Genomic DNA, 54,343 nt, shown 5'->3' with positions numbered 1-54,343 from the left:
GCCTCGCAGCAGGTCGCGGTGGCCGGTGGTCCTGCTGCTCACCGGCGTCGCGGTCGGTGCCGCCGGCTTCGCGATGTACCGCAGGAGCTCCGGCAGCCAGTGGTCGGAGAGCTTCAAGAGCACCACGGCCGACGCGTCCCACTGGGTCAGCGACAAGGCCAGGACCGCTGCGGACAAGGTCTCCGGCACCGCCGGTGGCGTCAAGGACAGGGCCGAGGAGTTCGGCCACAAGGCGGATCCTTCGTCGGACGAGTTCGGTAACAAGATCAGCACCGAGTCGACGACGGCCTCCAAGAATTCGCCCTGAAATCTGATGTCCTGATACGACTGGGTGCCCATCGGTACGGCCCGCATCCCCACGATGCGGGCCGTACCCGTGCCCGGGGCCGGTTCGGCGGCACGGCGATGTTGACGGTTTCACCAAGCGCTTGTTAGATCGTGTTCCCCAGGCACGGAGGAACACGGATGACGCTGTCACCTCTCGACGACTACCCCGTCCACCAGTCCCCCGAGGTCATGCGGCACGTCACGACGTCGGACCGCAACTTCTACGACCGCTACTACTTCAACTGCCACGCCGGATCCGACGAGCTGATGCTGATCATCGGCGTCGGGCAGTACCCCAACCTCGGCGTCACCGACGCCTTCGCCTGCGTGCGCCACCGGAACCTCCACCGGGTCGTCCGCGCCTCCAGGGAACTCGGCGACGACCGGATGAACACCGAGATCGGCCCGTTCCGCGTCGAGGTGATCGAGGGGCTGCGCACCCTCCGGGTCGTGCTCGACCCCACCGAGCACGGCCTGTCCTACGACCTCACCTGGCAGGGCACGATCCCCGCGACCCTGGAGCCGCGCCACTTCCTGCGCTGGCAGGAGCGCGTCGTCTTCAACTCCTCGCGGCTGGCCCAGACCGGGCGGTGGACCGGGCACATCATGATCGACGGCGAGCGGATCGAGGTCACCCCCGACCGGTGGCAGGGGACCCGCGACCGCTCGTGGGGCATCCGCCCCGTGGGCGAGCCGGAGCCCCCGGGCATCCAGACGAAGAACGCCGGGACCTTCTACTGGCTCTACGCGCCCGTCCAGTTCGACGACCACGCCATCCTGTGCATCGTCCAGGAGGACGAGAAGGGCCGTCGCGTCCTGGAGGAGGCGGTCCGGGTCTGGGGCTTCGGCTCGGCCAGGGAGGGTGAGCAGGAGTATCTCGGGCGTCCGGAGTACCGCCCCGTGTACGTGGAGGGCACCCGGGAGGTGCGCGAGGCGACGATCTCCTTCGCACCACCGGGCGGCAAGCCCTTCGACATGCGCTGCACGCCGATCCTCCCGGTGCACCTGATGGTGGGCACCGGATATGGCCTGGAACCGGACTGGAAACACGGCATGTACCAGGGCCCGGGCCCGGTGGTGCAGGGCGTCACCCACACCTTCCCTCAGGACGCCGCCCGCATGTGGGGCATGATCGACGCGGTGGGCCGCTTCGAGTACGACGACCCGTCCGGGGCGGCGCAGGGCACACAGGTCGGGCACGGCCTCTACGAATACTGGGCGCTGGGCCCGCACCCGTCCTTCCCGGAGGCCTGACCCCTTTCGGGGGCCCGGTCCCGTACACCCGCGCTCGCGGACCCCGTCCCGTACACCCGCGCTCGCGGGTCCGGGCCGCACGCCCGGACCCGCGAGCAGGGCCGGCCGGATCACGCGCGCGGCCCGGATCCGCACGCCCGGGTCCGCGCGAGCCGTACCGGCCCTCGTCAGGTACGGCTCCGCTCCCGCGTCACTCCTTGATCTTCTTGATCTCGATCTTCTCCACGGGCTCCACCTCGCCGCAGGCCACGACCAGGTCGTCGGGGAGGGGCTTGGCGGGCTTGGCCGGCTTGGCCGGGAACGGCTTGCCCGGCTTGGCCGACCTGGCGACGACCCCGTGCTTACCGGCCTTGACCGGGACGGCCCGGGTCACTTCGAAGTCCTCCGCCCGCTTCGCGATCACCACCTCCCCCTTGTCCCTGAACTTCTTGGCCCTCAGCTTGATCTCCCTCACCTCGTCGTCGGCGAGCCTGTGTCTCGCGACGACGACGTGGCCCTCACCGCCCTCGCAGACGATGACGAAGTCCGCCTCCTCCGCGGGGACGGCGGGGGGAACCGGGGTCGTGGACGTGTCGGCGCTGGCCGCGCCGGTCATGACCGTCACCAGAGCCCCGGCGGTCACCATGGCGGCGGCGAGAATACGGATTCGCATGCGTGCTTCTCCTGAGTCGATCGGCGATTCGGTCGGGCCCCACGCTCCCTCCCGGCGCCTGAAGGGAGCCTGAAGGTCCCCGAATCCGTCTTCAGGTTGTCTTTAGGTGGCGTGCGTCAGGCTGACCGCATGCGCGTGCTGCTGATCGAGGATGAGAAGCGCCTGGCCGATCTGCTCAAGGGCGGTCTGGCCGGCGAGGGGTTCGCCGTGGACGTCGCCCACGACGGACGTGACGGATTGTGGATGGCGACCGAGAACGCCTACGACGTGATCGTTCTCGACGTCATGCTGCCCCGGATGAACGGCTACGCCGTCTGCGCCAGGCTCCGTGACGCGGAGAACTGGACGCCGATCCTGATGCTCACCGCCAAGGACGGGGTGCAGGACGAGGCCGAGGCTCTGGACACCGGGGCCGACGACTTCCTGTCCAAACCGTTCTCCTACGTCGTGCTGCTGGCCCGGCTGCGCGCCCTGGTGCGCCGGGGCGGTACGGCGCGGCCGGTCTCCATCACGGTCGGCGACCTGACCGTCGATCCCGCGGGGCTGCGGTGCCGCCGGGGGGAGACGGAGATCCCCCTCACCCCGAAGGAGTTCGCCGTCCTGCACGGCCTGGCCCGCAGGCAGGGCGAGGTGGTCTCCAAGAGCGAGCTGCTCGCCCAGGCGTGGGACTTCTCCTACGACGGCGACCCGAACATCGTCGAGGTGTACATCAGCGCGCTCCGCCGGAAGATCGACGCCCCGTTCGGCCGGTCGACCCTGGTGACCGTGCGCGGCGCCGGATACCGGCTGGAGGCCTGAGATGTCACGACTGTCAGTCCAGGTCAGGGCCACCATCGCGGCGACCGCGATCGTCGCGGTCGCGCTGGGGGCCGCCGCGGCCGTGCTGGTCGGCGTGCTCGGCGGGAGCCTGACCGACACCGCCTCCGCCGAGGCCACCCGGCGCGCCGACCTCACCGCCGACATGCTGTCCTCCGGCACGTTGATCGAGGAGAACCGGTTCGGCAGGCCCGCGGACCCCGACATCGAGATCATCAAGGAGGAGCAGGCGGCGTTCTTCGCGGGAGGGGTCGCGGTCGTCGAACGGGCCGGCGAGCCGTACGCGACCGAGCCCCGCGTCGCACGTCGGGTCCTCCCCGCGTCCGGCGCCGGGGGAGAGCCCGACGACGAACCCGGCACCGACCGGAAGCCCGGCGCGGGAGGGAGAACCGGCGTCGCATCCGACGCGGAGGGCAGGACCGGCGACGAACCCGGCGGGAAAGGCAGGCCCGCCGTGGTGCCGGGCGATCTCGTCTCCGCCGAGAAGTGGGCGCCTCCCGGCGCCTACGTCACCGCGACGCTGCCGGTCGACACCTCCGCCGGTCCGCTGCTGGTCAAGGCAAGAGCGTCCCTGGACTCCGCCCACGCCGCGCTGGCCACCCTGAAGAGCGTGCTGCTGCCCGGCATCCCCGCGCTGCTCCTGCTGGTCGCCGTCCTCACCTGGCTCGTGGTCGGCCGGGCCCTCGCCCCCGTCTCGGCGATCCGCGCCGAGGTGGCCGACATCACCGCCAGCGACCTGCACCGCCGGGTCCCGGTGCCGAGGTCGCGTGACGAGATCGCCCGGCTGGCCGAGACCATGAACCGCACCCTCGACCGGCTGGAGCTGGCCGTCAGCCGTCACAAGCGCTTCGTCGCCGACGCGGCCCACGAGTTCCGCAGTCCCCTGGCGATCCTGCGCACCCGGCTGGAGCTCGCCCCGCCCGGGCCGCTGTCCGCCGAGGCGCTGACGGACGTGGACCGGATCCAGGCGCTCACCTCCGACCTGCTGCTGCTGGCCCGCCTGGACGCCGGTGAGCCGGACCGTCACGAGGAGGTGGACCTGGGCCAGGTCGCCGCGGAGGAGGCCGCCCGTTCCCGGCCGAGATCCGAGGTGCGGGTCGGGCTGGAGGTGGCCGCCGACGTGGTGGTCCGCGGCTCGGCCGGGCAGCTGCGCCGGCTGGTGGCCAACCTCGTGGACAACGCCGTGCGGCACGCGGAGTCCGCGGTGACCGTCCGCCTGGGCGTGGACGGGCGGGAGGCCGTTCTGGAGGTGTGCGACGACGGGCCGGGCATCCCCGCCGAGCATCACGAGGCGGTCTTCGACCGCTTCACCCGGCTGGACGAGGCCAGGGACCGGGACGCGGGCGGTTCGGGGCTGGGGCTGGCGATCGCCAGGGACATCGCGGTACGGCACGGCGGCGGCCTGGCGGTCGTCGCGGGCCCTCCGGGAGCCTGCCTGCGCGCCCGCTTCCCCGTCGCCTCCGCGACGGATCGCCGCCTCCGTGACGTCCGTGACGACCGTCCCGCACCGCCCGCCGGTGAGTCGCTTCCCGCGCCCTCCCGGGACCGGCAACCGGTCCCGGCGGGTCAGGTGAGCGCGTAAACGGTCGTGACGGCGTGAGGGATCAGGTGATCGGGAGCTCGTAGACGGTCGTGCGCTGCCTGATCTCGAAACCGGCGCGGGTGTAGATGCCGAGCGCACCGGTCGCGTTGTCGGCGTCCACGGCCAGCCCGGCCCTGCGGTAACCCTGGGCGCGGAACTCGGCGAGCGCGTGGGCGATCAACGCGCTCGCCACGCCCTTGCCCCGCCACTCCCTCAGGGTGCCGATGATCTGGATCCACGCCTCGCGGACGCCCGTGGCCTGGGTGTCGGCCTCGTGATAGAGGCTGAGCAGGACGCCCACGCTCGTCCCCGAACCGTCCTGGGCCACGAAGGAGATCTCCGGCCGGAACGCCTTCATCCCGATCATGCTGCTCCGCCAGGACTCCGGCGTGTGCCGCACGCTGCCCCAGTGATCGGCGAAGGAGGCGTTGCGCACCTCGCGGACGGCGTCCTCCAGGTCGTCGCCGTAGGGCACGATCTTCAGCCCGTCCGGCGGGGCGACCCTCGGCAGCTCGGCCTCCAGGTCCCGGCCCATGTCGCAGAACCACCGGACCGGAGTCATGCCCGCCGCCTCGGCCAGCGCCTTCGCCCCGGTGTTGCGTTCGTGGGCGAAGAAGTGGATCTCCAGCGGCCGGCCGGGAAAGCGGCTCTCATGGATCGCCGGGGCGGCCCGGACGCCCCAGTCGACGACCTGACGCCCGAGGCCCCGGCGCCGGTAGGCCGGGTGCACCCCGCCCCACAGGCCCATCTGGTGGACCGGGTCGGCGTCGGCGCGGGCCATCAGCATGCCGTAGGCGACCAGCCTGCCGTCGTCCCACCCGGCCAGGGTGCCGCGCGCCAGGTCGTAGGCCGGGTTGGCGAAGTCGTCGGCGACGTCGTCGGCGTCGTAGTTCTCCCCGGTGCGGTCCTCGGCCTCCATCGCGGCCAGCAGCTCCGCCAGCGCCCCGTTGTCGCCCTGGGTCAGCGGGACCCACTCAAGTGTCATATTCCGGAGCATAAGGACCGCCCTCGCCGGATCTCGACCGGTTTTCCGGCCGCACCACGGGACGGACCCGTCCTCACGACGGCCGGCGGTGGCCCACCAGCGGCTCCCACGACCCGGGCTTCCGGCTGTCGGCCCGGAACCCGGTGAGCGGGGTCAGGGACATGCCGTCCCGGCTGATCACGACCAGCCGGTTGCGGAACCCGCCGCCCGCGCAGTCGCTTCCCTTGAGCTCGCACGCCCAAGCGATCAGATGGTCGTCGTCGGCCCAGGCGAGGAGCTGCATGATCCGGTGCCCGGCCACGGCCCGTGGCAGCGGGACCGTCCGGCCCGTCTCCGTGTCCGTCACGGCCAGAGCCGCAGGATCGTCCGCCAGCCACCGGCCGCTCGGCGACAGACCCGCTTCCTGGAAACTGCCGTTCCTCTCCTTCTCCGGGATCGGCAGCACGTTCCCTTCCAGGTCGTAGAACACCTTGCCGTCGCTGTAATCCAACCGCCATTCCCAGACCATCGTCCCGTCCGCGCTCCACCGGAAGCTCTTGCCCCGGTCCAGGGAACGACCCGTCCAGCCGACCTCGTGGAACGCGGCTCGCCCGCCCTCCACGTCCACCACCGTGAATCCGGTCCGGATGCTCTGCGCGGTCGTGGTGCCGCCTTCGGGGGGGATGGTCACGAACAGCAGAGGGTTCCAGTCGTAGTTCGTGACCAGCAGCCTCCTGCCGTCGGGAGACCAGGACACCCAGGCTGCCGGACGTTCCAGGTCGATCCACCTGACCGGTCCGCCGCGGGTGGCGACCACCCCGACCCGGCGGGCGGGCAGTTCCTCCAGGACCGCGACGGTCTCACCGCCCGGCGCCACGTCCAGCATCGCCCACGGTGCCTTCTTGTACGTGCCCGCCTCGGTGTCGTACACGAACCAGGTCCACTGCACGACCTTCGCCCCTTCGGCGACCTGCTTCTCCTTCCGGATGTGGTAGGCGTAGACGGCCCGGTCGTAGGCCGCGACCAGCTTCTCCGGCGGCCCGCCGTCCGGGTCCGCCAGGACTTCCCGGCCGGAGCCGGGATCGGTCTGGACCGTGACGGTTCTGTCGTGTTCGAGCGTCTCGATCGGCTGGGCGACCCGCTCCCTCATCCCCGGCACGACGAACACCGCGACGACGCCCGCGGTCGCCCCCGCGACCACCGCGAACGCCCTCTTCACGGCCCGCCTGCGCCTGCCCAGCGCCCGGTCCGCGAGATCCGCCGGCACCCGGGCGTCCCCCGACCACTCGCGGAGGGTCTGCCGGACGATTTCGTCGATGGTCATGCCTTCGCCTCCCCGAAGATCACGTGCGGCTCCCGCAGCTCGGGTGCGAGCGTGCGCAGCCTCGCCAGGGAGCGGTGGGTCGTGCTGCGGACGGTCCCGACGGAGCAGCCGAGGATGGCCGCCACCTCCGCCTCCGGCAGGTCCTCGTAGTAGCGCAGCACCAGCACGGACCGCTGCCGGGACGTCAGCCGCGACAGCGCCCGGCGCATCACGATCCGCAGCTCCACACCGGAGGTGGCGTCGTCCTCGCCGCGCTCGGGCGGCTCGGCGAACGTCGTCTCCCTGCGCCGCCGCCACCAGGACACCTGCTGGCGGTACATCGCCCGCCGGACGTAGGCCTCCGGCTCCTCGACCGTCCGCCACCGGGTGGCCGTCCTGGCCAGCGCGCTCTGGAGCAGGTCCTCGGCCGCGTGCTGGTCCCCGCCGGTCAGCAGGTACGCCAGGCGCATCAGGGCCGGCGAGCGCGCCGACACGAAGTCGCGGAACCGTCGCTCCTCTGCGGCGTCCACGATCACCTCCACTGTGCGGTTACGTCACTAAGACGCTCCACAGCGGATGCGGCTATGCCTCCCCTGCGGCACGGAGTTCGGCGATCCGCGCGACGATCTCCGTCACCGTCTCCGCCGGGAACGGCATCCGGGCGGGATCGCCGCCGGCGGTGAGGATCCCGGCCGCGACGACGTGGTCGGCGTGCTGGCGCCGTACGAACTCGCGGTCCACGACGGCGCCGTGACCGGGCACCACCGTCTCGCCCGGCAGGTCCAGCAGGCGCGCGAGCGTGTCCGGCCACTCCAGCGGGAACCCGTCGCCGAACTGCGGCGGCGCGCCCTCCTCGACCAGGTCGCCGGCGAAGACCACCCCCGCGCCGGGGACCTCCACCACGATGTCGTTGTCGGTGTGGCCCCGGCCGAGGTATCGCAGATGGACCGGGCGCCCGCCGAGGTCGAGGGTCACGGCGTCGGTGAACGTACGGTCCGGCGGCGTGATCTCCACCTCGGCCAGTTCCTCCGGCCCCTCGTGCAGCCACTTGCGCCGCTGCGCCTCACCGGTGGCCGCGGCCGTCTCGGCGCACCTGACGTGGCCCCAGATGTCGGCGGGCAGGAAGACCGCGTTGCCGAAGAAGTGGTCGAAGTGCGCGTGGGTGTTGACCACGGTCCAGGGCAGGGCGGTGACGGACCGGACGGCCCCGGCCAGGTCCCGGCCCTGGCGGTGGGACATGCGCGTGTCGACGACCAGGCAGCCCTCGTCCCCGACGACCAGCCCGACGTTCAGGTCGAACGACTCGTGCCGCCGGACGTAGACCCGGTCCCCGACTTCCCGCCACCGCTCATCCATGTGCCAGAGCCTGCCAGATCACGGGGGCGGCCGGGCCTCGCGGCGAGGTCACCGGGCCTTGGCGGTCAGCCTCAGGCTCGCCGTGCCGATCGTGAGGTCCAGCCCCCGCTTGGCGGTCCTGGCGGGGGCGGAGGGCCTGGCGACGAAGGTGAGCCTCACCTTGGCGCGGGGGGACAGCTCGGTGATCGTGCAGCGCACCGCCGTACCGCTGAACCGGCAGCCCTTGCTCGCCTTGACGATCTTCTGCCCGCCGAACGTCCGGCCCGCGACCTTGAGCGCCGTGATCGGCTCGGCGGTGGTGTTGGTCAGCGTGACGGTGTAGGTGTCGCGGGTGACCCGGCCCGCGGCCTTGACCTTCGAGGCCGGCCTGGCCAGGAGCCTGAGCCGGGACGGCGTGCCGTTGAAGGAGTTCTTGCCGCCGGGGGAGCCCGGCGCCTTGTCGGCCGACTGCCAGAAGGTGTACCGGGTCCAGCTCGCCGGCAGCTCCCCCGGCTCGGCACCCCACCGGGCCAGCCAGAGCGGGTTGCGGCCGAAGGCGGGGGAGTCGCCGGTGCAGGTCCGCCACCAGCTCGTGGTGGTGTAGATGATCGCGTCGCGGCCGGTCCGCTGCCGGTAGCGGCGGGTGAAGTCCCCCACCCAGTCGACCATCTGCTTGCGGTCGAGGCCGTAGCAGGAGTTGAGGCCGTTGCGGTTCCGGTAGGGGTTGTCCTCCACGTCGAGCACGCCCGGCAGGGTCCTGCCGTCGGGGCGCCAGCCGCCGCCGTTGTCCACGAAGAAGTCGGCCTGCGCGGCGCCGTCGGACTCGTGCGGCTGGGCGAAGTGGTAGGCCCCGCGGATCAGCCCGGCCTCGGCGGCGCCGCCGTACTGGGTGTCGAACCGTTCGTTCAGGTAGTCGAGCCCCTCGGAGGCGTACACGAAGGCGAACGCCGTCCCGTTGCCCGCGACGCTCCCCCAGTCGATCTCGCCGGACCAGTTGCTGACGTCCACTCCGGTGACGGCCGGGCCCGTGGAGACTCCCGCCGCGGCCACCTGAGGGGCCGCGGGTACGAGCGTCCCCACCATGACAGCGGCGACCACCGCAGAAAGACGTTTCACGTGAATCCCCCGTTCCCGCGTGACGACGGGGAAGATCCTGACGGATGCCTCCGGGGATGGCAAGGGTGCCGAGTGACGGGTGGGAAATCCCCGTGCGGCGCGAAACCCGCTCCACCAGGGGCTCCACCCTCGTGCAAGACCGCCGCGGCGGTCACTTTCTGCCGTAGGTGAGGATGACCGTGCCTTCGCGGAGGGTGCGGGTGCCCTCCAGGGTGAAGTACGTGGGGGAGAAGTCGGCGGTGAACAGGGGGATGCCGGCCCCGGCGACCACCGGATAGAGCTTGACGACGAGCGCGTCGATCTCCGGCAGCAGGGCGCCCGCCAGGCGCGAGCCGCCCGCCAGGTAGATGTCCCCGCCCTCCTCCGCCTTCATCTGCCGGACCCGGCCGACCACGTCGTCGGAGATGATCTCGACCGCGGGGTCGGGGCTCTCCGCCGTACTCGTGGAGACCACGTACTGGCGCAGGTGGGCGTAGGGACTGGTGATCCCGATCTTCAGGGCGGGCTCGTAGGTGACGCGCCCCTGCACGATGGTGTCGAAGTTCGGGTTGGGGACGTCCACGCCGAGCTGCTCGCGCACGTGCGTCGGCAGGGTGTCGGGGTAGTCCTCGGTGATGAATTCGACGACGTCCTGCGTCACCGGGAAGAAGTCGTAGCTCTCGTCGGGGGCGGCGATGAAGCCGTCGATGGTCATGCCGATGTAGTAGACGAGCTTTCGCATATCCGGTCCTTCGCTGGTCGTGGGGTCTCTTCGGGGGCTGCTCTCGGGACTGTCCGGTCAGCGGGCGCCGCCGGGCTTGGGCAGGGGCCTGGGCCGGGGAACCGAACGCGGTCGCGGGGTGCGCCGCCGGCGGTCGGGGGCGGCGGTCGTGCCGGGCGGGGCGGTCTGTACGGCGGGCCGCGCCGCGGCGGCGATCGTGACGGTGAAGGCGATCGGAGCGGTCGACTTTCCTCGCATCTTGTTACCTCTCTCAGCACTTGATGTGTAGTACTATGTTCGGAGTGGTTTGAACGTAGTACTACATCTAGAGTGGTGTCAACACCGATCCCGGGAGAAATTGCGATGCGGCAGAATCCGGCACGACGGGCGGCGCTCCTCGACGCCGCCATCGAGGTCCTGGCCCGGGAGGGAGCACGGGGCCTGACCTTCCGCGCCGTCGACGTCGAGGCGCAGGTGCCCAACGGCACGGCCTCCAACTACTTCGACAACCGCGACGACATGCTCACCCAGATCGGCTACCGCTTCTACGAGCGTCTGGAGCCCGACCCGGGCATGCTGGCCGCCGGCCTGGAGGGACCCCGCGACCGCGCCAAGGTCACCCAGCTCATGCACGACCTGGTGGACCGCATCAGCCGCTTCCGCTCCGGATACCTGGCGCTGCTGGAGCTACGGCTGGAGGCCACCCGTCGCCCGGAGCTGCGCCGCCTCCTGACCGAGCGCATCCGAGCCGACGTCGACGCCAACATCCGCTATCACACGGAGGCCGGCCTGCCCGGTGACGCGACCACCGTGATCCTGCTCTATCTGGCGCTGAACTGGCTGATCGTCGAACGGCTCACGCTGCCCGACGTCTTCCCCGAGGACCGGATCCACGACCTGGTCACCGACGTCGTCGAACGCATCCTGCCCGGCCCGGGACAATCGGCATGAGACGACTTCCCGGGAGGGCAGAGCGTGATCCGCTACACCGATGACATGAACACGATCGGGGCCGACCGGCTGCGGGGCTTCTTCGTCGGCTGGCCGAGCCCGCCGTCCGCGGACAAACACCTGGCGGTGCTGCGCGGCAGCTACCGCGCGATCGCCGCACTGGACGAGGACGGGCGCGTCGTCGGCTTCGTCAACATGATCAGCGACGGCGTGCTGACCGCGTTCATCCCGTGGCTCGAGGTCCTCCCCGAGTATCAGGGCCGGGGAATCGGCGGCGAGCTGGTACGGCGGATCCTCAAGGAGGCCGGGGACCTCTACTCCGTCGACCTCATGTGCGATCCTCCGCTCCAGCCGTACTACGAGCGTCTGGGGATGCGCCCCCTGACCGGCATGGGCCTGCGCAACCGATCGGCCCTGCAGGAGTGAGGCCCGGCCGTTCCCGCGCACGACCGGGACCTCAGGCGATCAGGAGAGGTCCTGCGGTGCCGGCACCCGCCGCCGGCGCAGAAGGGCGCGCCCGACCCATCGCAACCCCCGGAAGGAGAACCGGATCTCGCCGTCGAGCCGGTCCGGGATGTGATCGACGGTCTGCCGCCAGGCGCGATGATGGGCGACCATGGTGTGACTCCACCGAAGCGAGGGGGGACGACCCGGATGGGCCTGGAGATCGAGAGCCGACCGTCCGACTCTCCGTACATCGAGCGGGTCTGGCGGAGCACCAGCTCCGGCGTCGACCGGATGACGTCGATCGCGACGGTGCACTGGGACCTGGTCTTCTGGGAGCACCGGGGGCAGGTCAGCGTGAGCGTTCAGGGACCGGAGTCGAGGGCGAGCGCGGCCGTCGTCCCCGAGGACGCCACGTTCTTCGGGATCGTCTTCTCGCTCGGCACCTCGATGCCCCACCTCCCGGTCAACCGGCTCGTCGACGGCTCGGCGCCGATCCCCGACGCGACGCGCAGGTCGTTCTGGCTGAAGGGCTCCGCCTGGAGCCTTCCCGGCTATGACGACGCCGAGGAATTCGCACGGCGGATGGTGCGGGAGGAGATCCTCACCCGCGATCCGCTCGTCGCCGCGGTGCTCGGCGGCGCGTCTCCGGACGTGTCCGAACGCACCCTCCAGCGGCGCTTCCTGGCCTCGACCGGACTCACCCGCGGGGCCGTACGGCAGATCGACCGGGCCAGGCGGGCGGCGGCTCTGATCCGTGAAGGCGTGCCGGCCCACGATGTGATCCACCGGCTCGGATACTTCGACCAGCCGCACCTGGCGCGGTCGCTGTCCCGTTACATCGGGCGGACCGCCACGCAGTTGAGCCGCCGGGGGCCGGAGGAACCGATGTCGCTTCTGTACAAGACCTGAGCGCCCGCCTCCGCCTAACCTCCTGTTGTCCGCCTCGCGATTGCGGACCGTTTCCGTGACCCCAGCGGCCGAGGAGCAGCACAATGGGAAAGATCATCTCCAGCTTCTTCATCTCCGTGGACGGCGTGGTCGAGTCGCCGGACCAGTGGCACTTCCCGTACTGGAACGACGAGATGGGCGCCGTGGTCGAGGCGGGCATGCAGAGCGCCGCGGCGATGCTGATGGGCCGCAAGCTGTACGACGAGTGGTCCTCGTACTGGACGACGACGGACCAGGACCAGGAGGTCGCCGCGGCCCTCAACGCCACCCGCAAGTACGTCGTGTCGAACACCCTGGAGAAGGCCGACTGGAGCAACACCACCGTCATCTCCGGTGACGTCGCGACCGAGCTGCGCAAGATCAAGGAGCAGACCGACGGCGACATCCAGATGTCCGGCTCCGCGACGACCGTGCGGTGGCTGCTGGCCAACGGACTGCTCGACCAGCTGAACCTCCTCGTCCACCCGATCGTCGTCGGCCGCGGCCAGCGGCTGTTCGAGGACACCCCGACCCACCCGCTCAAGCTGGTCAACTCCGAGACGTTCCAGACCGGCGTGCTCAACCTGTCCTACGTCCCGGACGCCGGCTGACCGGCACCTGGCGGCTCCCTGGCATGTCACAGCAGGAAGATCAACTCGAAACCGATCAGCACGTCGAGCACGCCGCACCACTCGGCGTAGGAGCGGGCCACGACCCTGCCGCGGCGCAGGTGCACGAAGTCCCAGACGCCGTGCAGCAGCCATCCGGCCCCCACCACGTACCGGCCGACCTCCGGGTCGAGGGCCAGGCCGGCCAGTGCCAGCGCGCCGAAGCCGATCATGCCGATCGCCTGGAGCCTGAACTCGCCGGACCGGCGCGAGTGCTCGTCGATCACGCCCCAGACCAGCACGACCAGCGCCAGGATGAGCAGGATGGTGGACGGCGCGACGAGATCCAGCAGCCGCGCCCCGACGATGATCACCATGCCGACGCCGAGCAGCGGCCACGACAGTGCGGGCCGGCCCAGCTTGGCGACGACGAGATACAGCAGCGGCAGAGCGGGCAGGACCTGGGCGAGGCTCATCACCTCGTTGCCCGGGTCGCCGCCGCTCAACGTGAGGAGCGTCAGGCCGATCGCGACGGCGGTCGGCCAGCGGTCCTTCAGTACGTCGATCCAGCGTCTGGGGGCGGGTGCGGTGTTCGCGGCCTGCATCGGAGACCTCCTCAATACGGGGGCGAGGTATGTACGGCCTCCAGGGTCGCCGACGCCCGCCTCCTGACGGCAGTGCCGAAACCGCACGTCAGGACGTGGATGTGTCACATGATCGCGTGACATTTGTCATCACTGGAGCAGCGCGGAGCACGGCGGGCCGGGGCGGTGGATTGCTGCGACAATGGCCGCGTGCGTGACGTGCCGGTCGATCCTGGGACGGGGCTGACGAACTTCCGCCGTTACACCTGGTGGAGTCTCCTCAGCGTCACCGCGTTCTTCCTGATCTACAGCGTCGCCAGGAGCCGCGTCATGGACGCGGCGACTCCGGTCCCGGCACGGCTCGCCGCGGTGGCCGTCCTGGCGCTGACGGTGGTGGCCGTCGCCGTGTCCGTCAGCCGCCGGCTCCCGCCCGTCCCCCTCGGCTCGCCGGGCACGGATCCGGGCGGAGCGCCGCCGGTGGGATGGCTGGTGGCCGGAGGCGCGGGCGGGGTCGCATTGGGCGTGATCCTGCTCGCCCTGGGGGACTACGGGCTCTGGTCGTTCGGCCCGGCCATGACGGTCTCGATCATCGCGGCGTTCCTGCCCGGCCGGCGCCGGTGGCTGCTGATCGCCGCCACGGCGGCGGGCGCGGCCGCGCTCGGCGGGGTCGCGGCCGCGGCGTCGGGGCGGGGATCGCTGTTCGCGGCGGCGTTCCCGGCCGGGCTGGTGGTCCTCACCGGCTGGGTCACGCTCGGGATGCTGTGGGCGTGGGACGTCGCCGAGCGGCTGAACGCGGCCCGCCGGTTGTCGGCGGAGCTGGCGGTCAAGGACGAGCGGCTGCGTTTCGCCGCCGATCTGCACGACATCCAGGGCCACCACCTTCAGGTGATCGCTCTAAAGAGCGAGCTGGCGGCCCGGCTGATGGAGGCCGACCCGGTGCGGGCGGCCACGGAGATCGAGGAGATACGGCGGCTGGCCGCCGACGCGTTGCGGGACACCCGCGCCGTCGTCCAGGGATATCGCCGCGTCACCCTGGAGGAGGAGATCACGAACGCGACCAGGGTGCTCGCCGCGGCCGGCACCGACGCCCGGATGGATCTCGATCCCTCCGCCTCCGGTCTCCTCCGCGATCCGGGCCGGCACCTGCTGGGCCTGGTCATGCGGGAGGCGACCACCAACGTGCTGCGCCACAGCCGCGCGCGGCACGTCGAGGTCGGATACCGGACCGCCGACGGCCTGGCCCGCCTCACGGTGGCCAACGACGGCGCGCCCGAGGATCCCGGCACGGGGCGGGAGACCGGTCCCGGTACCGGCCTGCGGACGCTCGCCGAGCGGCTGCGGACCACCGGAGGGGAGCTGACCTGGCGGCACGACGGTGACCGCTTCGTCGTGACGGCCTGCCTGCCCGTGGAGACGCGATGATCCGGTTGCTGATCGCCGACGACGAGGACCTGATCAGGGGTGCCCTGGTGGCGCTGCTGGAGCTGGAGGAGGACCTGACCGTCGCCGCCGAGGCGGCCACCTCCACCGACGCCGTGCGCCTGGCCCGCGAGCACAGGCCCGACATCGCCGTACTGGACCTGGAGATGCCCCCGGCCGACGGCCTGCGCGCCGCGGAGGAGATCAGGGCGGAATCCCCCATCAAGATCATCCTGGTGACGCGGCACGCCCGCCCCGGAGTGCTGCGCCGCGCCTTGTCTGCGGGAGTGAGCGGGTTCGTGCCCAAGACCACCCCCGCGACGAAACTGGCGGAGATCATCCGCGACGTCGCCGCCGGACGGCGCTACGTCGACCCCGACATCGCCGCCTCGGCCCTGACCGAGGACGACTGCCCGCTCAGCGACCGGGAGCTGGAGGTGCTGCGGGCGTCCCGGACCGGAGCCTCGATCAGGGAGATAGCCGCCCAGGTCCACCTGGCACCGGGCACCGTACGCAACTATCTGTCGGCGGCCATGGCCAAACTCGGCGTCAGCTCCCGTCACGCCGCCGCCCACCGCGCCTGGGAGGAAGGCTGGATCTGAGGAACGGCGCCCCTACTCCTCCTCGGTGAACACGATCTCGCGGCGTCTGCGGATCGCCGGCAGGACGGTGATGACGAGTGCCGCCACGGTCAGGAACAGGAACACCGCGGAGATCGGGCGGGTGAGGAAGACCGACGGGTCGCCGCGGGAGATGATGAGGGCCCGGCGGAGGTTCTCCTCCAGCAGGGGGCCGAGGACGAAGCCGAGCAGGAGGGGCGCCGGCTCGCAGCCGCACTTGATCAGGATGTAGCCCAGGAGGCCGAAGAACACGATCGCGTAGACGTCGTAGGCGTTGAATCCCAGGGAGTACGTCCCGATCGAGGCGAACAGGATGATCATCGGGAAGAGCACCTGGTACGGGATCCGCAGCATGCGCACCCACATGCCGATCAGCGGCAGGTTCAGCAGCACGAGCAGCACGTTGCCGATCCACATCGACGCGATCAGGCCCCAGAACAGCGCCGGCTCGTCGGTGATGACGTTCGGGCCGGGGGTGATGCCGTGGACGATGAACGCGCCGACCATCAGCGCCATGACCGGGTGGGCGGGCAGGCCCAGGGTGAGCAGCGGGATGAACGACGTCTGGGCGGCGGCGTTGTTCGCCGACTCGGGACCGGCGACGCCCTCGATCGCGCCGTGCCCGAACTCCTCCTGCCGTCTCGATATCCGCTTCTCGACGGCGTAGGAGGTGAACGAGGCCAGCACGTGGCCGCCGCCGGGCAGGACGCCGAGCGCGGAGCCGAGACCGGTGCCCCGCAGGATCGGGGCGACGATCCGGCGGCGGTCCTCGCGGGTGGGCCAGAGGTTGCGCACCTTGCTGACGACCACCGTGCGGGCCCGCTCGTTCTCCAGGTTGCGCAGGATCTCGGCCATCCCGAACATGCCGACGGCGAGGGAGACGAAGTCGATGCCGCCGTACAGCTCGCGCTGGCCGAACACGAACCGGGGCGTGCCGGTGTAGATGTCCTGGCCGACCGTGCCGAGCAGGACGCCGAGCGCGATCATCGCCAGCGCCTTGAGCGTCGAGCCGCGCGCCAGCGCGATCGACACGATCAGGCCGAACAGCACCAGCGAGAAGTACTCGGCCGGGCCGAACCGCAACGCGACACGCGCCAGCGGCGGGGCCGCGACGGCCAGCACGACGGTGGCCGCCGTACCCGCGACGAACGATCCGATCGCGGCGGTGGCCAGCGCCGGGCCCGCCCTGCCCTGCCGGGCCATCTCGTGCCCGTCCAGCGCGGTGACCGCCGCCGACGACTCACCGGGCAGGTTGATCAGGATGGCGGTCGTCGAGCCGCCGTACTGCGCGCCGTAGTAGATGCCGGCCAACATGATCAGCGCCGTCACCGGTTCGAAGTTGAACGTGATCGGCAGCAGCATCGCCACCGTCGCCGTCGGCCCGATGCCCGGCAGCACGCCGACCGCCGTCCCGAGCAGCACCCCCACGAAGCAGTAGAGGACGTTCTGGATCAGGAGTGCGGTCGAGAAACCCAGCGCGAGGTTGTCGAGAAGTTCCATGCCTCAGTCCGGATGCCGCGTCAGAATCCCAGCCACGGGCCCCACAGCGGGATCCGCAGCTGAAGCCCGACGACGAAGATGAGCGTGGCGGCCACGGTCAGCCCGAGGGTCACGGCCGCGACCGTGAGCGGCCGTACGCGCGAGCTCGCCAGCGTGGTGAGCAGGGTGGTCACCGCCGAGGCCGGGACGAACCCGAGACCCCGGACGGTGAATCCGAAGAACAGGACCGCGAGCGAGATCAGGACGACCGCGCGCCAGGGGATCGGCCCGAACGAGATCACCTCGCCGGCGACGAGTCCCTTGACGACGATCGCCAGGCCCAGTGCGGCCAGGATCGCGCCGACCAGCAGCGGGAAGGCGCCGGGGCCCATCCGCAGCGGGGTGCCCAGCTCGTAGCCGAGCGACCCCGCCACGAAGGCGCCACCGATCAGGACGAAGATCCCTCCGGCCAGGACGTCCGGGAAGGACCGGCGGCGTTCCACCTCAGGAGGCCTGGACGCCGGCGTCGGAGATGACCTTCGCCCAGGTGGCGAGCTCCGCTTCGAGCTTGGCCCGGTGCGCCTGCGGGGTCGCGTCCTCGGCGGGGACCGGCGCGGTGCCGAGCTTGGCCATCTGGTCGATGACCTTCTGGTCGGCCAGCGCCGTCTTCAGCGCGTCGGTCAGCTTCTGGACGACGTCCTGCGGCGTGCCCTTCGGGACGTAGAGGCCGTGCCACACGCTGACCTGGAGCTTGGGCAGCCCGGCCTCGGTCGTGGTGGGCAGGTCGGGCAGGCTCTTCACCCGCTCCGGCGTGGTGACCGCGTACGCCTTCACCTCGCCCGCGGTGATCTGGCCGCTGGTGTTGGTCGTCTGGTCGCACATGAAGTCGACCTGGCCGCCGACGAGGTCGGTCAGCGCGGGGCCGGTGCCCTCGTACGGGACCTCCTGGAGCTTGACCCCGGCGGCGGTCTGGAACAGCAGGCCGCACAGGTGGGACGCGGCGCCGATGCCGGCGTTGGCCAGCGTGACCTTGTCGGCGTTCGCCTTCACGTGGGTCACGAGGTCCTGGAGGGTCGCGGGCTGGAAGTCCTTGCGGGCGACGATCGTCATCGGCACCTCGGTGACGAGCCCGACCGTCTCGAAGTCCTCCAGCGGCTTGTAGCCCAGGTCCTTGTACAGGGCGGGCGCCGTCGACATGCCGATGTGGTGCATGAGCACGGTGTAGCCGTCGGGCTCGGCCTGCGCGACCTCGCCGGCGCCGACCGTGCCGCCCGCGCCCTCGACGTTCTGCACGACGATCTTCGTGCCGAGCTTGGCGGCCATCGGATCGGCGATCATGCGGGTGACGGTGTCCGTCGGGCCGCCCGCGCTGAACGGCACGACGATCGTGATGTTCTTGTCGGGGTAACCTCCGGAGTCGCCTGCGCCGGTGGCGCCGCCGGTGGTGCCGCCGTCGCCGGAACAGGCGGCGAGGAGCGAGACGACGCCGATCGCGACGACCATCTGCGCGGCGGCCCGGTACCTGCTGATCGTTCTCATGTCGCGGCCTCCTCGTCAGCGCATGCGCGTTCGTAGGTGAGTGCTCGGCCCCGATCCCGATCCCGGTCCCGGTCCCGGTCGGCAGGAACGCGGATGGTGTCAGGGTAATCCCATGGAAGGCACCGTCCACGTCAGAGAAATCCCAAGAATCAAGAGCTAACACAAGCGTTGATACGGGACGTACAATCCGCCGGTATGCGGATCACCATCGTTGAGGATGACGACCGCGTGGCGCGGGGTCTGGTGACCGTCCTGGCCCAGGCGGGCTTCGAGGTCCACCGCGTCGCCACCGCCGCGGAGGCCGTACGGGCCGCCCCGTCCGATGTGGTCCTCGTCGACCTGAACCTGCCCGACGGCGACGGGATCGACGTGATCCGCAGGCTGCGCGACCGGCCGGAGACCGCCGTCATCGCCGTGACGGCACGGTCGGAGGAGCACGAGCGGGTCCTCGGCCTGCGCGTCGGCGCCGACGACTACATCGTCAAGCCCTTCGGCGTCTCGGAGCTGCTGGCCCGGATCGACGCCGTGCTGCGGCGCACCCGGGCGGCCCGCGCCGTGAGCCACCCGGACGAACCGCTCGTCCTCGGCCCGATGCGGATCGGCGTCGGCACCCGCGAGGTCACCGTCGGCGGTGATCCCGTGACGCTGACCCGCAAGGAGTTCGAGCTGCTCCTGCTGCTGGCCCGGCGGGCGCCGGACGTGGTGAGCCGCGACGTCATCCTCGACCAGATCTGGGGCGCGACCTGGGAACCGTCGAGCCGCACCCTGGACACCCACATCGCGGCGTTACGGCAGAAGATCGGGCCCGCCGTGCTCATCCGCACGATCCACGGGGTCGGCTATCGGCTCCTGGCCGACCAGCCGGAGCTGATCGGCTGAGGCGCCGTGCACCGCCGCCTGCTCGCCGTCCTGGTGCCCCTCGCGGTGCTGCTCGTCGCGGCGCTCGGGGCGCCGCTCAGCGTCACCGTGGCCGAGCGGGAGATGCAGGAGACGTACGTCGACCGGCTCAACGACGTCGGCCGGTTCGCGTCGCTGGCCGAGACCGCGTTGTCGACCGGGCGGACCGAGGCGCTCCACCAGGAGCTGACGCGTTATCACGAGCTGTACGGCATCCCGGTCGCGGTGATCGACACCTCGGGCACGGTGCTGCTCGGGCCGGCCGGCGCGTACCGGCAGGCGGCGCGGGCCGAGCCGGCGCTGCCCCGGATCGTGACCGCGGCGCTGGCCGGGGCCAGGTCCGAACCGTCCGGTGAGTGGGCGCCGTGGGACGACTCCGCACTCGTGGTCGCGGAGCCGGTGGGCCGGGACAGCGAGGTCGTCGGCGCCGTCGTGACGATCTCCGACCTGTCGAAGACGCGCCATCGCATCCTCGTACGGTGGGCCCAGCTCGCCGGGCTCGGGCTGCTGCCGCTGATCGCGCTGGTGGCCGTCGCCTGGCCGGTGTCGGCGTGGGTGCTGCGTCCGGTACGGGAGCTGGACGCGGCGAGCTCGCGGATCTCCCAGGGCGACCTCACGATCCGGGCGGACGCCGAGGCCGGCCCGGTCGAGCTGCGGCGGCTGGCGGAGTCGTTCAACACCATGATGGACGCGGTCGAGGACGCCGTACGGCGGCAGCGGGCGTTCGTGTCCGACGCGTCGCATCAGCTGCGCAATCCGCTGACCAGCCTCCGGCTCGCGGTGGAGAGCCTGGAACCGCATCTGCGCGCGGAGGGTGACGGGCGGGAGGCGTACGAGGTCGCCGTCGACGAGCTGAAGGCGATGCAGCGGCTGCTGAACTCGCTGCAGGCCAGCGCGCGGATGGAGAGCATACGGACGGCGTCGCCGGTGGATCTCGACGCGGTGCTGGCGACCCGGGTGGAGCGGTGGCGGGCGCTGACGGCGACGGCGGGGCAGACGCTGACGGTCGACGTACCGCCGGGGCTGCGGGTGCTGGAGCCGACGGGCGGACTGGGCAGCATCCTGGACGAGTTGATCAGCAACGCGTTACGGCTGTCGGACGCGCGGGTGGTGGAGGTGAGCGCCCGGGTCGTCTCCGGGGGTACGGGTGCCGCCGGGGACGATGGCGCGGGCGGCGGGCGCGGTGGTACAGGCGCCGGGGACGATGACGCTCCGGCGGCCGGAGGCGTGGTCGCGATCGCCGTCCGTGACGACGGCCAGGGGCTCGGCGCGTCCGAGCGGACCCGGGCGTTGCAGCGGTTCTGGCGGTCGCCGCGGCATCAGAACGTGCCCGGGACCGGCCTGGGACTGGCGATCTGCGCCGACCTGGTCGGGGCGGCCGGGGGCGGGCTGCGGTTGGAGGAAGGACTGCCGCGTCCGGACGGGTCCGGGCACGGGTTCGCCGCGGTGGTCTCGTTGCCGGCCGTTCCGGAGGCGGAGTCGTCGTCCTAGGTCAGCGCTTGTGGTCGCGGAACCAGGCGGCCGCGCCCGGATGGAGCGGGATCGATCCGGTGGCGATCCCGGTGCGTACGTTGATCTGCCACGCTTCGGGAACGGCTTCGGCGTCGCCGTGACCGGTGGAGGTGATCGTGCCGGTGTGCGTGAAGACGGTGTCGGTGATGGCGTGGACCAGGTCATCGGGCAGGTCGTCGCGTACGAGGAGCACGTTCGGCACGGCGACGGTGGGGGTGGCCGGGACGCCGGCGTAGGCGGTCGAGGGGATCGTCGCCGGAGTGTAGGGACCCGGGAACTCCGCGAAGAGCGCGTCCGCCTGCGCCTGCAGCGGGATCAGCCGGATCGGGTGCCGCTGCGCCAGCGCCGTGATCGCCGGAGTCGGGACGCCGGTCAGGGAGAACATCGCGTCGATCTCACCGTCGCGCAGCGCCGCCGCCGATTCGGCCTGGCTGAGGTACCGGCCGTCGGCGTCCACCGGTCCGAGCCGCAGGACCCGCAGCGACGTGAACTCGGTGCCCGAGTCGCGGGCGCCGAGGGATACGCGCCTGCCGTCGAGGTCCCGGAACTCCTCGATCGCCGAACCGGCCATGACCACCAGGTGCAGATGACTGTCGTAGAGCCGGCATATCGCCGAGAGCCCCTCGGGCACGCTGCCGTCGTTCGTGATCAGCGCGTCCAGGCTCGTCAGCCCGAGGTGCACCTCACCGGCCCGCAACATCCGGATGTTGTCGGTGGACGCCCCGCTCGGCACGGTGGTCACCGTGGCCCCCGGCACCCGCTCGGAGATGTGCCCGGCCAGCGAACCACCGATGCGCCGGTACACCGCCCCCGCCGGTCCGGTGGCCAGCCGCAGACGGACCTTGTCGACCTCGGCCTGCCGGGAGCAGCCGGCGAGCAGCCCCCCGGCTGCCAGCAGCACCGCCCGCCGGCTGATTCGCGGCTGCGGGTTCGGCACCATGCCGAGATGATACGGACGCCGGCTGTTGCCCGCCCAGGCTGCGCCGTACGGCAGGCAAGCCTGCCCGCAACGCCAGGGGACGCGCGACGAAGGGTGTCGAGGACCGAGGTGTGTCCGACGGACTACCGGAAGGCGCTCGTTCGGCGTGCCGGCTCAACGTCTGTTTTCCGCCAGCGGTCCCTCCGGCCGGGCACGCAAACTTGATCTCGTCTCCCGCGCTCACTGCAGCAGTCCCGACCCCAGAGGGCGAATCCATGCACAAGGTCGCCGACCTGAAGGTGTTGTACTTCGGCACGCCCGTCGTACTGATCAGCTCCCGCAACCCCGACGGCAGCGCCAACCTCGCGCCGATGTCCTCGGCGTGGTGGCTGGGCCAGTCCTGCATGCTCGGCCTGGGCAACTCCGCCCAGACCACGGCCAACCTGCGCCGGGAACGGGAATGCGTGCTGAATCTGGCGCCGTCGTCGCTCGTCGACGCGGTCGACCGGCTGGCCATGACCACCGGCGCGTCAGCCGTACCGCCGCACAAGGCGGAGATGGGCTACCGCCACGAGCCGCGCAAGTTCGCGGCCGCGGCACTGACCGAACAACCCTCGGAGCTGGTCGCCCCACCGCGCGTCCTGGAGTGCCCGATTCAGCTGGAGTGCGAAGTGGTGGCCGCGCATCCGTTCGGCGATCGCGACGCGAGCGCCACCGCCTTCCACGTCACGGTCCGTCGCGCCCATGTCGACGAGAAGCTCATCATCCCCGGGACGCACTACGTCGACCCGGTCGCCTGGGACCCGCTCCTCATGAAGTTCTGCGAGTTCTTCGGCGACGCGCGCAACGTCCGCTCATCCCGGCTCGCCACAGGCTGGCAGATGCCGCACGACCTGCAGACCCCGGCCGCGCTCTCCTAGTCCGATCCGGCACGCTCGTCCCACTCGATCCCCGGCCGCAATGCTGCGAACCGGGCCGGAAACCGATTCTCATCTGCTCAGAGCAGATCTGCCCCAGGCAGATCGCGTCGACTCCGGTCCGGATCGCCTCACATGATGGACTCATGAGCGGAGAATCGAATGTCCCACTGTTCAACGAGCGGGTAAGGCGCGAACTCTACGACCAGCGTGTCCTCGTTCTCGACGGCCCTCTCGACGATGACAACGGGACACTGCTGACCACGCAGCTGATAGCCCTCGCCACGCAGGACGCGTCGGCGGATATCGCACTGTGGATTCACTCGCCGGGCGGGTCGGTTCCCTCGATGCTCGCGATTCGCGACACCATTCGACTCGTTCCCTGTGACGTGTCTACTCTCGTGCTGGGCATCGCTTACAGCGCCGGGCAATTCCTGCTGTCATCGGGGGCCCGGGGGAAGCGCCGAGCCCTGCCGCACGCACGCGTCCTGATGCACCAGGGCTCGGCGGGAATCGGTGGCACCGCGGTCGACATCGAACTGCAGGCCGGTGACCTGCGGCATACTCGCGACACGGTGCTCGGCCTCATCGCCGAGGACACGGGGCAGCCCGTCGAGCGGATATTCGAGGACTCTCTGCACGATCGCTGGTTCACAGCGAAAGAGGCACTGGACTACGGCTTCATAGATGCGATCGTGCAGGATTTCGACGAGATCGCGCCGCGCAACCGCCCGCGGCTCGGATTCGGCGTCACCGAGGGAGTCGGCCAGTGAGCACATACACCATTCCGAACGTCATCACCCAGAATTCCCGTGGCGAGCGGATCATGGACGTCTACTCGCACCTGCTCACCGAAAGAATCATCTATCTGGGCACCGCGATCGACGCGGGCGTCGCGAACGCGCTCATCGCGCAGCTGATTTTCCTGGAGTCGGACAACCCCGATGGCGAAATACAGTTCTATATCAACTGCGAAGGCGGAGATCCGAGCGCGATGCTCGCGATATACGACACCATGCGCTATATCCGCCCGCGGGTCTCGACGACCTGCGTCGGACAGGCCGTCGCGGTGGGTGCCGTCCTTCTCGCCGCTGGTGCCGAAGGAAAACGCGCCGCTCTCCCGCACGCACGAGTGATCCTGCACCAACCGGCTGCCCAGGGACGCGGGACGATCCCCGATCTCATCCTGCAGGCCGACGAGGTCGTCCGCGTCCGAGCGGACATCGAGCGCATCCTGTCACGGCACACCGGCCAGACGATCGAGACCCTGCGCGCCGACACCGATCACGATCGCGTGTTCACCGCGACCTCGGCCCTGGAGTACGGACTCCTCGATCAGATCATCGAGGAGCGCTCATAGGCCGGTGGACAGTCCCGGCAGGCCACGCTATGCGGCCAGAGAATACGCCGCCGAGCAGGTGGCACCCCTGGACGCGCTGCCCTGAGCGGACCGCAGGCTCTCGGCGATGGCAAGGGTCAGATCGACCAGGGTGACATCCAGCGCGCCGGCGACCGCAGCGATCATTTCGCTCGACGGCTCCTTGAGGCCTCGTTCCATCTCGGAGAGATACTGCGGCGAGACTCCGGCGCGCCGTGCCGTCTCACTCAACTTCTCGCCCCGCTCGTGACGAAGGCCTCTGAGGCACTCACCGAGCGCGTGCCGCCACAGCGGCTCGCGAGCCGGAGACGGCTTGGAGGCGGTCCGATCGATCGCTGGACGCAGCGGCGAGGCAGAAGAGGCCATGCCTCACTTTAGGTAGATGGCGCGTTCGAGCTCAGCCGGATCCGCGCAGAGCGGAATCGTTCCTGTCTCCTCCGGCCCATCTCGAAGAGGAGTGCGCCCACCGAGTGGTCAGCGCAACTGAGATCATCCAATCTGGAACGACCGAAGCCCAGCCTAGGGAACCGTCCCCAGGCTGGGCTTTTCGTCGGTGGCGCCCAGGAGATTCGAACCCCCGACACCCTGCTTGCGAAGACGCATGCCGATCTCGGATGACAAGCGAAGACGCGCGGACAGGATATGGAAGGGTTCGGCTGTGACCGGAAGAGACGCCTCCCCCGAAACAGTGTGCGCGTGCGGATCTCCGCTCGATGAGCGTGATCGTCATATGCGCTTCCGGCTACCCGATCCCGTGCTGAAGCTGGATCCTGCCGACTTTGAAGCGCGCCGGTGGGGCAACGACGTCATGATGGCGGTCGAGGGAGTGGGCGCGTTCGTCAGATGCCTTCTGCCGGTCAATCTCTCACACGGTTTCTCGATCACGTTCGCCCTCTGGCTCGCCGTACACCCATCAGATCTGCAGATCGCCTATGAGGTGTGGACAGCACCCGAGTACATCGATCTGGAACTGTCCGGCTTCGTCGCCAACTCCGTTGAGCCCTGGGGCACAGCGCTACTGACCGCTCCCGCACGTGCCGTCGTGAAAGATCCGGACCATGTCCCGTACATCGTCGATTCCTCCCATGAACTGCTGGGCCGGGTGATCGCTGATGAGTGGCCGCACCGCAAGGTGTTGGACGCGATGCCGTAGTGGAGGGGCGTCAGGGGTTGAACCCACACTGCGGCTTGGGAACCGGCTACTGACCTTGCTGTCCTGAGCCGGGAAACCGGGGTGCAGGTCGGAGCCGGCCGGTTGACCGTAAGTCCCGTGAGCGGCCGGGCTTCCCCGGCTGTTCTGGCACGCAATCAAGCTGCTGGCCTTCTCACTACCGGGAAGGCTTGCAACCCGGACGCCTGCGTAAGTGGCGGCCTCTCGTCATTGACCGAAGACAGGCGTTCGGCGAGCATGCCTCTATGGGTCTTCTGATTCCGGAATTGAGCCGCGTATGCTGTGGCACATGCCGAGATTTAGCCAGTTAATGTTCAGATATCGGACACCTGTCCACCCTCCCCTCGACCTTGGTGCGAGCGTTTGGGAGGGTGCCACGGCCAAGGTATCGCATACGTGGGTGATAGCTGGCGGCCGTCGTGATTTTGTGTTAAATGGTCTGGGTGTAGCGGACCTGGAGAACGGCATGGGGATGGCCGTGCTGGAGACGGAGGATGGACCTCTGGATACCTTTCAAATCGGTTCGGAGGTCTATCAAAGTCTCTCCAGGGAGGAACAACAGGAAACCGGTAAGAAGTGGAAGCTGGTCGACAGCGCCTACCCTCACTGGAGGCACGGCCTTCGCAAGGCCATTACGGCGGTTCAGCAGGTTGCACAGGTGAGAGCCTTCGCAACAGAAAGGCTAGGCGGGGAAAACCTTCGTCGCTACACCCTCGCAGTGCGCCTGTCCGGGAACCAGAAGGACTTGACGCTTGCCGATTTCCATCGATATCTCCGTTATTGCGGGATCCGCCAAGTGATTTATGACATCTGGCTCACCGATGACAATCGAATACGGCGCATCCGTTCGCACTCCATAACGTACCGGAGTTGGCGTGAACCCGGGAGAACCGTCTCGTCCACGAGTGAATACTGGGACTTCGGCATCCCGGCCGCCCTTACTCCACCGTCACCGGACGACATCATGACCAGCCCATAGAAGGTTGATCTCAACGAGATTTGGCGGTAAGTCGAGTACGTCCAGAGAAACCATTCTCAGCATGCCGCGAGTCGGTGACCAACAGGTGAGGAATCTATTCTTGCTACAAGTCTTCTACCGTGGAACAGGTGATACGGGAGCCAATCCTGCGCCGTCAGCTTGGGAATCGCATGGATCACGGCTCGCAGGGGCACCAACCTGAACGTGAGGCGGATCATGAGTGATCGTGAATGACCCCTCATCACCCTGGCGAATCGCACGCCAATTGCACGACGATCAGCCGGTGCCCTGGTCTTGCTTGCGCACTGCGATGCCTCCCCGTCCTGATCATCTCGGAGCTGGAGCGCCCCTGCCGGAGGCGTGCTTCGCCTTGGGCTGCTTGGGACTTGACCGTCGACCTATGGTCGCGGTGATCGCCCTCGAACACACTCGCATGTGGCCGGGAGCGGTGACGTCGGCCCTGGTGGCTTGGCAGGAGGCGGCCCTCATAGGGACCGCTGACCGCGTCTTCTTCAGGTGCCACTGCGAGGAGTGCAGAAGTGCCGCCGGCTTGTCTCCGTCGAACTCCAGGTCAGGCGTCGTTGCTCGGGTAGTCAAAGTACACGGTGATGCTCGGCCAGTGGCCATCCTCGGTGATCTCGTTGTGCATGATCAGGTCGTAGATTTCGACGTTGCCCAGTTCCTCGATGGAGTCTACGACGCTGCGAAGGAGTGCGGGCACGTCTCCTTGTTCTGGCCCTTTCGGGTTGGCTCGGGAGAAGTGGCGCATGGTCCAGGTGTTTTGCTCGGACACTTTCAGCCTTTCTCGGGTTGCTGCGCTGTACCGCAGCATAGAGAGCATGCAGCCTCACACCGCGCACTCCGCCCGCCTGCACATACCGTCTGCCGTCGACCTGCCCACAGAGGAAGCCGGGCCGGCGGTGATGGGCGGGCCCTCGGCGCTCATCCCGGAGCCGGAGTGCCCTCACCGGAGGTGAGATTGTCACACTTGAGAAGTGGCGGACAAGCGGTACATCTATCTGGACACTTCGATTCTCGGTGGGCTGGAGGATCAGCTTCGCCTGGTAATTGAGGCTCCGACGGACGTGGTCTATTGGAACCAGTACGGCGGTTACTCCTGCCTGCATGGCTATGTGGAGGGCTTCATCATGCCCATCCTCCCTGGTCCGGGTGTGCTTGCGGAGCTTCGCGATGTGTTCGAGAACGTGTTGGGCGGGCACGGAACCAACGGTTCGGGGTTCACGTGGGGCCCGGGGGTGTTGGAGCGTGTGCGCGCGGCTGTGGCGGATATCGGGATGCAGGGCTTGACGCACGATCGCCATGACCGTTCCTGGCCGGGGCCGTACGACTGTGCACTGCGGGTAGATGAGGATCGCCTCGCTGTCTTGGACGAGGCGTGGATTCCGGTGCTGACAGCCGATGGACCTGGGGTGTTGACATGGGAAAACTCCGACTGACGCGGCCCGAGCGGCGGGCGTGCGCGAGAACGGCCCCCAAGGCCGCACATCCGGCGTGCTGGCTACCCGGAGCGGGCGAGCGAAGCGGGCCCTTGAACCAGTAAAGAAGCTCTGAGCCAACTTGATCAAAGAGGCTTTTCACCCTGATGGCCTGGTACGACAGACAGACGGGGAACAGTGCCTTCCTAGAGCCCTGGAGGCGTGCAGCGAAGTGATCCGTCGTCCGAGCCGGCCCACAAGGAATGTGGACGGGGGTTCTGTTCACCTGAGCCTGGGGATGCCTCCGCACAGGTAGGTGGACTCCTCCAGTAGCTGCGGCGTCATCGTGATTCCGGTGAGCCGCTCGGCCAGCATGAACGCCGGCCCTTCGTGAGGGTCGACAGCATGGGGGTAGAGGGAATCGATCCGCTCCATGGTCTCTGCCAGTTCGTCCGGCATCTTCTCTGAGCAGCCTTCCTGCTGCGAGAACTCGCGCTGGATCTTTCCGTCTTTGATCCAGTGGGAGTAGCCGTCATCGCGCAGGAACTCGAACCGGATCTTTCCGTCTTCGACCCAGTGGAAGTAGTCCATCCACTTAACCTCAAGATAGAAGTGGGAGACGAAGCGGGTGCCCGCCGACAGCGGCCGGATGATCTCTTTGGTGACGCCGAGCCCTCCGTTGGCCTCGACCATGAGCACCCAGTCGCCGACGGTGACGGCACCGAAGGCTTCCCGCTCGTCAAAGCCGGAGTAGGAATACCGGATCAGTTCATCAAGCGTCATGCGCGAGCAGTCCTCAATCCGGACGCCGAGCCGGGTCACCAGTTCCTCGGGCGTCAGGCCGCGAACATAGGTGAAGCAGTAAGCGTCGGCCAGCTCAGGGAAGCGCTTGCGGGAGAACCAGGAATAGTCGTCAGGAGTCACGATCATCCCGTCATGCTCGCAGCACCCACCGACACAATGAGGATCTCCGACTCTGAAGGAGCAGCCCTCTTCACAGCCGGGCTTTCCATACCCATCGCGACCAGCGCCGTCAGATTGGAAAGGGTTCAAAACAGCAGAATCCGGCCTGTGGGCTGAGGGTCGGGCTACTCCTGGTGGACCTCGGGGTCGAATTCGCCGGGCTCGAACTCATCGCGGAAAGCCAGGAGGTTCTCGCGGGCGCTGATGGTCTCGAAGCGTTCGGCGTCGGCTTTGATCTCGGAGGCGGTGTAGGAGTCGATGGCGATGACCAGGCCGGCTGCCGTGTGCTGTCATCGGCTGTAGCGGCGGAACACGGTGTGTCCGGTGCGCAGGTCAAGGGCACTGGCGATGTCGTGGCGGGGCCATGCGCCCAGCAGAATCACGTACCGGCCGGGGGATGGCGTGTACTCTGCCTCAGGCCATGGCGGTGCTCTCGGCCACCGAGGAGGCGGGCATCTCTATCAGTGTGTACATCGGTAATGTGGCGGGTCCGTTACGGACCGTCTCGCTGCCCGTATTGCAGGAATTTTTGGAGCCGTACCTCGGCCCGCGGAAGTTGATCTCCCAAATTCCTCCCATCGGGGGAGCGGAGATCATCAACCTGCGAAGGAGTCAGGCCGTTTAGCCTGGTCAGAGGGGGGATTTTCGGTGGAGCCTAGGAGATTCGAACTCCTGACATCCTGCTTGCAAAGCAGGCGCTCTGCCAACTGAGCTAAGGCCCCGAGGTGCAAGCCGATGAGCTGTAGGGATGGCTGTGACCGGCTCGCTTCAGTCGTACACCGTAGCAACAGGCCGGGCGTTCCCGCCACTCGGCGCTCGGGGTGGGGTCAGTGGATCGAGGCCGGCAGAGGGGGTCCGGTCTGGTCGCTGCCGAGGACGAGGCCGGGGAAGTCGGCGATGGAGTCGATGATGTGGGTGGCGCCGCCGTTGAGGAGGCGGTCGCGGCTGTGGACTCCGGTCAGGACTCCGGCCACCACCGAGGCTCCGGCGCGGCGGCCGCAGAGCATGTCGCTCTCGGAGTCTCCGGCGACCGCGACATGGCGGACGTCCTCGATGCCCAGGCGCAGGACCGCGGTGAGGATCATGTCGGGCATGGGGCGGCCGCGGCCGGCGTCTTCGGGGCACAGGGCGAGGTCGATCTTGTCGGACCAGCTCAGGGCGGACAGGACGCGGCCGAGGGTCGAGCGGCTGAAGCCGGTGATGAGGCAGACCTTGACGTCGGCGCTGCGGAGCTTGTCCAGGGCCTCGACGGTGCCGGGCAGGGGCAGGAGCCCCGAGCGCTCGATCGCGCCCTCGTAGGAGCGCTCGAAGGTCAGGTTGGCCGCCTGGGCCTGGGCCTCGTTGTCGGGGAAGATGCCCCGGAACACATCGATCTTGGGGCAGCCCCGGGACCGGTGCACATGCACCATGGCGCGCGCGTACGCACCGGTCCCGGGCACGATGCCCTGCGTGGCGATCGCCTCGGCGAACGCCCGTTCGACCATGGCGACGTCACCGATCGTGGTGCCTGCCAGATCCAGACAGGCAAGCTTGATGGGGGTCATCCCTCCAACCTTGCTTAGGACCATGTGAGCACCCGAGTCGGTCGCCGCTTCGATCAGTTCTCGCTGCCGGTCGCCTCGGTCCAGAGATCGAGCTCGGCGCGGTCGGCCTGGACCTTGCGCCAGACCAGCAGTCCCCCGAGAGCGACAAGCGCCAGAACGAGCAGCTTCTTCACGGTGTGACCCCACTTCTTCGACGGTCTCACCTGCCGGGGTGAGACAACGCCCGGTTCCAACGGTTCCTTGCAGCCTAGCAAGGGATCGGCCGATGACCCGGTATGCGCACAATACGGGAGCGGTGAATCTCCGCTCACACCGTGATTTCCATCACTCTTCGGTACGGCTCGCGCCCACATGATCACGATCCGCCACGAGCTCGGCCTCGAACCCGTCCTCGTCCTCCAGATAGGCGGCGTAGTGATCGGCTCCACCGGCGTGGGGATGGCGGTCGGCGAACATCAGGCTCCAGCCGTACCGCGGGGCCGCCGCGACGAGGTCGTCCACCCGCCGCGTCCCGGCCACCCGGAAGGCCAGATGGTTCAGCCCCGGCCGGCAGCGATCGTGGACGGGGGCACTCAGGGCGGGCGACTGCTCCACGACGATGTACGTCCCGTCCATCGCCCAGCTCCGGCCGGCCTCCCACTCCTGGAACGGCAGGTATCCCAGCTCCCCGAGCAGCCATCCCCACGACCTGACGGCACGGCCGAGATCGGGGACCCACAGTTCGACGTGATGCAGCATGATCCCACCCTGCCGGACCGGGTCCGGACCGGCTAGCGGGCGGGCCGGGCCAGGGCGTTCCTCCCCCGTTCCAGGGTGGTCCGCACCCTTTTCAGGTCGGCCGGATTCTGCGCCGCGGCCAGCCCCTCCTTCGCCGCGTCGTAGCAGTCGAGGGCCCTGGCCCAGTCGGCGTCGCCCTCCCCCTTCTCGTCGAGGCGGTCGATCTCCTCGCCGAAGCGGGTCACGTCCTCCTCCAGTTCCCTCCTGAGCTCCTCGAACCGCGCCGCCGTCTCCGCCGCCTCCTTGGCGGCCTCGCGCCTGCGCCGCAGCCTCCGCGAGACGACTTTCTTGAGCACCCACGCCGCGACGAGCCCGAGCAGGCCGAGGAAGATCTTCCATCCGAGGGGCATCCTGCTCGACGAGCCCGACAGGTCCGCACCCTTGGCGTGCTCGGTCGTGGTGCCGGTCATCTCGGCGTCCACGAAGGTGGCGCCGCGCAGCTCGGCGAAGCCGAAATCGGCACCGGTCAGCTGCGCCCGGCGGAAGACCGCGTCGTAGAACTTCCCGTGGGACAGCCGGGCCCGGTCCATCCTGGCCCCGGTGAAGTCGGCCTTGTCCGCCGTGGCGCTGACCAGGTCGGCGTCGCGCAGGTCGGCGCCGGCCAGCTTGGCGCCGAGGAGGTTCGCGCTGCCGAGCGACGCCCGTGACAGGTCCGCCCCGCGGAGGTCGGCTCCCCCGAGGTTCGCACTGCCGAGCCGGGCCCGGGAGAGGCGGGCGCCCCGGAGGTCGGCCCCCTTGAGCTCGCGGAGGCGCGCCCCGGTCAGGGAGGCGTCACGCAGGATCGCGCGGTCGAGCCGTACGGAGCTCAGGTCGACCCCGTCCGCCTTCACGCCGGTGAGGTCGGCGCAGCTGAGATCGTCGGGGAAGTCCTCCACCGTGGTCAGATCCCAGCCCGCGTAGCGCTGCCCGCTGCCCGGCTCGCACAGCTCACCGGCGGAGGGCAGCCGGGCGGGCACACCTGTGCTGCCGTCGAGCTCGGCGCCGGTCACGTCGCTCAGGTCGGCCCCGGTCAGGACGGCGCCCTGGAAGACCGCCCCCTCCAGCTCGGCGCCCCGCAGGTCGGCCGTGCTCAGGTCGGCCTCCCGGAACACGGTCCCGGCCATGACGGACTCGTAGAGCTTGGTCTTGACCATCGTCGCCCCGGTGAGATCGGCGCGTCGCAGGTCGGCCATGTAGACGTCGGCGCCGTTCAGATCGGCCCCGGCGAGCCCGGCGTCGTCGAACTGGGCGTGGTGGGCGGCGACCCGCGCCAGGGAGGCTCCGCGGAGGTCGGCTTTGTCGAAGGAGATGGCGTACGCGGAGGCGTCGTCGAGGACCGCCTCGCGGAGGTCGGCGCCGCGCAGATCCGCCCGTTCGAGCGACGCCTCCGACAGGTCCGCGCCGCGCAGGTTCGCACCGGCCATCTCGGCGCCGGCGAGGTCGGCGCCCTTGAGAGAGGCGCCGCTCAGGTCGGCCCCGGTGAGGTCGCTGCGCACCTGCACCCTGTCGAGGGTGACCCCGCGCAGGTCCGCGCAGGCGAGGTCGGCGGGAAGCGACGCCTCGGTCAGGTCCCTGCCCCGCAGCTTGGGGCCGCTGCCGGGCTTACACGGTGCCGAGACCGCCGGGGAGACGGCCGTCCCGGAGGCGGTCACCGGGAAGGCCGCGGCCGGGGAGGACGTCATCAGGGTTGCCGCCAGCGGGGCCGCCAGGATCGCCACCGCGACCCGGACCCAGGCCCGGGTCCGGCCCCGGGAGAGCGCGGGAATCCGCGGACGGGCCGGTACGGCGGGCGGGCGGGGGAGTCCGGCGTGAGAGCGGACGGCTACGGCACGGGCATAGGCGCGGGGCAGCTCGTCACGCGCACAGGGCAGGTCACACGCACGGGGCAGGTCACACGCACGGGGCAGGTCACACGCACAGGGCGGTACGGCATGAGCCTGGGGGAGTACGGCGGGGCGGCGGGGAAGCCGGGCGTGGGGCGTACCGGGGAGCGGGCAGGATAAACCGGACATCTTTCACTCACCATCTCCCCCGAGACCCTCAGGATCTTATCGGTATGTGATGTGGTGAGATGATTCGCCCGATCCGCGGGCTCCCAGCCGGAGCCGGGAGCCCGCCGTGGTCGCTCCTCCCCCAGGGAGATCACCCGCCGGAGGGGGTCACCCCTCCTCCAGGAGATCGCTGTACTCGGGGTGGAGGTGGATCCAGGACCTCACGAACGAGCAGCGGGGGATCACCTTCGATCCTTCGTCCCGCGCCGCGTCCAGGGCCGTCCGGACGAGCGTGCCGCCTATCCCCCTGCCCTCGAACGCCTTGTCCACCTCGGTATGGGTGTAGACGATCACGTCGTCCTTGCGAACGTACTCGATCTGGCCTACGTGACTGCCGTCGATCTCGGCTTCGAAGAGGTTCATCTCCGGTACGGCCGTGACCCTGACGGTCATCGTGGCCTCCTTCCGTCTTCTCCTCACAGATCGACCAGCCGATCCTCCGGGGCGTTCATTCCCGGAGGCCATGGCCGGCCGTCAGTTCGTGAAGGCGTCCTTGATCTTCTTGCCGGCGTCCTTGACCTTCTCGCCCGCCTGCCGGAGGTTGCCCTCGGTCTGGTCGGCACGGCCCTCGGCCTGCAGGTCCCGGTCGGCGGTGGCGTCGCCGACGTTCTCCTTGACGCGGCCCTTGAGCTCCTGAGCCTTATTGGCGATCTTGTCATCGGTTCCCATGATGATCTCCTTCGTCATGCGAGGCGTTCATTGGAACGGTGAGATTCCCTATCCCCACACGACGAAGGCAAACTCCGGCCCCCTCACCCCGCCCGCCCGATCAGGCCTCGCACCTCTCCCCGAGCAGCTCGGCGAACAGGTTCTCCCACTGCGGCATCACCCGGTCCGGGGCGTAGTCGCGCACGGTCACCAGAGCCGCGGCGCCCATCCTGCGGCGCAACTCCCGGTCGGCGACGAGGCGGCGGATCGCCGCGGCCAGGGCGTCCACGTCCTCCGGAGCGACGAGCAGCCCGTCGACCCCGTCGATCAGGACGTCGGCCGGGCCGGTGGGGCAGTCGAAGGCCACCACCGGCAGCGCGTGCGACATGGCCTCGATCATCACCATGGGCAGCCCCTCGAATCGGGAGCTGAGCACGTAGAGCGAGGCGTCCGCCAGCTCGTCGGCCAGCCGGTCGCTCTGGCCCATCAGGGTGATGACGCCGTCCATCTCGCACTTCTCGATCAGCGCCCGCAGCTCGGCCTTCTTCTGCCCGGTGCCGAAGATGCGCAGCCGCCAGTCCGGATGGTGGCGCACGACCTGCGCGAAGGCCGGGATGAGCATGTCGAAGCCCTTCTGCGTCACCAGACGCCCCGCGGCCACCGCCACCCGGTTCTCGTGGGTGGACAGGCGCTGGTCGAGGGTGTTGATCGCATTGGGGATCCGCAGGACCGGGGTTCCCGGCAGCACCCGCTGATAGTCCTGGCGGTCGGTGCCGGTCAGGACGACGACCGCGTCCAGCTTGCGGTAGTGGCGGATGATCTGCCGGCGGACGGCCTCGCGGTGCGTCGCCAGGTTCATGTGCTCCTGGGCGATCCGCACCACGCTCTGGGGGGCGCAGCGGGCCGCGATGAGGTTCAGGGCGGGGCGGGTGGTCACCAGGACGCCGTCCTCCAGCGAGGCGACGTAATCGATGACGGCCCTCTCCACGCGCTCGGTGAAGTAACTCGCGGCGAACTCCCCGCGCGGGACCATGCGGCCGCGCATCACCCGCCAGAGCCGCCGGCCGAAGGAGTCGGGCCTGGTCCCGCCCCGCTGGTCCACCAGGGCGGTGAGCGCGACGCGCGGATCCAGCGGGAACCGCGGCTGGTCGCGGCGCCGGACCACGCTGACGAGCTCGACGTCGTGCCCGGCGGCGGCCATCGCCCCGGCCTGGTTCATCACGGTCCTGATCGTGCCGCCCATGCCGTAGGCGTGCAGGAGCATGTAGCGGATCTTCATGGCTTCGCCAGGTAGCCCCAGCTACGGCAGATGGGTTTCAGTTCCTCGGGGATCTCGTCCTCGCCGGGCAGGTCGCGGCCCTGCTGTACGGTGCCCGACTGGATCTTGTCCTTCCAGTCCCCCAGGCCCTTGGCGATCACCTTCTGCTCGCCGTACGAGAGCATCCCCTCCTCCCACGGGATGGCCAGGAACTCGCAGATGCGGCGGGTCTGCTCCTGCGGGTCGCCGGTCAGGTCCTCGTAGCGCACCGTCAGGCCGGGCAGCGCCTTGCGCGCCCGCTGGACCGCCCGCATGTAGCGCAGCGCATCCAGGGTGGCCTCGTGCGGCGTGCGCCTGTCCGGGCTGGCCTCGTGCCAGGAGGAGGCGATGGAGGCCGGGTGGCGCAGCAGGAAGATGAAGCGGGCGTCGGGCCAGCAGGTGGCGATGCGCTGGAAGGCGAAGGCGTTGGCGGGCGTCTTGTCCACGATGAAGGACTTGCCGCTGCGCACCAGTTCCCGGTGGAGCACCCGGTCCCAGAGCAGGTGCTCCAGGTCGGCCTGGTTGTGCCCGAGCGCCTCCATCGCCTTACGCGACAGCGAGGTGCCGAAGCCCACGGTCAGGCGGCGCACGTGCAACTCGTGCGGGGCGTGCAGCATGGAGTGGGCGCCCAGCACCGCCCTCAGCAGCGTGGAGCCCGACCTGACGGGCGACAGGATGAAGATCGGCGCGGTCAGCAACCGATCCGTCTGCGGGTCCGCGGGCGGCCGGACGAGTTCCTCCGCGGCAGCCGAGACCGGAGCGGAGGTGGTGACCGCCGTCAGGGTCCTGTCCGCGCGGGTGAGCCGGAATCCGGTGAATCTGATCAGAGCGTCATTGACTGTGCGCTGCCAGTTCATGCCGAGGCAGGCTACCCCCCTTTCCTGGCAGTTCACTGAGTGTTCGCACCTGTGGACTCACAGGAAACGTCCATCTTCCGCCCCGGCCCCAGAAGGTATGGGGGTGAAGAACCCTGAATGAGGTGAATGCACCGCGAAACGCACCCCGGAACACGCCCGAAACGCACCCGGAAAAACGCACCCGACGCACCCGGCGCACCCGGCGCACTCCCGAGCCGCCCGCGGACGGACGGCCGGGACGTCAGCGGACCGGCGCCTCCATGGACGGGACGTCAGTGGACCGGCGCCTCCACGGCGACCTCGGGAGCCTGCATCTGCCGCACCCCGGGGGCCAGCAACGCGGCGAGGGCGACCAGGACGACCAGCGCGGCGCACCCCAGCAGCGCCGGCCTGGGCCCGATCAGGATGGCGACCGGTCCGGCCACCAGCAATCCGATCGGGCCGAGCATCAGCGACCCCAGCGCGTCGTAGGAACTCACCCGGGACAGCGCCTCGGAGGGGACCTCACGCTGCATGGTGGTGCTCCACAGCACTCCGAAGACGTCGAAGCTGACGCCCATCGTGACGGCCCCCAGCACGACCGCCCACAGGGGCGCGCCCAGGCCGAGCAGCAGGTACGGCAGGGCGGCGAACATGGTGAGGATCGTGCCCACCAGGATGGGGCGGCGGGGCTTGAAGCGCAGGGCGACGACGACCCCGCCGAGCATGCCCACCGCCTCGCCCGCCAGGATCGCCGACCAGGCGGCGGCCCCGCCCAGGCTCTCCTTGGCCACCAGCGGGCCGAGCACGCCGTGCGCGGCCTGCACGGCCATCACCAGCACCGAGAACTGGGCGACGACCACCCACAGCCACTGCCGGGAGGCGAACTCGCGCCAGCCCTCCCGCAGCTCGGCCAGCACCGAGGGGCTCGCCTGCACGGAGCGCTCCTCCGACGGGGTCAGGCGCAGCGCCGCCAGGAGCAGGGCCGCCACCGTGAACATGGCGCCGCTGATGGCCAGCGCCCACCCCCCGCCGACCAGGACCACCGTGGCCCCGCTCAGCACGAGTCCCGCCACACGCGAGATGTTGGCGCCCAGCCCCAGCAGGGCGTTGCCGGTCTGCAGCCGGTCGGCGGACACGACGTCGGGGATGATGCCGGTCAGCGCGGGATACATGGCCGCCATCGCGACGCCGCTGAGCGCGGCCGCCGACGCCATGGCGGGAAGCGGGGTCCAACCGGTGAGCAGCATCGCGGACAGGGCGAAGAACGCCACGGCGTTGAGGATCTCGCCGGCCATCATCACCCGCTGGCGCGGGAAGCGGTCGGCGACGACCCCGCCGACGAGCATGAACAGCACCGTCGGCAGCGCCTCGGCGGTGAGCACCACCGACAGCGTCGTGGCCGTCGCGCCGGGCAGCCCCAGGACTCCGAAGGCCAGGGCCACCGGGGCGAAGGCCGTGCCCAGCACCGAGATGGTCCGGGCGGCGAGCAGCAGGGAGAAGCGGCGATCGGCGAGCATGGCGAGATCGCGGCGATAGCTGTTCACCGGGTGGCTCCTTCAGGAAGTCGCGAAGAGGTCCATCCTGCCGTTTTTCGCCCTTGATGTCGCATCAATAAACTGGAGCGTCCGGGCCCGCGCCGGTCGAGGGCCCCGCCCGGCGCTGCGCCGATCACCCCGCCCCGAACGGACGGGAAAAGTCTGGCCCCTCTTTACCGGCGCTTGCGGAAAAGGCCGTTCCGTTGACCGGAGCTTTCCCCGGTCCTACGGGTTGCTGATCGGGGGATCGGCACCATTGCGCTGCGGCGGGGTACTGCTGAGACAACACGAATTACGGACATACCGCTCGCAACGTCATGGGCGTGACCAGCACGAAGGGGAAGAAAACAGGTGCCAGCGGGTTGCAAGGGGAAACCCTCATAAACGTGTCCCGCCGACCGATGGACATGCGATGACGTTGTTGGAGATGAAGGAGCGGAGAATGTCGGAAGGTCAGGCAACGCTCGCCGTACCGTCCGGTTCCGCTTCGAACCGGGGCCCGGTATGGCCGGTGGTCGTTATCACCGTACTGGCCGTATTCAATATCGCGTGGTGCGCCGTCAACCTCAGGGGCACCGTGGCGCCGGCGCTGGCCTGGGTGCCGCTGCCGGTGTGCGCCGCGGTCACCGCCTACGCCGCCTGGAGCGTCTCCCGGCTCTCCACTCTTCCCGAGCCCGCGCGCCTGCTGTGGGGGCGTCTGGCCGTAGCGCTGGTGTTGGTCGCCTTCGGCGTGATCGGCGACGCGATCGACACCGCCGGGTTCGGCGAGGCGTGGCCGTACGCCCGCCCGCTGTCCCTGGGCCTCTACCTCGCCTGCATCGCGGTGGTCCTGTGGGCGCTGCTGCGCACGCCCGTCGGGAGCCGCTCCCCCGGCCAGTGGCTGCGGCTGGGGCTCGACACCGCCGTCTTCATGCTGGCCGGCAGCCTGTTCATCGGCCACTACGCGCTGCTGGGCGGCGCGGAGCTGGTGGCCGTCACCGGCTCGTGGTGGTCGCTGGTGAGCATCATCGCGCTGTCCTGCTTCGTGATGCTGGCCGCCGCCAAGCTGGCGCTGACCGGCGTGGGTCCCCTGGACCGGGGCGCCCTGGGGCTGCTGGCGCTGTCGATCCTGGTCTCGGCCGCGGTCAGCAGCGTGCTCACCCCGATCCTGGGTGACGACTCGAACGTGTCCGCCTCCCAGATCGCCCTCCCGATCGGCTGCCTGATCATGACGCTGGCCGCCGAGCGGCAGCGCCGGGCCGTCGCCTCGGAGGTCAGGCGGTCCGCGCGGCGCCCGTTCAGCTCGCTGCCGTACGTCGCGGTCGCGGCCACCTACGTCCTGCTGCTGCTGTCCACGCGCGAGGCGGACACGACGGTCCGGCTGGTCGTGGTCGGCGTCATCGCCCTGACCGCGCTGGTGGTGGTCCGGCAGCTGACCGCCCTGTACGACAACGCCCGCCTGCTGGACCGCCTGGACTCCAGCATCTCCGAGCTGGGCCGGCACGAGCGGCGCTTCCGCTCGCTGGTGCAGAACTCCTCCGACATCACCCTGATCACCGACTTCGAGAGCCGGGTGACCTACATCAGCCCGAGCGTCGAGCGGATCCTCGGCGTGCCGGCCGACCACTGGCTCGGCCGGCCGGTGACCCAGTGCGTCCACCCGGACGACCTGCCGGTGATGCAGGAGTTCCGCGAGAAGCTGATGGAGCACGTCGGCGCCACCGCCTCGTGCCAGGCCCGCATGCGCCACGCCGACGGGTCCTGGCGCTGGCTCGACGTCTTCGCCACCAACCGGTTCGACGAGCCCAGTGTGGGCGGTGTCGTCAGCAACGCCCGCGACATCACCGAGACCCGCCGCTTCCAGGACCAGCTGGCCCACCAGGTCACCCACGACACGCTGACCCAGCTCGCCAACCGGACCCTGTTCGCCGAGCGGACGGCGGAGGAGCTGGCCGCCGGGCACGACGTCGTGCTGGCGCTGATCGACATCGACGACTTCAAGGCGATCAACGACCGGCTCGGGCACGCGGTCGGCGACGCCCTCCTGGTCGCCCTCGCCGACCGCCTCAGGGGATGCGTACGGCCCGGCGACATGGTGTCCCGGCTCGGCGGCGACGAGTTCGCCATCCTGCTGCGCGGCGTCCGCGGGCCGGAGATCGAGCAGGTCGTCGAGGACGTCATGCTCGCCCTCGGCACCGCCGTGCACGCCGCGGACCACGAGCTGCTCGCCCAGGCCAGCATCGGGCTGGTCGACGGCGGCGCGGGCATGGACGCCAGCGAGCTGCTGCGCCGCGCCGACGTGGCCATGTACGCCGCCAAGGAGCAGGGCAAGAGCGGTTACCGCTGGTACAGCGAGAGCATGGACGCCCGGGCCGTCGAGCACGCCCGGATGGGCGCCGACCTGCAGCGGGCCCTGGCCAGAGGCGAGCTGTTCCTGCTGTACCAGCCGGTGGTCACGCTGCCCCACGGCGACGTCTACGGCGTCGAGACGCTGGTGCGCTGGCGGCACCCCGAGCGCGGACTGGTCTCGCCCGCGGAGTTCATCCCCGTCGCCGAGCGCAACGGGATGATCGTCCAGATCGGCGACTGGGTGCTGCGTGAGGCGTGCCGCCAGATGGTCGAGTGGCAGCGGGACTACGGTGTCGCGGCCCCCTCCCGGGTGGCGGTGAACGTCTCGGCCCGGCAGCTGCGCGAGCCGGCGTTCGCCCAGACCGTGGCCGACGTGCTGGCCGAGACCGGGCTGCGCCCGAGCGACCTGCTGGTGGAGATCACCGAGACGGCCGTGTTCGACGGCGGTCCCGCGGTGGAGACGGTCCAGGCCATCCAGTCCCTGGGGGTCGCCATCGCCCTGGACGACTTCGGCACCGGGCACTCCTCGCTCGGCCTGCTGCGCACCTGCCCGGTCGACATCCTGAAGGTGGACAAGCTGTTCGTCGACGGGGTGGCCGGCACGGCCGAGGAGGCGGCGATCGCCACCTCGATCGCGCAGATAGCCCACGCCCTGGGGCTGGGCGCGGTGGCCGAGGGCGTGGAGACCACGGCGCAGGCGGCGAAGCTGTACCAGATGGGCTACCGCCTGGCGCAGGGCTTCCACTTCGCCCGGCCGCTGTCGCCCGGCGACCTCGCCGTCCTGCTGGAGGCCCGCCTGCCGCGCCGCGGTCCCGACGCGATGGAGCCTCCGGCCCTGGCCAGCTGACCGGCGTGCAAGGCGGGGCCCGCTTTTGAACCGGCCGGGTGCGTCATCCGGCCGGTCAGGGGAACGGGACCCGTATGGACAACACCAATGAGACGAAACCCCTGGCCGTCGTGACCGGCGCGTCCAGCGGCATCGGTTACGAACTCGCCCGGCAGTTCGCCGAGAACGGGTTCGATCTCGTCATCGCCGCCGAGGACGAACGCCTCTTCCCCGCCGCCCGGTCGCTGGAGGACCTCGGCGCGGCGGTCTCCAGCGTGCAGGTGGACCTCGCCCACTACGACGGCGTCGAGGAGCTCCACACCCGGATCACCGCCTCGGGCCGCCCTGTGGACGCGATCGCCATCAACGCCGGCATCGGCGTCAGCGGTGATTTCGCCCGGGAGACCGATCTGAACGCCGAGCTGAAGCTGATCAAGCTCAACGTGGTCTCCTCGGTGCACCTGGCCAAGCTCGTCCTGCCCGGCATGGTCGAGCGGGGTCAGGGGCGGGTCCTGTTCACCTCCTCCATCGCGGGCACGATGCCCGGGCCGTTCCACTCGGTGTACGCGGCCTCCAAGGCGTTCCTGTACTCCTTCTCCGAGGGGATCCGCGAGGAGCTCAAGGACACCGGCGTCACCGTCACCGCCCTGCTGCCCGGCCCGACCGACACCGACTTCTTCCGCCGCGCCGACATGGAGGACACCAAGGTGGGCTCCGGGCAGAAGGACGACCCCGCCGAGGTGGCGCGCCAGGGCTTCAAGGCGCTGATGTCCGGCGACGACCACGTGGTGGCCGGGTCGAAGAAGAACGTGGTGCAGGCCGTGGCGGGCAAGGTCATGCCCGAGCCCGCCCAGGCGAAGATGACCCGGAAGATGACCGAGCCCGGGAGCGGGGATCCGGACGAGGCGTAGGCGCTCCCCGTCAGGGCGTTCCGGGGTACGGATGTCAGGGCGTTCCGGGTACGGCGCGCACGGCTGTCCGGGGTCCGGGTACGGCCGTCAGGGCGTTTCGAGTACGGCGCGCACCGCCGCCAGGCACCGCTCCACCACCGGCCGCGGGTCGAAGGCGTAGGCGCCGTCGCCGAACAGCTCGAAGGTCATGTGCCCCCGGTACCCCCGGCGGTCCAGGTCGGCCAGATAGCCGGCCAGCGGGAGCTCGCCGTCGCCCCACGCCAGGTGCCCGGCGGGACGGCCGTCGATGAGGTGCACGTGGCGGACGCGGTCGCCGAGAGCGTCGAAGTAGTCGTCGACGCTCTCGCCCGCGACGGCCATGCCCACGGTGTCGAGCACGGCGCCGAGGTTGGCGGCGCCCACCTCGTCGATCATCGTCGCGAGCGTGCGGCAGTCGTTGACGAGGTTCGACTCCACCCGCTGCAGGGGCTCCAGCACGCACGTCACCCCGAGCGTCCCCGCGTAGGCGGCGATCTCCCCGATCGCGTCGACGGAGCGGCGCCAGGCGGCCTCCACCGGCTCGTTCTCGAAGCCGCGGCCCGGGGTGAGCAGGAGCAGCTCCGCCCCGAGCTCCGCGCACAGCTCGGCCGCCCGGCGGAACACGGCGATGCTCTCGGCGCGCAGCCAGGTGACGGGGGAGGCCACGTTGACCGGGTACATCACCTGCTCGGGGGTCAGGCAGTGCACCGCGAGCCCGCGCGCCTCGGCGCCGCGGCGGATGGCCCGCGCCTCGGCGTCGCTCAGCCGGGGGATGTGCAGCTGCGGCGCGATGCCCCACAGCTCCAGCCGCTCACGGCCGAGGTCGGCGGCGTCGTCGAGGAAGCGCTCGAAGGGCTGGTGCTGGTAGGCGAAGTTCGAGGCCGTGATCTGCCGGGTGGAGAGGGTCATCGGGGCTCCTGCCGTACGTGGCGCGCTGCAGTCGAGAGGGTCACTTTCCGATTCCGTCGGCCAGGCCCCTGACGATATAGCGCTGGCCGAAGAAGAACAGCAGCACCACCGGGACCGCCGCGATCACCATGCCGGCGAAGACGACGGGGAACTCGGTGCCGTGCTTGCTCATCAGGCTCGTCAGGCCGACCGGGAGGGTCTGCACGCCGCTGCCGCTGGTGAAGACCATCGCGAACAGGTACTCGTTCCAGGTGAACAGGATGTGCAGCAGCACGGTCGAGGTGATGATCGGCTTGCACATCGGCAGGGTGATCCGCCAGAAGGCGGTCCAGCGGCCGGCGCCGTCCATCTCGGCGGCCTCGTCGACCTCGCGGGGCAGGTCGATCATGTAGGCGCGGATGAGGAAGGTGGTGAAGGGGATGCGGAAGGCGGTGTACAGGATGAGCAGCGCCCAGAAGCTGTTGTACAGGCCCATCGCCTGGAACATCTTCACCAGGGGGACCAGCGCCACGGTGGGGGCGAGCATGAGGCCGCCGAGGATGACCGCGGTGACCGTCTTGTTGAACGGGATGTCCACGCGGGTCAGGCCGTAGGCGGCCCAGGCGCTGACGAACACGGTGGCCACCGTCGAGGTCACGGTGACCAGCACGCTGGTGGTGAGATAGCCGCTGACCCCCCGGTTCCACGCCTTGCGGTAGTTGTCGAAGCTCCAGTCGACCGGCAGGGCGAACGGGTCGCCGAAGAGCTCGGCGTTGGTCTTGAACCCGTTGAGCACCATCCACAGCAGGGGATAGAGCACCACGACCGCGAGGCCGAGGAGGAAGGCCCACACGAACACGCGGGCGATCACACCGAGGAAGCCCAGGCGACTCACCACTCCACCCTTCTCCTGCGGGTGACCCACAGCTGCGCCATGGCGACGCCGAGCGTGATCACGAAGAGCACCGTCGCGATCGCGGCGGCGTAGCCGAAGTTGTTGCGGACGAAGCCGCTGCGGTAAAGCCAGGTCCCCAGCACCTGGGTCGAGTTGTTGGGCCCGCCCCCGGTCATCACCATGACCTCGTTGAACACCTGGAAGGCGCCGGAGATGGTGACGATCGCCATGAGCCCGGTCATCTCGCGGACCAGGGGGAGCGTCACGTGCACGAAGCGGCGGATCGGGCCGACGCCGTCGATGGCCGCCGCTCCGTAGATCTCCGAGGGGATGCGCTGGATCGCGACGGCGAACAGCAGGACGGAGTAGCCGAAGCCCTGCCACTGGCTCATCGCGATGATCGCGTACATCGCGGTGCTCTCCTGCCCCAGCCACGCCTGGGTGAACTGCTCCAGCCCCACCGCCCGGAGCAGGTGGTTGAGCGGGCCCAGGTTCGGTTCGTAGATGAAGTAGAAGAGCAGTCCCGCGACGGTCAGGGAGATGGCCGACGGAAGGAAGTAGATCGCCCGCAGGCTGCGCCGCCACCGTTCGCTGCGGACGCTCTCGACCAGCGCGGCCAGCACGAGGGCGCCGAACACCTGGAACACGATCGAGATCACCGCGTACAGCAGGTTGTCGCCGAACGACGACCAGAAGACCGGGTCGTCGAGGAGCCTGCGGTAGTTGTCGAGCCCGACGAACTCCTGGCTTCCGCTGTAGATGTCCCACTCGAGCGTGCTGAACCCGAGGTTCTGCGCGAGCGGCAGGTAGACGAACACTCCGACCAGCACGAGGGCCGGGACGACCCACGCGAGCCCGAGCGTCCTTCGCACGATGGCGCGCACCGGCATGCTCTCCCTTCGGCCGTGCGGCTACTTGGCCGAGGCCGAGGCCTGGCGCACGCTCTCGAGCACCTTCTCGGGGGTCGAGCCGCCGCTGACGAGCGCCTCACCGCCGGCCAGCCACGCGTCGGCGACCTCGGGCACCGTCACCGTGTCGAGCCAGATCGCCAGCTGCGAGGCCTGGTTGACCATCTCGATGCCCTCGAACACGGCCTTGCCGGAGGTCTCGGCCGTGACGGCGCCGATGACCGTGCTGGGCTGGCCGTACGGGGCCGCCGAGAGGGTCTTGGCGTTCTCCGCGCCGGTGGCGAACTTCATGAAGTCGACGGCGAGCGCGACGCGCGGTGACCTGGCGTTGATGAGGTAGCCCTCGGGCGCGCCCTCGATCGCCTTGGGGTCGCCCGCGGCGCCCTGGGGGACCGGCAGCGGGAAGATGCCGAAGTTCTCCGGCTTGAGCTCCCGCTCGTCGGTGACGTTCGCGAACTCCAGGATCTCCTGGTAGTACATCGCGGCCTTGCCGTTGAGGAACTTCTCCTGCGCGGAGCTGTACAGCACGCCGTTGGTGCCCTCGCGGGTGTCGGTGCACTGGTCGACGAGGGTCTTGAACTGCTTGAGCGCGGTGACGTAGCCGGGGTGGTCGAGCGTGGCCGTCTTGGGGCTGAAGTCGGCCTGGAGGGTGGCGCTCGGCACGGTGTAGGCGAACAGCTGCTGCAGATAGTGCAGGGCGGGCCAGCCGTCCTTGTTGCCGAAGGTGATCGGCTCGTACCCGGCCTCGCGCAGCGGCGCGCAGCTGGCCAGCAGCTCCTCGAAGGAGGTGGGCACCTTCAGGCCGGCCGCCTCGAAGGCGGCCTTGTTGTAGCCCATGAACTTGCCGTTGTTGTACAGCGGGATGCCGTAGTACTTGCCGTCGTAGGCGAAGGCCGACAGCGCCGCCTTGCCGAAGGTCTTGCCCCACGGCGTGTCGGGCCCGATCACCTTGGTGAGGTCGGCGGCGCGCCCGCCGCGCACGAAGTTCTCCGCCCAGTTGCCGGTCCAGGTGAAGTAGATGTCGGGCAGCGCGTCGGAGGCGGTCAGGGTCTTGGTCTTGTCCTTGATGCTCTGGTCGGTCTCCTGGATGAGCTCGACCTTCACCCCGGGGTGCATCCGCTGGTACTCGGCGGCGACGTCCTCGAAGTAGGAGCTGAGGGGCTCTCCGGCGAACTTGGTGAGGATGCTCAGGGTGCCGGAGAACTCCGGGGCGGCGGCGATGTCGGCCGCGGGGGCCTTGGCCGGCTCGCCGCCGCCGCAGCCGGCGAGAACGAGCGTCCCGGCCAGGGCCGCGAACGTCGTCAGCGCGCGAGAGCGCATGGGCTCTCCTTTCTCTCTGGGGGAGAGGGGACCGCCGGTGCTGTGGCACCTCAGATCCGCCGTGGGGGTGTCCGTGACACGAACCGCTGGTGTCGGCTGACTGTACAGAGCTTCTGATACCGGTACCAGAGCTAAATTCAAGATCTTCTTCTGCGGGTACGGCCGCAACGGCTTATCGCTCACATAATCCCAGCTCAAGTGGGATAAAGCAGCACAGATAACGGTTCCGGTGTTGACGCGCGGCGACTCCTGTGCCAGCGTGACCTCCGCGTGATACCGGTATCAGGCCGCAGGGCGGCACCGGCCGCAAGCATTCCCGAAAGGACGCAAGATGCTCCGATTCAACGAGCCGGAATTCCTCAAGCAGATGGAGAGCGCGGTGGCGCTGCGCCCTCAGATCGAGGAACTCGTCGATCGACTCGTGGAGGAGGGGTTCGGCAATCTCTTCCTCGTCGGCGCCGGAGGCACCTACGCCCAGATGTGGCCGTACGAGCTCCTGGCCCGGCGCCGTTCCTCGCTCGACGTGCGCGCCGCGATCGCCGCGGAGCTGGTCGCCTCCGGTGACGCGTCCCTCGGCGAACGCTCAGTGGTGATCTTCACCTCGGTCTCCGGCACGACCGACGACAGCATCCGGGCCATCGAGTACTGCCGCTCGAAGGGCGCCTACACGATCGGCTTCACCGGCTACGCCGACTCGCCCATCGCCCAGAAGGTCGACGCCGCCCTCATCTCCGAGCCCAAGACCTGGCCCTTCGACATGCAGATGCTGCTGTTCATGGGCCGGCTGCTCTCGCGCAGGGGCGAGTTCGACGACTACGGGGCGTTCGCCGACGAGCTTGCGAACCTCCCCCAGATCATGCTGGAGGTGGCCAGGCAGGCCGAGTCCGGGGCCGCCGCCTTCGCCGAGGCCCACAAGGACACCGACTACCACTTCCTCATCGGCGGCGGGAACCTGTGGGGGTTCACCTACCTGTACTCCATGTGCATCCTCGAGGAGATGCAGTGGCTGCGCACCACGCGGGTGCACAGCGCGGAGTTCTTCCACGGCTCCCTCGAACTGCTGGAGGAGGACACGAGCGTGATCGTCTTCCAGGGCGAGGACGAGGCCCGCTCCCTCACCGACCGCGCCGAGGCCTTCGCCAGGCGCGTCTCCAAGGACGTCACCGTCTTCGACACCCGCGACTACGCGCTCGACGGGATCAGCCCGCGCTTCCGCGGCCTGGTCGCGCCGATCGTGCTCGACACCGTGATGGGCCGCGTCAGCAAGCACCTGGAGAGGGTCCGCGACCACTCGCTCGACCTGCGCCGTTACTACCGCGTCATGGACTACTGAGCCGTCGGCCCCGGGCCGTGCACCGGGCCCGTCCGCCTGACCGCCTGTCTCCCCACCCCCTTCCCGGGCCCCGCGCCGTGCCGCGCGGGGCCCGCGCTCAGGAGAATCCATGAGAGTCCTCGGCTTCGGCGACAACATCGTCGACCGGTTCGTCGACCGCGGCGTCGACTATCCGGGCGGCAACAGCGTGAACGTCGCCGTCTTCGCCCGCCGCCTCGGTGTCGAGGCCGGCTATCTGGGGGTCTTCGGCGACGACGACCTCGGCCGCTTCCTGGCCGAGTCGATCGCGGCCCGGGGGGTGGCCGTCGACCGCTGCGTCGTGCGGGCCGGTGAGACCGGCGTCTCCACCCTGCGCGTCGACGACGGCGACCGCGTCTTCCTCGGCTGGAACGGCGGCGGCGTCACCGTGCGCGAGCCGCTCGTCCTCGACGAGGAGCTGCTCGGCTACGTCGCGTCCTTCGATCTCGTGCACTCCAGCGTGTACTCCCGCAGCGAGACCGAGCTGCCGAAGCTGGCCGGGCTCGGCACGCTGGTGAGCTTCGACCTGTCCAGCGAGGAGGAGTACCGCACCCCCGACTACCTCGACCGCGTCTGCCCGCACGCCGACCTGGTGCTGCTGTCGTGCTCCCACCTCGACGAGGCGGCCACGCACGCTCTCCTGGCGGAGGCCGTACGGCGAGGCGCGGGGCTCGCGCTGGCCACCCGCGGCGTGGCGGGGGCGATCGCCCACGACGGCCGCGTCACCCTCGCCACCGAGGCCCGCCGGGTGGAGGACCCGAGCCGGATCGTCGACACGATGGGCTGCGGCGACGCCTTCCTGACCGGGTTCGCCGTGTCGCTGCTGCGCGAGGGCTGGTCCGCGGGGTCCCCGCCGCGGCCCGGCATGATCGAGAACGCCCTGCGCGAGGGCGCGGAGACGGCGTACGGGCAGTGCCTGGTCGAGGGCGCGTTCGGCTGCGGCCGATCCACCGATCGGCCGCCCGTGGCTAGCATGTGGCGAGCCTCCGAACGCGAGAAATGAGGACGCGATCCATGCCAGCTGATCGGGACCAGGCGCCGGGGCCGCCGACGATCTCCGAGGTGGCCGCCGAGGCCGGCGTCGGCCGCGCGACCGCGGCCCGGACGCTCGGCGGGTATGGATACGTCAGCCCGGAGTCGCGGGAGCGGGTGCTCGCCGCGGCCGAGAAGCTCGGCTACCGCACCAACGCGCTCGCGCGGAGCATGTCGACGGGGGTCAGCCACACCCTCGGGGTGATCGTCGCCGACATCGGCAACCCCTTCTTCGCCGGGGTGGTCCGCGGGATCTGCGACACCTCCCGGGCCCGGGGCTTCGACACGATCGTGCTGAGCACCTACGAGAACCTCGACGAGGAGGTCGCGGCGACGAACGTGCTCATCGACAAGCGCGTCGACGGCGTCATCATCGCCTCGGCCGCCGTCGACCGCGGCGAGGTCGCCCACATCAGGGCGGCGATGGACCGGGGCATCCCCGTCGTGCTCGTCGACCGCGCGGTGTCCTCGCTCGACCTCGACGCGGTCGTCATCGACAACCGCGACGCGGCGCGGGAGGCGGTCGAGACGCTCATCGCGGCCGGGCACCGCCGGATCGGCTTCGTGTGGGGACCGCCCGCGGCGGAGGCTCCCGCGACCCGGCGCGGCCTGCTGGCCGAGGCCTCCCGCAACCTGTGGACCGATGGCGAGCGTCTGCGCGGCTATCTCGACGCGCTCGACGACGCCCGCATCCCCTTCGACCCCGAGCTGGTGATGGTCGGGCGCAAGACCGAGGAACGGGCGACCCAGGAGGTCGCCCGCATGCTCTCGCTGCCCGACCGCATCACCGCGGTGTTCTGCACCGAGACCGACGCGGTGACGGGAGCCCTGCGCGCCCTGCGCGCGGCGGGCCTGTCCTACCCGCGCGACGTCGCGCTGATCGGCTTCGACGACAGCGCGTGGGCGGCGGTCATGGACCCGCCGCTGACGATGATCGAGCAGCCGGTGCACGGGCTCGGCGCGAAGGCCGCGGAGGTGCTCCTCGACACCATCGACGGGGCCGAGCCCCGCCGTGAGATGCACACCCTGCGCTCCCGCCTCATCGTGCGCTCGTCGGTCGCCCCGCCGCCCGCCCTCTGAAGCGGTCTCATCCCTCCCCGCCGGCGTCGTCACCACGCCGGCGCAGGCCCCGCTGTACGGCCTCCAGGAACACCTTGGCGACCAGCCCGACCAGGATCAGGCCGCCGATCATCTGCGTCGTCGTCACCATCCGGGACAGCTGCGTGCGCGGGACGATGTCCCCGAAGCCCACCGTCGCGAACACGGTGACGGTGAAGTACAGCGCGTCGGCCCGGGTCAGCGGTTCGGAGAAGGCGCCGGGGTCCTCCGCCGCCATGAGGTGGTAGGCCGTGGCGAACAGCAGCAGGAAGAGCATGACGGACATCACCAGCGCCTCGATCGCCCGCATCCGGGGATAGTTCGCGCGCGTGATGGCGCGCGCCTGCCAGGCGACGATCACGCAGAGCATCAGGAGGCCGACTGTCAGCGCGAGGAGCGTGACGGTCGTGAAGTCCCCGTCCATCGGCAGCGTGAAGTAGCCGGTCAGGAGGCAGGCCGCGACCCCCGCCGACCGCAGCACCGCGCGCAGGAGCAGCCGCCGCCGGACCCGCCGCGGCAGCTCGCCGTCCCCGTGCCCGTCCATACCGCCACCTCCTGATGGCACCTCCTGGTGGGAGGATCGCCGCCGCACCGCGAACGGGCGTCCCCCGCGGCGGGCGAAAGACGTCAGGCGGCGGAGCGCTCCCCGACGGGACGGCGGCGCAGGGAGGCGTCGGTCAGCACCGGCGGGCGCCAGGCGCCGTCGGGCTGGTAGACGTCCGTCCCGGGCGGCACGATCTCGTCGATCCGGTCGAGGGTCGCGTCGTCGAGGGTGAGCGCGGCGCCCTTCAGCAGCGACTCCAGCTGCTCCGTCGTCCGCGGCCCCGTGATCACCGAGGTGACGGCCGGGTGCGCCGCGGCGAAGGCGACGGCCAGCTCGGGCAGCGTGCAGCCGATGCCGTCGGCGACCTCGACGAGCTGCTCGACGATGTCCAGCTTGGCGGCGTTCACCGGGAGGGCGGGGTCGAAGCGCGCCGGCATCAGCGCCGCGCGGCCGGTGGTCAGGTCGATCGGCCGTCCCTTGCGGTAACGTCCGGTCAGGAAGCCCGAGGCCAGCGGGCTCCAGGTCAGCACGCCCATCCCCAGCCGCCGGCAGACCGGCAGCACGGAGGTCTCGATCCCTCTGGCCAGCAGCGAGTACGGCGGCTGCTCGGTCCTGAAGCGCATCAGGCCGCGGCGCTCGGCGACGTGGTACGCCTCCACGATGTCCTCGGCCGGGAAGGTGGAGCAGCCGAAGGCGCGGATCTTGCCCTGCCGTACGAGATCGCTCAGCGCGGAGAGCGTCTCCTCGATGTCCGTCGTGTGGTCGGGGCGGTGGATCTGGTAGAGGTCGATCCAGTCGGTCCGCAGCCGCCGGAGGCTCTCCTCGACCTCCTTGACGATCCAGCGGCGGGAGTTGCCGCCCCGGTTGGGTCCCTCACCCATCGGGAAGTGCACCTTGGTGGCGAGTACGACGTCGTCGCGGCGTCCGCGCAGGGCCTTGCCGATGATCTCCTCCGACTCGCCCGCCGAGTACATGTCCGCGGTGTCGACGAAGTTGATCCCCCGGTCGAGGGCGGCGTGGATGATGCGGGCGCACTCGTCGTGGTCGGGATTGCCGACGGCGCCGAACATCATGGCGCCCAGGCAGTGGACGCTCACCTCGATGCCGGTGCCGCCGAGAACGCGGTAGCGCATGGTCATGCTCCTTGGCCTGCCGGCCTGTCGCGGACAGGGACGATCATGCGGCGTACCTTAGGTGCTGGAGTCGGCTCCAGCGCAAGTGCCGCTCCCCGGGGGAGCGGCACCTGACCTGTCTGCCGGGCTACGCGACCGGGGTCAGGTCCGCCCGCCGGACCTCGGGCCGGTCGGCCTCGCGGGACCTGTCACTGCGCATGACGACCAGGGCCAGGACGGCCGCGGCCACGACGCCCGCGGCGCTGATCACGAAGGCGGAGGACATGGCGCCGGTGAAGGCCTCGCGGGCGGCCTGCGCGAGGCCGGCGTCGCCGAGGGAGAGCGCGTCGCCGATCGAGCGCCGGGCCGCCTCGGGCGCGGTCGCGGGCATCGCCGCGGTGTAGGCGCCCGACAGGACGCTGCCCAGGACGGCGATGCCGAGCGCGGCGCCCGCCTGCTGGATGGTGTCGTTCAGCGCGGAGCCGACGCCGGCGTGCTCGGCCGGGATGGTGCCCATCAGGGCCGCGATGGCCGCGGGCATCGCCAGGCCGCCGCCCGCCCCCAGCAGGGCCAGCGCCACGGCCGTGAAGGCGAACCCGGTGCCCGGCGAGAGCGTGGACAGCAGGGCGAACCCCGAGGCGCTGACGACGAACCCGGTCACGATCATCGCCCGGTTGCCGACCTTGGCCCCGAGCCCGGCGCCCAGGCCGTTGCACAGCAGCGAGGCGAGGGCCATCGGGATGAAGGCCAGCCCGGCCTCGGTGGGCGTGTAGCCGAGCACGAACTGCAGGTACTGGGTCAGCACCAGCAGCAGGCCGCCGTTGCCGATCTGGACGAGCGTGAGGGAGAGGCTGCCGCCGCTGAAGGTGCGGTCGCGGAAGAGCTTGAGCGGGACCATCGGGTGCGGCGTGCGCAGCTCCCAGATCACGAAGGCGGTCAGCGCCAGGACGGTGACGGCCAGGCCGGGCCAGGAGATGCCGTGCGGCAGCTCGATGATCGTCCAGACCAGCGCCGACATGCCGGTCGCCGACAGGATCGCGCCCAGCGGGTCGGGCTTGGTCCAGGGGCCCTTGGACTCCTTCATGAGCAGCAGGGAGGCGACGATCGCCAGCACCGAGACCGGGACGTTGATCAGGAAGACCGCGCCCCACCAGAACCAGGCGATCAGCACGCCGCCCAGGACCGGGCCGCCGATCAGGCCGAGCGTGGCGACCGCGCTCCAGGCGGCCATGGCCTTGCGCCGCTCCTCGTCGTCGAACACGGTGATCAGGATCGACAGCGTGCTCGGCATGATCAGGGCGCCGCCGACGCCCATCACGGCGCGGGCGACCACGAGCTGGGCCGGGTCGGCGGCGTAGGCGGCGGCCAGGGAGGAGACCCCGAAGAGCGCCAATCCGATGATCATGACGCGGCGCCTGCCGTACCGGTCGGACAGCCCGCCGGCCGTCAGCAGCAGACCGGCGAAGACCAGGATGTAGGAGTCCAGGATCCACTGGATGTCCTGGGCGTCGGCGCCGAGGTCGGCCGCCAGCGGCGGGACCGCCACGGTGAGCACCATGTTGTCGACCACCAGCACCAGCGTGCTGAGGCACAGCACGACCAGGATGAGCCAGCGGCGTGGGTCGCGGGTCTGCATCGGAACACTCCTCACTCGGTGCGTACTCCGCACTCTAGATGCGAACACTGTACGCATAGCGTTCAATGTTCGCAAGGTCGAACGATGTGCCCGTCTTCTCCGCCGCTCACACGGTGGGATGATGTACGCCATTGCGTACGGTGTGCGCTACGCTGAGGCCATGTCAGCCGCCAAACAGCCCATCCCCTCGGTCTGGACCCGCCGCCCCCGCCAGAAGGAGCGCCCGGCGCTCACCCAGGACCGCATCGTCTCCGAGGCCGTCAAGCTCCTCGACGAGGAGGGCCTGGAGGCCCTGAGCATGCGCAGCCTCGGCACCCGCCTGGGCGTGGGGGCCACTTCGCTCTACCGGCACGTGGCCAACAAGGACGAGCTGATCGAGCTGGTCGTCGACGAGGTCTACGGCGAGCTGGACGTCCCGTCCGCCGACCGCCCGGCGGACTGGCCGGCCGCCGTCACCCGCAGCGCCCACAGCCTGCGCGCCGCGATCCTGCGCCACCCCTGGATCGCCTCCGTCCTCGGCCAGGTCGGCCTCGTCGAGCTCGGGCCGAACGTCATGCGGCAGTCCGAGCGCCTGCTGGCCCTGTTCCACACGGCGGGCTTCGCCCCCGGCGAGGCCGACCAGGCCATGAGCACCGTGATGGCCTACGTCATCGGCATGAGCACCAGCGAGGCGGCCTACCTGTCGCTGCTCGCCCGCAGCGGCCAGACCGAGCAGGAGTGGGCCGAGAGCCTGCGGCCGGCCGCCGAGCAGGTGCTGCAGGACCACCCTCGGCTGCGCGATGAGCACCTCGCCCGGGGATACGACGACCCGCGCCGCGTCCGCGAGGAGAACTTCGCCTACGGCCTCGAACGCGTCCTGGACGGTCTGCGGAGCAGGCTCGAATCGAGCGGCTGAGCCGTCCCGCGGAAGCCGGATCATTTATCGGAAAAAACCACTTGGCCTTTCCGCGGGGGCGGCCTACTCTTAATTCCAGAGAACAGCGTCACAGAGAACGACCGAAAAACCGGAGGACACGTCATGAGCGCATACCAGGCCACCGCGCCGACGCAGCGCGGCCTGCTCGCGCGACCGGTCCCCGGGGCCGGCGGTCTCGCCCCTCCGGAGGCTTCCGTGTAACCGCTTCGCACACGGCAGCCGCCCCGGGAGACCACCCCCGACGGGCGGCTTCGTCGTTCCGGGGCCCGGTTCCCGCGGACCACGGGGCGCCGGGAACGAAAAATCCCCCATGCCCGGAAAAGGAATTCCCGGGCAGCCGACGTGACAATTCAATAGTGCTCGGCATTAAGAAAAGAGAATTTCCTCGGGCTGATGGTGAAACGGGATCACGCCTGCCTTGCAAGCAGGAGTTCAGGGTTCGATTCCCTGTCTGTCCACGAGGCACCCCGCGCGGCCGTCGGGCCGCGCGACCTTTCCGAGTGTGGGGTAGCTTGGTCGGCCCGTCTGCTTTGGGAGCAGAAGATCGCAGGTTCGAATCCTGTCACTCGGACTCGGGGTGCCCGCGCCGCAGAAGCCGAACCGGTAAGGCGGCTGGCTTCCACCCAGCAGGACGGGGTTCGAGTCCCCGCTGCGGCTCTGCCCTGAAAGAAGAGGGCAACGGGCTGCGTGCTCGGCGACGGGAGTGGCGTCCCCCGCCGGGTTCACGGCCCACCCCGCGTCCGTACGGCTCACGCCGGCCGGATCGGACGTGCAGTTCTCGCGCCCGGCGCGAGCATGCGTGATGCCGGATCGTCCAACAGGCAGGACACCCGACTCTGGATCGGGGAACGGAGGTTCGAATCCTTCTCCGGCAGCCACGCGCCCGTGGGTGAGGTGTCAGCGGAAGCACGCGACCGTGCCGAGGTCGAAGGACGGGTTCGAGTCCCGTCGCCCACTCGCCGCTCTGGTCCAACTGGGAGAGACGCCGCGTTCAGAGCGCGGAGGTTCCGGGTTCGAATCCCGGGAGCGGTACGACCGTCCGCGGGCCCGCCCGACGTCGCCTACGAGACGTCGGGCCGGGTCATCAGCGGTGAA

At 69.9% G+C, this 54,343-nt stretch carries 57 protein-coding genes and 7 tRNA genes (1 of these 64 cut by a window edge); 30 read left to right on the top strand and 34 right to left on the bottom strand.

What is annotated here, in order from left to right; genetic code table 11:
- Positions 1–307, top strand: the 3' portion of a protein-coding gene (locus Psi01_RS22045) for a YtxH domain-containing protein (protein ID WP_204065970.1). 35 nt of this gene lie to the left of the window's left edge; 307 of the gene's 342 nt are visible here — the last part of the coding sequence; its start codon lies beyond the left edge, outside the window; it ends in the stop codon at positions 305–307.
- A gap of 158 nt (positions 308–465) precedes the next feature.
- Positions 466–1,581 carry an Rv3169 family protein gene (locus Psi01_RS22040; RefSeq protein WP_204065969.1) on the top strand — a complete coding sequence of 372 codons (1,116 nt, stop codon included), beginning with the start codon at positions 466–468 and terminating at the stop codon, positions 1,579–1,581.
- Positions 1,582–1,771: 190 nt separating this feature from the next.
- Here Psi01_RS22040 and Psi01_RS22035 read toward each other — a convergent pair whose 3' ends face one another.
- On the bottom strand, positions 1,772–2,233 hold the full coding sequence (locus tag Psi01_RS22035; RefSeq protein WP_204065968.1) for a hypothetical protein: 462 nt from the start codon (positions 2,231–2,233) through the stop codon (positions 1,772–1,774).
- Between the two features lie 129 nt (positions 2,234–2,362).
- On the opposite strand from Psi01_RS22035, the gene Psi01_RS22030 reads away from it, so the two are divergent.
- A complete protein-coding gene (locus Psi01_RS22030) occupies positions 2,363–3,031 on the top strand; it encodes a response regulator transcription factor (RefSeq protein WP_204065967.1) in 669 nt (222 codons plus the stop codon).
- A 1-nt stretch (position 3,032) separates the two neighbouring features.
- A complete protein-coding gene (locus tag Psi01_RS22025; protein WP_204065966.1) occupies positions 3,033–4,631 on the top strand; it encodes a sensor histidine kinase in 1,599 nt (532 codons plus the stop codon).
- A 22-nt stretch (positions 4,632–4,653) separates the two neighbouring features.
- Here Psi01_RS22025 and Psi01_RS22020 read toward each other — a convergent pair whose 3' ends face one another.
- The 7 genes from Psi01_RS22020 to Psi01_RS21990 form a co-directional block, all read right to left on the bottom strand.
- Positions 4,654–5,616 carry a GNAT family N-acetyltransferase gene (locus Psi01_RS22020; protein WP_204065965.1) on the bottom strand — a complete coding sequence of 321 codons (963 nt, stop codon included), beginning with the start codon at positions 5,614–5,616 and terminating at the stop codon, positions 4,654–4,656.
- 73 nt (positions 5,617–5,689) lie between these two features.
- A complete protein-coding gene (locus tag Psi01_RS22015) occupies positions 5,690–6,919 on the bottom strand; it encodes a hypothetical protein (protein ID WP_204065964.1) in 1,230 nt (409 codons plus the stop codon).
- Positions 6,916–7,428 (bottom strand): SigE family RNA polymerase sigma factor, encoded by a 513-nt coding sequence (locus tag Psi01_RS22010; RefSeq protein ID WP_204065963.1) that lies wholly within the window; start codon positions 7,426–7,428, stop codon positions 6,916–6,918. The genes Psi01_RS22015 and Psi01_RS22010 overlap by 4 nt, the downstream gene beginning before the upstream one ends.
- Positions 7,429–7,480: 52 nt before the next feature.
- Positions 7,481–8,254 (bottom strand): MBL fold metallo-hydrolase, encoded by a 774-nt coding sequence (locus Psi01_RS22005; protein WP_204065962.1) that lies wholly within the window; start codon positions 8,252–8,254, stop codon positions 7,481–7,483.
- A 48-nt stretch (positions 8,255–8,302) separates the two neighbouring features.
- Positions 8,303–9,349, bottom strand: a complete 1,047-nt coding sequence (locus tag Psi01_RS22000; protein WP_239127918.1) for a lysozyme — start codon at positions 9,347–9,349, stop codon at positions 8,303–8,305.
- Positions 9,350–9,500: 151 nt separating this feature from the next.
- Positions 9,501–10,070: a dihydrofolate reductase family protein gene (locus tag Psi01_RS21995; RefSeq protein ID WP_204065961.1), complete on the bottom strand. Its 570-nt coding sequence runs from the start codon at positions 10,068–10,070 to the stop codon at positions 9,501–9,503.
- A gap of 57 nt (positions 10,071–10,127) precedes the next feature.
- The gene (locus Psi01_RS21990; RefSeq protein WP_204065960.1) at positions 10,128–10,307 is read right to left on the bottom strand and encodes a hypothetical protein; all 180 of its coding nucleotides are present in this window, start codon (positions 10,305–10,307) and stop codon (positions 10,128–10,130) included.
- Positions 10,308–10,412: 105 nt separating this feature from the next.
- On the opposite strand from Psi01_RS21990, the gene Psi01_RS21985 reads away from it, so the two are divergent.
- On the top strand, positions 10,413–11,000 hold the full coding sequence (locus tag Psi01_RS21985) for a TetR/AcrR family transcriptional regulator (RefSeq protein ID WP_204065959.1): 588 nt from the start codon (positions 10,413–10,415) through the stop codon (positions 10,998–11,000).
- A gap of 24 nt (positions 11,001–11,024) precedes the next feature.
- A complete protein-coding gene (locus Psi01_RS21980; protein WP_239127917.1) occupies positions 11,025–11,426 on the top strand; it encodes a GNAT family N-acetyltransferase in 402 nt (133 codons plus the stop codon).
- Positions 11,427–11,465: 39 nt separating this feature from the next.
- Here the strand turns inward: Psi01_RS21980 and Psi01_RS21975 are convergent, their stop codons facing one another.
- Positions 11,466–11,618, bottom strand: a complete 153-nt coding sequence (locus Psi01_RS21975; protein WP_204065958.1) for a hypothetical protein — start codon at positions 11,616–11,618, stop codon at positions 11,466–11,468.
- Positions 11,619–11,654: 36 nt separating this feature from the next.
- Here Psi01_RS21975 and Psi01_RS21970 point away from each other — a divergent pair, with 36 nt between their 5' ends.
- Both Psi01_RS21970 and Psi01_RS21965 read left to right on the top strand, forming a co-directional pair.
- The gene (locus tag Psi01_RS21970; protein WP_204065957.1) at positions 11,655–12,356 is read left to right on the top strand and encodes a helix-turn-helix domain-containing protein; all 702 of its coding nucleotides are present in this window, start codon (positions 11,655–11,657) and stop codon (positions 12,354–12,356) included.
- Positions 12,357–12,439: 83 nt separating this feature from the next.
- Positions 12,440–12,985: a dihydrofolate reductase family protein gene (locus tag Psi01_RS21965; protein WP_204065956.1), complete on the top strand. Its 546-nt coding sequence runs from the start codon at positions 12,440–12,442 to the stop codon at positions 12,983–12,985.
- Positions 12,986–13,011: 26 nt separating this feature from the next.
- Here the strand turns inward: Psi01_RS21965 and Psi01_RS21960 are convergent, their stop codons facing one another.
- Positions 13,012–13,587, bottom strand: coding sequence for a hypothetical protein (locus tag Psi01_RS21960; RefSeq protein WP_204065955.1), 576 nt, complete (start codon positions 13,585–13,587; stop codon positions 13,012–13,014).
- 189 nt (positions 13,588–13,776) lie between these two features.
- On the opposite strand from Psi01_RS21960, the gene Psi01_RS21955 reads away from it, so the two are divergent.
- Together Psi01_RS21955 and Psi01_RS21950 are read left to right on the top strand one after the other, a co-directional pair.
- A complete protein-coding gene (locus Psi01_RS21955) occupies positions 13,777–14,988 on the top strand; it encodes a sensor histidine kinase (protein ID WP_204065954.1) in 1,212 nt (403 codons plus the stop codon).
- Positions 14,985–15,587, top strand: coding sequence for a response regulator transcription factor (locus Psi01_RS21950; RefSeq protein ID WP_204065953.1), 603 nt, complete (start codon positions 14,985–14,987; stop codon positions 15,585–15,587). Before Psi01_RS21955 ends, Psi01_RS21950 begins: the two co-directional genes overlap by 4 nt.
- Positions 15,588–15,599: 12 nt before the next feature.
- Here Psi01_RS21950 and Psi01_RS21945 read toward each other — a convergent pair whose 3' ends face one another.
- Genes Psi01_RS21945 through Psi01_RS21935 form a run of 3 tightly spaced genes read right to left on the bottom strand, consistent with a single transcriptional unit; the run spans position 15,600 to position 18,623 of the window.
- The gene (locus tag Psi01_RS21945) at positions 15,600–17,105 is read right to left on the bottom strand and encodes a tripartite tricarboxylate transporter permease (RefSeq protein WP_204065952.1); all 1,506 of its coding nucleotides are present in this window, start codon (positions 17,103–17,105) and stop codon (positions 15,600–15,602) included.
- 20 nt (positions 17,106–17,125) lie between these two features.
- Positions 17,126–17,587 carry a tripartite tricarboxylate transporter TctB family protein gene (locus tag Psi01_RS21940; RefSeq protein ID WP_204065951.1) on the bottom strand — a complete coding sequence of 154 codons (462 nt, stop codon included), beginning with the start codon at positions 17,585–17,587 and terminating at the stop codon, positions 17,126–17,128.
- Position 17,588: 1 nt separating this feature from the next.
- Positions 17,589–18,623 carry a tripartite tricarboxylate transporter substrate-binding protein gene (locus Psi01_RS21935; protein WP_204065950.1) on the bottom strand — a complete coding sequence of 345 codons (1,035 nt, stop codon included), beginning with the start codon at positions 18,621–18,623 and terminating at the stop codon, positions 17,589–17,591.
- Between the two features lie 195 nt (positions 18,624–18,818).
- Here Psi01_RS21935 and Psi01_RS21930 point away from each other — a divergent pair, with 195 nt between their 5' ends.
- Together Psi01_RS21930 and Psi01_RS21925 are read left to right on the top strand one after the other, a co-directional pair.
- Entirely contained in the window at positions 18,819–19,502 is a 684-nt protein-coding gene (locus Psi01_RS21930) for a response regulator transcription factor (RefSeq protein WP_204065949.1), read from the top strand.
- A 6-nt stretch (positions 19,503–19,508) separates the two neighbouring features.
- Positions 19,509–21,011, top strand: coding sequence for a sensor histidine kinase (locus Psi01_RS21925; RefSeq protein ID WP_204065948.1), 1,503 nt, complete (start codon positions 19,509–19,511; stop codon positions 21,009–21,011).
- Between the two features lies 1 nt (position 21,012).
- Here the strand turns inward: Psi01_RS21925 and Psi01_RS21920 are convergent, their stop codons facing one another.
- The gene (locus Psi01_RS21920) at positions 21,013–21,972 is read right to left on the bottom strand and encodes a TAXI family TRAP transporter solute-binding subunit (RefSeq protein ID WP_204065947.1); all 960 of its coding nucleotides are present in this window, start codon (positions 21,970–21,972) and stop codon (positions 21,013–21,015) included.
- A 254-nt stretch (positions 21,973–22,226) separates the two neighbouring features.
- Here Psi01_RS21920 and Psi01_RS21915 point away from each other — a divergent pair, with 254 nt between their 5' ends.
- From Psi01_RS21915 to Psi01_RS21905, 3 genes are all read left to right on the top strand, one after another.
- Entirely contained in the window at positions 22,227–22,871 is a 645-nt protein-coding gene (locus Psi01_RS21915) for a flavin reductase family protein (protein WP_204065946.1), read from the top strand.
- A gap of 143 nt (positions 22,872–23,014) precedes the next feature.
- Positions 23,015–23,641: a ClpP family protease gene (locus Psi01_RS21910; RefSeq protein ID WP_204065945.1), complete on the top strand. Its 627-nt coding sequence runs from the start codon at positions 23,015–23,017 to the stop codon at positions 23,639–23,641.
- Entirely contained in the window at positions 23,638–24,228 is a 591-nt protein-coding gene (locus tag Psi01_RS21905) for a ClpP family protease (RefSeq protein WP_204065944.1), read from the top strand. The genes Psi01_RS21910 and Psi01_RS21905 overlap by 4 nt, the downstream gene beginning before the upstream one ends.
- A gap of 27 nt (positions 24,229–24,255) precedes the next feature.
- On the opposite strand, the gene Psi01_RS21900 is transcribed toward Psi01_RS21905, so the two are convergent.
- Positions 24,256–24,612: a helix-turn-helix domain-containing protein gene (locus Psi01_RS21900; RefSeq protein WP_204065943.1), complete on the bottom strand. Its 357-nt coding sequence runs from the start codon at positions 24,610–24,612 to the stop codon at positions 24,256–24,258.
- Between the two features lie 388 nt (positions 24,613–25,000).
- Here Psi01_RS21900 and Psi01_RS21895 point away from each other — a divergent pair, with 388 nt between their 5' ends.
- On the top strand, positions 25,001–25,399 hold the full coding sequence (locus Psi01_RS21895; protein WP_204065942.1) for a hypothetical protein: 399 nt from the start codon (positions 25,001–25,003) through the stop codon (positions 25,397–25,399).
- Positions 25,400–25,817: 418 nt separating this feature from the next.
- Positions 25,818–26,396 (top strand): hypothetical protein, encoded by a 579-nt coding sequence (locus Psi01_RS21890; protein ID WP_204065941.1) that lies wholly within the window; start codon positions 25,818–25,820, stop codon positions 26,394–26,396.
- Between the two features lie 571 nt (positions 26,397–26,967).
- Here Psi01_RS21890 and Psi01_RS21885 read toward each other — a convergent pair.
- The gene (locus tag Psi01_RS21885; protein ID WP_204065940.1) at positions 26,968–27,237 is read right to left on the bottom strand and encodes a hypothetical protein; all 270 of its coding nucleotides are present in this window, start codon (positions 27,235–27,237) and stop codon (positions 26,968–26,970) included.
- A 154-nt stretch (positions 27,238–27,391) separates the two neighbouring features.
- Between Psi01_RS21885 and Psi01_RS21880 the strand changes: the two genes are divergently transcribed.
- Positions 27,392–27,853: a DUF6210 family protein gene (locus Psi01_RS21880; protein ID WP_204065939.1), complete on the top strand. Its 462-nt coding sequence runs from the start codon at positions 27,392–27,394 to the stop codon at positions 27,851–27,853.
- A 261-nt stretch (positions 27,854–28,114) separates the two neighbouring features.
- Here Psi01_RS21880 and Psi01_RS21875 read toward each other — a convergent pair whose 3' ends face one another.
- The 11 genes from Psi01_RS21875 to Psi01_RS21825 all read right to left on the bottom strand — a co-directional run bounded on the left by Psi01_RS21875 (position 28,115) and on the right by Psi01_RS21825 (position 37,474).
- On the bottom strand, positions 28,115–28,762 hold the full coding sequence (locus Psi01_RS21875; protein ID WP_204065938.1) for a DUF6461 domain-containing protein: 648 nt from the start codon (positions 28,760–28,762) through the stop codon (positions 28,115–28,117).
- A 682-nt stretch (positions 28,763–29,444) separates the two neighbouring features.
- Positions 29,445–29,517: transfer RNA gene (locus Psi01_RS21870), tRNA-Ala, on the bottom strand.
- Between the two features lie 105 nt (positions 29,518–29,622).
- The gene (locus Psi01_RS21865) at positions 29,623–30,339 is read right to left on the bottom strand and encodes an HAD-IA family hydrolase (protein ID WP_239127916.1); all 717 of its coding nucleotides are present in this window, start codon (positions 30,337–30,339) and stop codon (positions 29,623–29,625) included.
- A 53-nt stretch (positions 30,340–30,392) separates the two neighbouring features.
- Positions 30,393–30,542: a DLW-39 family protein gene (locus tag Psi01_RS21860; RefSeq protein ID WP_204066164.1), complete on the bottom strand. Its 150-nt coding sequence runs from the start codon at positions 30,540–30,542 to the stop codon at positions 30,393–30,395.
- Positions 30,543–30,663: 121 nt separating this feature from the next.
- Positions 30,664–31,077 carry a VOC family protein gene (locus Psi01_RS21855; RefSeq protein ID WP_204065936.1) on the bottom strand — a complete coding sequence of 138 codons (414 nt, stop codon included), beginning with the start codon at positions 31,075–31,077 and terminating at the stop codon, positions 30,664–30,666.
- Positions 31,078–31,109: 32 nt separating this feature from the next.
- Entirely contained in the window at positions 31,110–32,813 is a 1,704-nt protein-coding gene (locus Psi01_RS21850; protein WP_204065935.1) for a pentapeptide repeat-containing protein, read from the bottom strand.
- 441 nt (positions 32,814–33,254) lie between these two features.
- Positions 33,255–33,539, bottom strand: a complete 285-nt coding sequence (locus Psi01_RS21845) for a GNAT family N-acetyltransferase (RefSeq protein WP_204065934.1) — start codon at positions 33,537–33,539, stop codon at positions 33,255–33,257.
- An 81-nt stretch (positions 33,540–33,620) separates the two neighbouring features.
- Positions 33,621–33,815 carry a CsbD family protein gene (locus Psi01_RS21840; protein WP_204065933.1) on the bottom strand — a complete coding sequence of 65 codons (195 nt, stop codon included), beginning with the start codon at positions 33,813–33,815 and terminating at the stop codon, positions 33,621–33,623.
- 100 nt (positions 33,816–33,915) lie between these two features.
- On the bottom strand, positions 33,916–35,073 hold the full coding sequence (locus Psi01_RS21835) for a glycosyltransferase family 4 protein (protein WP_204065932.1): 1,158 nt from the start codon (positions 35,071–35,073) through the stop codon (positions 33,916–33,918).
- Positions 35,070–35,948 (bottom strand): sulfotransferase family protein, encoded by an 879-nt coding sequence (locus Psi01_RS21830; RefSeq protein WP_204065931.1) that lies wholly within the window; start codon positions 35,946–35,948, stop codon positions 35,070–35,072. Before Psi01_RS21830 ends, Psi01_RS21835 begins: the two co-directional genes overlap by 4 nt.
- A gap of 272 nt (positions 35,949–36,220) precedes the next feature.
- Positions 36,221–37,474 (bottom strand): MFS transporter, encoded by a 1,254-nt coding sequence (locus tag Psi01_RS21825; protein ID WP_204065930.1) that lies wholly within the window; start codon positions 37,472–37,474, stop codon positions 36,221–36,223.
- Positions 37,475–37,976: 502 nt separating this feature from the next.
- Here Psi01_RS21825 and Psi01_RS21820 point away from each other — a divergent pair.
- The gene (locus tag Psi01_RS21820) at positions 37,977–40,640 is read left to right on the top strand and encodes a putative bifunctional diguanylate cyclase/phosphodiesterase (protein ID WP_204065929.1); all 2,664 of its coding nucleotides are present in this window, start codon (positions 37,977–37,979) and stop codon (positions 40,638–40,640) included.
- Between the two features lie 74 nt (positions 40,641–40,714).
- Complete coding sequence (locus tag Psi01_RS21815; RefSeq protein ID WP_204065928.1) at positions 40,715–41,530, top strand: SDR family NAD(P)-dependent oxidoreductase; 816 nt, start codon at positions 40,715–40,717, stop codon at positions 41,528–41,530.
- Between the two features lie 87 nt (positions 41,531–41,617).
- On the opposite strand, the gene Psi01_RS21810 is transcribed toward Psi01_RS21815, so the two are convergent.
- The 4 genes from Psi01_RS21810 to Psi01_RS21795 are packed head-to-tail and all read right to left on the bottom strand — an operon-like array spanning position 41,618 to position 45,559.
- The gene (locus Psi01_RS21810) at positions 41,618–42,457 is read right to left on the bottom strand and encodes a sugar phosphate isomerase/epimerase family protein (RefSeq protein WP_204065927.1); all 840 of its coding nucleotides are present in this window, start codon (positions 42,455–42,457) and stop codon (positions 41,618–41,620) included.
- A gap of 40 nt (positions 42,458–42,497) precedes the next feature.
- A complete protein-coding gene (locus Psi01_RS21805) occupies positions 42,498–43,334 on the bottom strand; it encodes a carbohydrate ABC transporter permease (protein ID WP_204065926.1) in 837 nt (278 codons plus the stop codon).
- Positions 43,328–44,215 carry a carbohydrate ABC transporter permease gene (locus Psi01_RS21800; RefSeq protein ID WP_239127915.1) on the bottom strand — a complete coding sequence of 296 codons (888 nt, stop codon included), beginning with the start codon at positions 44,213–44,215 and terminating at the stop codon, positions 43,328–43,330. Before Psi01_RS21800 ends, Psi01_RS21805 begins: the two co-directional genes overlap by 7 nt.
- 27 nt (positions 44,216–44,242) lie before the next feature.
- Positions 44,243–45,559, bottom strand: a complete 1,317-nt coding sequence (locus Psi01_RS21795) for an ABC transporter substrate-binding protein (protein ID WP_204065924.1) — start codon at positions 45,557–45,559, stop codon at positions 44,243–44,245.
- A 331-nt stretch (positions 45,560–45,890) separates the two neighbouring features.
- On the opposite strand from Psi01_RS21795, the gene Psi01_RS21790 reads away from it, so the two are divergent.
- From Psi01_RS21790 to Psi01_RS21780, 3 genes are all read left to right on the top strand, one after another.
- Positions 45,891–46,892 carry an SIS domain-containing protein gene (locus Psi01_RS21790; protein WP_204065923.1) on the top strand — a complete coding sequence of 334 codons (1,002 nt, stop codon included), beginning with the start codon at positions 45,891–45,893 and terminating at the stop codon, positions 46,890–46,892.
- 109 nt (positions 46,893–47,001) lie between these two features.
- Complete coding sequence (locus Psi01_RS21785) at positions 47,002–47,913, top strand: PfkB family carbohydrate kinase (RefSeq protein ID WP_204065922.1); 912 nt, start codon at positions 47,002–47,004, stop codon at positions 47,911–47,913.
- Positions 47,914–47,924: 11 nt separating this feature from the next.
- Entirely contained in the window at positions 47,925–49,022 is a 1,098-nt protein-coding gene (locus tag Psi01_RS21780; RefSeq protein WP_204065921.1) for a LacI family DNA-binding transcriptional regulator, read from the top strand.
- Between the two features lie 7 nt (positions 49,023–49,029).
- Here the strand turns inward: Psi01_RS21780 and Psi01_RS21775 are convergent, their stop codons facing one another.
- From Psi01_RS21775 to Psi01_RS21765, 3 genes are all read right to left on the bottom strand, one after another.
- Positions 49,030–49,584: a potassium channel family protein gene (locus Psi01_RS21775; RefSeq protein WP_204065920.1), complete on the bottom strand. Its 555-nt coding sequence runs from the start codon at positions 49,582–49,584 to the stop codon at positions 49,030–49,032.
- A gap of 83 nt (positions 49,585–49,667) precedes the next feature.
- Complete coding sequence (locus Psi01_RS21770; protein ID WP_204065919.1) at positions 49,668–50,717, bottom strand: aldo/keto reductase; 1,050 nt, start codon at positions 50,715–50,717, stop codon at positions 49,668–49,670.
- Positions 50,718–50,844: 127 nt separating this feature from the next.
- A complete protein-coding gene (locus Psi01_RS21765) occupies positions 50,845–52,332 on the bottom strand; it encodes an MFS transporter (protein ID WP_204065918.1) in 1,488 nt (495 codons plus the stop codon).
- Between the two features lie 160 nt (positions 52,333–52,492).
- Here Psi01_RS21765 and Psi01_RS21760 point away from each other — a divergent pair, with 160 nt between their 5' ends.
- From Psi01_RS21760 to Psi01_RS21730, 7 genes are all read left to right on the top strand, one after another.
- Positions 52,493–53,227: a TetR/AcrR family transcriptional regulator gene (locus Psi01_RS21760; RefSeq protein ID WP_204065917.1), complete on the top strand. Its 735-nt coding sequence runs from the start codon at positions 52,493–52,495 to the stop codon at positions 53,225–53,227.
- A 408-nt stretch (positions 53,228–53,635) separates the two neighbouring features.
- Positions 53,636–53,706: transfer RNA gene (locus Psi01_RS21755), tRNA-Ala, on the top strand.
- A gap of 38 nt (positions 53,707–53,744) precedes the next feature.
- Positions 53,745–53,819: transfer RNA gene (locus tag Psi01_RS21750), tRNA-Pro, on the top strand.
- A 14-nt stretch (positions 53,820–53,833) separates the two neighbouring features.
- Positions 53,834–53,905 (top strand) — tRNA-Gly (locus tag Psi01_RS21745).
- Positions 53,906–54,051: 146 nt separating this feature from the next.
- Positions 54,052–54,126: transfer RNA gene (locus Psi01_RS21740), tRNA-Gln, on the top strand.
- A gap of 7 nt (positions 54,127–54,133) precedes the next feature.
- Positions 54,134–54,205 (top strand) — tRNA-Gly (locus tag Psi01_RS21735).
- A gap of 1 nt (position 54,206) precedes the next feature.
- Positions 54,207–54,280: transfer RNA gene (locus tag Psi01_RS21730), tRNA-Leu, on the top strand.
- The last annotated feature ends 63 nt before the right edge of the window (positions 54,281–54,343 follow it).

This window comes from Paraplanobispora siamensis (assembly GCF_016863175.1).
Lineage (GTDB): Bacteria > Actinomycetota > Actinomycetes > Streptosporangiales > Streptosporangiaceae > Planobispora > Planobispora siamensis.
This window is presented reverse-complemented; position numbering and strand designations above follow the sequence as displayed.

Coding starts and splice junctions, on each gene's coding strand:
- Psi01_RS22040 (WP_204065969.1), top strand. CDS start 466: ATGACGCTGTCACCTCTCGACGACTACCCCGTCCACCAGTCCCCCGAG.
- Psi01_RS22035 (WP_204065968.1), bottom strand. CDS start 2,233: ATGCGAATCCGTATTCTCGCCGCCGCCATGGTGACCGCCGGGGCTCTG.
- Psi01_RS22030 (WP_204065967.1), top strand. CDS start 2,363: ATGCGCGTGCTGCTGATCGAGGATGAGAAGCGCCTGGCCGATCTGCTC.
- Psi01_RS22025 (WP_204065966.1), top strand. CDS start 3,033: ATGTCACGACTGTCAGTCCAGGTCAGGGCCACCATCGCGGCGACCGCG.
- Psi01_RS22020 (WP_204065965.1), bottom strand. CDS start 5,616: ATGACACTTGAGTGGGTCCCGCTGACCCAGGGCGACAACGGGGCGCTG.
- Psi01_RS22015 (WP_204065964.1), bottom strand. CDS start 6,919: ATGACCATCGACGAAATCGTCCGGCAGACCCTCCGCGAGTGGTCGGGG.
- Psi01_RS22005 (WP_204065962.1), bottom strand. CDS start 8,254: ATGGATGAGCGGTGGCGGGAAGTCGGGGACCGGGTCTACGTCCGGCGG.
- Psi01_RS21995 (WP_204065961.1), bottom strand. CDS start 10,070: ATGCGAAAGCTCGTCTACTACATCGGCATGACCATCGACGGCTTCATC.
- Psi01_RS21990 (WP_204065960.1), bottom strand. CDS start 10,307: ATGCGAGGAAAGTCGACCGCTCCGATCGCCTTCACCGTCACGATCGCC.
- Psi01_RS21985 (WP_204065959.1), top strand. CDS start 10,413: ATGCGGCAGAATCCGGCACGACGGGCGGCGCTCCTCGACGCCGCCATC.
- Psi01_RS21975 (WP_204065958.1), bottom strand. CDS start 11,618: ATGGTCGCCCATCATCGCGCCTGGCGGCAGACCGTCGATCACATCCCG.
- Psi01_RS21970 (WP_204065957.1), top strand. CDS start 11,655: ATGGGCCTGGAGATCGAGAGCCGACCGTCCGACTCTCCGTACATCGAG.
- Psi01_RS21965 (WP_204065956.1), top strand. CDS start 12,440: ATGGGAAAGATCATCTCCAGCTTCTTCATCTCCGTGGACGGCGTGGTC.
- Psi01_RS21960 (WP_204065955.1), bottom strand. CDS start 13,587: ATGCAGGCCGCGAACACCGCACCCGCCCCCAGACGCTGGATCGACGTA.
- Psi01_RS21950 (WP_204065953.1), top strand. CDS start 14,985: ATGATCCGGTTGCTGATCGCCGACGACGAGGACCTGATCAGGGGTGCC.
- Psi01_RS21945 (WP_204065952.1), bottom strand. CDS start 17,105: ATGGAACTTCTCGACAACCTCGCGCTGGGTTTCTCGACCGCACTCCTG.
- Psi01_RS21935 (WP_204065950.1), bottom strand. CDS start 18,623: ATGAGAACGATCAGCAGGTACCGGGCCGCCGCGCAGATGGTCGTCGCG.
- Psi01_RS21930 (WP_204065949.1), top strand. CDS start 18,819: ATGCGGATCACCATCGTTGAGGATGACGACCGCGTGGCGCGGGGTCTG.
- Psi01_RS21920 (WP_204065947.1), bottom strand. CDS start 21,972: ATGGTGCCGAACCCGCAGCCGCGAATCAGCCGGCGGGCGGTGCTGCTG.
- Psi01_RS21915 (WP_204065946.1), top strand. CDS start 22,227: ATGCACAAGGTCGCCGACCTGAAGGTGTTGTACTTCGGCACGCCCGTC.
- Psi01_RS21910 (WP_204065945.1), top strand. CDS start 23,015: ATGAGCGGAGAATCGAATGTCCCACTGTTCAACGAGCGGGTAAGGCGC.
- Psi01_RS21900 (WP_204065943.1), bottom strand. CDS start 24,612: ATGGCCTCTTCTGCCTCGCCGCTGCGTCCAGCGATCGATCGGACCGCC.
- Psi01_RS21885 (WP_204065940.1), bottom strand. CDS start 27,237: ATGCTCTCTATGCTGCGGTACAGCGCAGCAACCCGAGAAAGGCTGAAA.
- Psi01_RS21875 (WP_204065938.1), bottom strand. CDS start 28,762: ATGATCGTGACTCCTGACGACTATTCCTGGTTCTCCCGCAAGCGCTTC.
- Psi01_RS21865 (WP_239127916.1), bottom strand. CDS start 30,339: ATGACCCCCATCAAGCTTGCCTGTCTGGATCTGGCAGGCACCACGATC.
- Psi01_RS21855 (WP_204065936.1), bottom strand. CDS start 31,077: ATGCTGCATCACGTCGAACTGTGGGTCCCCGATCTCGGCCGTGCCGTC.
- Psi01_RS21845 (WP_204065934.1), bottom strand. CDS start 33,539: ATGACCGTCAGGGTCACGGCCGTACCGGAGATGAACCTCTTCGAAGCC.
- Psi01_RS21840 (WP_204065933.1), bottom strand. CDS start 33,815: ATGGGAACCGATGACAAGATCGCCAATAAGGCTCAGGAGCTCAAGGGC.
- Psi01_RS21835 (WP_204065932.1), bottom strand. CDS start 35,073: ATGAAGATCCGCTACATGCTCCTGCACGCCTACGGCATGGGCGGCACG.
- Psi01_RS21830 (WP_204065931.1), bottom strand. CDS start 35,948: ATGAACTGGCAGCGCACAGTCAATGACGCTCTGATCAGATTCACCGGA.
- Psi01_RS21815 (WP_204065928.1), top strand. CDS start 40,715: ATGGACAACACCAATGAGACGAAACCCCTGGCCGTCGTGACCGGCGCG.
- Psi01_RS21810 (WP_204065927.1), bottom strand. CDS start 42,457: ATGACCCTCTCCACCCGGCAGATCACGGCCTCGAACTTCGCCTACCAG.
- Psi01_RS21795 (WP_204065924.1), bottom strand. CDS start 45,559: ATGCGCTCTCGCGCGCTGACGACGTTCGCGGCCCTGGCCGGGACGCTC.
- Psi01_RS21790 (WP_204065923.1), top strand. CDS start 45,891: ATGCTCCGATTCAACGAGCCGGAATTCCTCAAGCAGATGGAGAGCGCG.
- Psi01_RS21785 (WP_204065922.1), top strand. CDS start 47,002: ATGAGAGTCCTCGGCTTCGGCGACAACATCGTCGACCGGTTCGTCGAC.
- Psi01_RS21780 (WP_204065921.1), top strand. CDS start 47,925: ATGCCAGCTGATCGGGACCAGGCGCCGGGGCCGCCGACGATCTCCGAG.
- Psi01_RS21775 (WP_204065920.1), bottom strand. CDS start 49,584: ATGGACGGGCACGGGGACGGCGAGCTGCCGCGGCGGGTCCGGCGGCGG.
- Psi01_RS21770 (WP_204065919.1), bottom strand. CDS start 50,717: ATGCGCTACCGCGTTCTCGGCGGCACCGGCATCGAGGTGAGCGTCCAC.
- Psi01_RS21765 (WP_204065918.1), bottom strand. CDS start 52,332: ATGCAGACCCGCGACCCACGCCGCTGGCTCATCCTGGTCGTGCTGTGC.
- Psi01_RS21760 (WP_204065917.1), top strand. CDS start 52,493: ATGTCAGCCGCCAAACAGCCCATCCCCTCGGTCTGGACCCGCCGCCCC.